Source organism: Psychrobacillus sp. NPDC058041, from assembly GCF_042885655.1.
GTDB lineage: Bacteria > Bacillota > Bacilli > Bacillales_A > Planococcaceae > Psychrobacillus.
Genome location: NZ_JBHVRO010000008.1, coordinates 1 through 57671, shown reverse-complemented (window position 1 = coordinate 57671; position 57671 = coordinate 1). Strand labels below are relative to the sequence as shown.

Here is a 57671-nt window from a genome sequence, read left to right as displayed (position 1 = left end):
TTGATGAATTGCTTTTCGATTATCAATATAAGAAAACCGTTTCGGCTAGAAACTTCCGAAACGGTTTGTTGGTTTTAATATATTAATGCACTAGTCGAACTACTTGCTCCACAGCCTGTTCTCCAGCGTGCGCCCATCTATTTTTATTTTCAATCTTCCCATCTTTATCAAGGGGATCTTGGAATTGGTCAAACCCTGAAGAGGTTAGCAATGAATTTTCGTTATTGTCCAACCCAACATGTACGACATGCTTAATAACATACGGTGTCTGAAACCTAATATATGCTTCATGATGATCCAAATCACCCTCTAACACCTCGAATGGAAGCCTTAAATATATTGTTTCCCCTTCATCGCGCCACAAAACATTATCAAAGCTTCCTTTATGGTAATCCCAGTTTCCTCCAATTGAATATCCTAAACTTTGGATCCGATTGCGTAAATCACCAAAACGTGCCTTTTTTCCTTCTAAATCGGTTTGTAACTGTAACAAATACACTCACTCCTTTTTAAAATTCTCCATCATAGCTTTTACAATAATCGGTGAAAAAATACAAATAGAGTTTTCAAAAGAAGCTTATTTACTTTCCAATCTATTCAGCACTCTTTGGAATCTTTTTATCGATATGTATTTCTTGTAACTTTTGAGCAATCAAACTAGTTAAAATTTCATACCCTGCTTCTCCAAAATGAAGACCATCATCTTTTTCTCCTATTAATAGCTCTCTATAATTCGGTTCGGAATAAAGAACATGGAAAAAGTCAATAAAGTGACTACCCGTTTCACCAGATACTTCTTTTACAGCTTGTGCATATTGCTGTAATCGTTCATTCGATCTATTCGGCTGTAGTGACTCATCTACGGGAGCTGGAGTAATTAGAATAGTTTTTAATGGTCCAATTTTTTTAGTAAACTCATTAATGTTTTGCTTAAAAGATTCAAGCTCTACAAATTTATGGAGAGAAGAATCATTTGCCCCAAATAATATCGTCACAATGTCTGGGCATCTTGCTAGAACGTCCTTATTAAACCTTTGCATTGCTTGTTCCGTTGTATTACCGGAAACGCCTGCATTAATAAACTTATAGTCTTTCATTTTTAATGAAAGCTTGTATGTCAGTATAGGAGTAGGATACCCTTCATTTCTTGCGGTAATGCTATCCCCAAAACAAACTACTTCCAACATTTCACAAACCCCCCTACAAATTATTGTAATATAATTGAAACATATTATACGTTTATATTCACTCAATTAAGGATAAACAAACATGAAGTACAAAGCTAGCTTTGGAGGAAGTATAATGTCTCAAAAAAGATTAACATGGGTGGATGTTACGAAGGGATTTTTAATGATTTTAGTCGTCATTGGTCATTATCCTGGAGAATTGGATGTCCCGCTCATCAAATATATTTATTGGTTTCATATGCCTGCCTTTTTCTTATTAAGCGGTATATTTTTTAAAGAAATTGCCAAAGATCAAAACTCACATAAAATAGTAAAAAAGAGATTTATGCAGCTAATGATTCCTTATTTATTTTTCCTTTTTATTATTACTACTGTTCGATATAGCATGGAGTTAGCATTAGGAAACTTCGATCTTTCCTGGTATTTACATGATTTATGGAAGCTTGTTATTGCAGGTCGTTTTGCTCGTGGAGCTTATGGTGTTTTTTGGTTTGTAACTACATTGTTTTTTACTTATTTATTGTTCATTTGGATGACAAAATATTTAAATCGTATAAAACAAATTATTCTACTCGTAACATTCTACCTTGTAGCACATCTAGAAAGCATTTTCGCTATGCACGTAATCAGTGGCTCTCCAGATAAAGCTGCCCAAACAATTCCAATGCTATGGAATTTAGACGTTGTTTTAATGGCCATCGTCTACTTCGCACTCGGCTACTATGCAAAATCAGTTTGGATGCATATAACACTGCCTTGGTTCCTTGGTTCAATCGGAATTGCGATTGGTGCAATAGTTGCAGATAGAATGGGATTCCTTGATTATCATTTGAGTATGAAATTTTTACGATACGATCATCCATTATTAGATTTAATAATACCGATTGCTTTTATCATTGGCATTGTTGGTACTTTTCAAAGACTATCCAATATACTACCATTACATTGGTTAACGAAAGTCGAAAAACATTCGATCGCAATCATGTATTTGCACATTTTCACGGATATTATTTTAAACGATTATTTCCAATACGGATTGATCGGTTTCACAATACTAGGCTTGGCCATTCCGATTATCATTTCCATCGCCATTCAAAAGCTTATTCCCTACGGTAAATTCTTTCTTGGAGATATCCGAGCGAAAAGTCCGATTCATATATAGATGAAGAAACACCCTATTTAAGAGACAAATTGCTTTTCTTAAATGGGTGTTTCTTTCTACTTTTAAAGAATGTTTGAGAATAATTCCGACACACCCGAGACCAGTTGCAAAAGCTTTCTATTCGATAGGAAATTCTGCTAACTAGGTAGTTTTTTACAGTAAATGGAACTTCGAGACTAATTTTGCTTGTACCGAGACCAATTTACTCGAAGTCGAGACCAATTCGTCCGAAAGCGAGACCAATCTGCCACTACCCGAGACCAACTATACAGAACCATATAAGAAAAACGCAAGCGTCTTATAATCGCATCCTGTCCTCACCGTTTCCAGAGTGCTTTGGAAGAAACATTGGCTACATCATTACCGTTAGAGTAATGGATCGTGAAGTGACTTCGTCACTTTACGATCCATTTTTCGGTAATCTTGTGGCGAAAGTTTGTCCGTCGCCCTCTTGGAATATATAAAGACATGATGCATTTGTTTTGGGTAATGAGAGATAAGATACTTACCTACTCTTTTAAAAGCTTCCGAAGATACCATTTCGGAAGCTCTTCACCTCTTTATCAGTGGAAACTACCTATTTTTCTCTGGTTCCGCTTACCATATGGATAAGCAAAATAAAAGTACCAATTCATTAATCGGACGAAGTAGATTCTTTTCTTATTTGCATGTTGATTGAAGCGGAAGGCGGCGACTCCTAGGGGATTAGCAAGCAAATCAAGACCCTGGACTGAGCGCAGCGAAATTAATTTTTGCGACGAGCTTGCGCAGGAGCAAGGGAAGCGGCTTGATGCTTGCCCCCTGGAAAGCGTCCGCCTGCAGCGAAAATCAACCTGTTCCTGGCATCAATTTATATACATTCTTATCTCTGAACAAATGCAAAAAGCCCCCAATGAGAACAACCTATACTTAAAAAAGTAAAATATCTAAAAGGAATAAAGTTTCTTCACTCGACCATCGAATCCGACCAATTTATCGACACCTAGCTCTTTCAGCATGTTTGCATTCTCTCCTGTATATTTCCCTAGATCATCTGGATAATGGGAATCGGAAGACACCGTAAACGATACACCGCGGTCCACAAGAACCCGTAAGAAATCAGGGCTTGGACACATTTCTTTCACGGGATATCGATAATACAGTCCAGCATTCACTTCAGTAGCAGTTCCTGTTTCTATAAGTGCATCTGCAATTCGCGCATACCACTCATTATTAAACTTTGCATCATCCACTCGGAAATTGAACACTTTTAAATTATCTAAATGCGCGACAAAATCAAATATCTCCGAACGAATTGCTTTCTCTACTGTTTCAAAAAATCGTTCGTACAATGCTTTCAAATTCATCGTTTCAAAAATTTCTACGGTTTGCGGATTATCGAATCCCCAGCCATCCACAAAATGAACGGAGCCTATCACATAATCCCACGGTTGACCACTAAGCAGCTCGACTAACTCTGCTTCACACCCTGCAAAATAATCAGCTTCAATACCCAATCTTAAATCGACACCTTCACGACTCCACTTCTCTTTCGCAGACAAAATGGAATTCACAAAGTCACCCATATTCTCGGTCATCACTCTGTCTAGCCAGTAACGTTGTACTTTTCCTACATCATCTGACGGGTCCAATAACATATTTTTCTCAAAATAATTTCTCGTTTCACGAAAACGATATAAATGATCGACTATCCCGACTTCCTTCAACCCTAGTTGCTTCGCACGTTTCAAATAAAGATCCAACCACTCTTCGGAGTAACATCCTTTATCCAATCTATTTTTCCATGCATTTACTTGCCAAGTCACAAAATCTTTCGTACCTTTTTCTAATCCATCTGGTAAACCAAATGAGGCAATCGCTTCTGAAGTTCGTTCTAACCAACGAAACGAGTAAGGCCCTTCCTCCAAATGCACGTGATAATCTATTTTCATTTACAATTACCTCCATTTACCACAGTCCATGTACCATCGTATCCATGCCAATCTGCTGGATATCTCTCATTTGAAATTACTTCTGACAACTCATTTAACCCACAAATTGTATAAAACGATTTCTGATTCATTTTGGAATAATCAGCTAACAAAATACAACTAAAACTATTTTCTACCATTTTCGCTGAAACGAGCGATTCATCTAAGTCGTAATCATAAACAATACCTGATTCTACTCCACCGCACGATAAAAACGCTTTATCTAAATTCATTTTACTTAACCACTGTAAAGTCATCGCACCGCCAACGGAAGACTGTGCAGGATTCGTAGTTCCTCCTAGCAAAATCACTTTTCCGGTCATTCGCTTTTCTTCGATTGCCAAATTAAACCTTTCAGCAGCAGCGATGGAGTTTGTGACAACCGTTACATTGTTCACTTCCACTAAGTAGTCCGCTATATGAACCGTTGTTGTCCCTACATCCACTGCGATTGTATCGCCATCGCTGATTCTCATAGCTGCAACTTTTGCAATTTCAAGTTTCACTTCTCTTTGCATATCCATCTTTCGTAAAAACTCAGGTTCTTTTCGCAAATTAATAAACTTCACAGCTCCACCATGAACCCTTGTCAATAAATGCTGTTCCTCCAACTCATCAAAGTCTCTTCGAATGGTTTCCGGAGCAACATTTAACTCTTCTGCAATAGCAGACACAACAATCTTCCCATCAAATTCTAGCCTACTTAATATATGTTCAAAACGTTCAAGCTTCGAGTGTGTCATGTTAGCTCAATCACATCTTCACGTGCAATATAGCATTCATATGCCCTTCCTAGCTCCATTGCATACCCTCTTTGATAAAGCTGCTCCACAGAGAATGTTCTTTCACCTGCTTGAAAAAGCGTACGAATAACGTTTCCGCTCATGACTGATTCTTTCGCAATTCCAATAATATTTAAATCTCCTAGAGCTGCTTCCAAATGAATTGCTTCTGGACGAATGGCAAATTTCAAACCTTCACCAGGTAATGTGTCGCCAATCATTTGCTCCAGCTCTTTACGCGTAAATACATTATAATTCCCGATAAATTTAGCGATAAATTCATTTTCTGGCTTCGTATAAATTTCAGTAGGAGTTCCTCTTTGAGCAATTTCTCCTTTATTCATAACGAAAATCTTATCGGAAACAGCCATTGCTTCTTCTTGGTCATGTGTTACCAAAATCATCGTAATGCCGAGCTTCATCTGAATGGAACGTAAGTCTGCTTGTAACTTTTTACGAATTTGAGCATCTAAAGCACTTAGTGGTTCATCTAACAATAAAACCTTAGGACGCACAATTAGCGCTCGCGCAAGTGCAACACGTTGCTGCTGACCACCAGATAATTCATGCGGATAAGCATTCACTTTATCGGACAAATCGACAATCTTAAGTATTTCCTCTACTAGTCGATCAATTTCTTTCGCTTCCACTTTTTTGATTTTCAACCCAAAAGCAACGTTCTCTTTCACCGTCATGTTCGGAAATAATGCATAAGATTGAAACACCATTCCTACTTCCCGGTTTTTCGGCTGAATATTATTCATTACTTTTCCTTCAATTTTCACCGCTCCTGATGTTGCATCTGTGAGCCCGGCAATAATTCGTAAAATGGTACTTTTCCCACAACCGCTTGGACCTAGCAACGTTACAAACTCACCTTTTTCAATCGTCATATCAATATTAGATAACACCGTATTCGCGCCATACTCTTTATGAAGACCCTCAATCACTAAATAACTCATGTATTTGCAACACCTTTCGATCGTTTAGTTAGGACGGAGATGATAAAGGTTAATACGCCCATCAGCACTAAGTAAACAAATACAACAGCACTTGCGATATGCCCACTTGTACTTAATTTTTTCATTAGATATATTTGAACTGTTTCAAAACGCGAACCAACTACTAGGTTAATCAAAACAAATTCCCCAAACAAAACGGAAAATGATAGTAGCGCACCTGCAAACAGGCCTGGATAAACGGCAGGTAATAAAACCTTTATAAATGCTTGGAGCTTAGTAGCTCCTAGTAATTCTGCTGCATCTAGCAACTGCCGAGCATTCACATTTCGCAAGCTATTGCGTGTCCCTTGATAGATGTATGGCAAAATACTAATGACATACGCCCCTAAAACAATAAAAATCATCGGCACGCCGATTCCTGAATATGCGCGGATTAAACCTACTGCTAAAATTACTCCTGGAAATGCATATACCAGTACAATCGCCACTTGAATCCATTTCTCATACTTTGGAAAATAAAGAACAATGACAAAAATGGCAGGTACAATAAACAATAAAGCGATGATAACTGCTCCCCCAGAAAGTAATACAGATCGACCGAAAGCTTCGATGAAACTCGTATCTTGAAACAAAGTAGCTAACCATTTAAACGTTAATCCCTCTGGTAACACAGTTTTATTCCAATTCGTTGCAAATGCATAAAGCGTTGTTGCTAAGATTGGGACGAATAAATATATCATTAGGAAGATAAAAAATAGATCAGCAAATCCTCTTTTTTTCACTATAAATTCCTCCTAGTTCTCTTAATACTCCACTCACTTAACAACATCGCGGTAATCATTGTCACGCCAAGTAAAACTGCAATCGCACTTGCAAGTTCTGGTTGTGCGAAAATATCGCCTGACAACAGTGCTCCAATTCGTATCGCGACTAAATTATAGTTACTTGCTGTCAGCGCATATGCTGAAGCATAGGCCCCCATTGCATTCGCAAACAGCACACTAAACGTCCCAACAATACCAGGAAGCATAATAGGAATCCCTATTTTAGTCCAAAATTGAAATGTTGACGCCCCAAGTAATGCAGCAGCATCCTTCCATTGTTGTTGAATTCCATAGTAAATTGGATACAACAGCATAAGCGAAAGCGGTAATTGAAAGTAAACATATATAAGCAATAACCCACTCCAGCTATATAATGAGAACGATGAAAGAGCATCAATTCCCCATTTTTCAAATAACAATGTAAACAAACCACTGTTCCCAAGCAATACAATAAACGCAAATGCTAAAGGGATACCAGAGAAGTTTGACGTTAAATTAGAAATGATTAACACTTTTTCTCGTACTGGCTCAGAAAACCGCATTATCGCATACACAGCGAACATTGTAACAACTAACGCTATCAAAGCAGAAACCGCTGACAGCGTAATACTATTTTTAAACCCTTGTAAAATATAACTATTCGTTAGTGCTGATTTATATTGATCCAACGTAAGTCCATCACTATTACTAAAACTGGATATAACCATATATACAAGTGGAACAATGAAAAACAATAAGATGAGCACTAGAAATGGTAGTATCCAAACGAACAATTGCTTTTTAGATTTCATCTCGATCAGTCCTTCCTGTTTCTGTTGCTTATAAAAGAAAAGAGGCCTAGGCCTCTTTTAGCATACGTACACCTTCTAAGAGGAGCGGAACCATTTCCTCTGAAGGTTCAATATTTAGTAAATGGCAAACTAAAGGTGCCACTTGAAGTTGAGAAACGATTCCTTCATTTATTCCTGCTCTCACATGTTTGGATAAAACAAACATGGGTACATGTCGGTCTTCTGTTGTATTTCCGCCATGATTGCCGTCACTTGTCATCCCATGATCAGCGGTCACAATTACTTCATACCCTTGTTCCAAACACTTAGGAATAAATAGAGAAAGCAGCGCATCCACAGCTAACACACGATTACGATATTCCTTCGAATCAGCCGTAAACTTATGTCCATCATCATCCACATTCATTGGATGGATATAAAGTAAGTCAGGTTTCTTTTGATCCATTAACCAAGCAGCTTCTGCAAATAAATGACTATCTGGATAATGATCTTCAAAATAGAATAAGCCGTTTTCAATAGGTAACTTTGTATCTAATTGAATTCGGTCTTCAAAATGACGAAATGGTGCATGATTATAAAGTTCACTTACCCAGTAGTAAGCAGCTGCAGCGGTAGTTTTACCGCTGCTTTTTGCTAAGTGGAATAAGCTTGTTTGATTCGATAAGCGAACCGTCATATTACTCGTCACCCCATGAATAAGAGGTGGCGTACCCGTTAAAATAGTTTCATATAGTGGTCGAGATAAAGAAGGTACTTCCGAGCGGACTTCATAGCGTGCTGCAGCACCTCGCTCAACCAAATGTTGCATATATCCCATGTGTGTACAAGCCGTATCATATCGAAGGGCATCCACTACGATGAGCACTACTTTTTTATTTAACATGGATTAAAACCTGTTCTTGGAACATTTGTGGAATTTTTTTTGTTGTTTCTTCCCATGCCTTTTGATCTCCTACAGGTTTCGCATTTTTGTACATTTCTTGTGGTAAAAGTAGATCTTTTACTTCTGCAGAAAGTTTTACATTTTCACGAATTGGACGTGCATAACCTTTTGCAAGATTTTCTTGTCCAGCATCCGATAAAATATATTCACGAGTTAACATAGCTGCATGTGGATTTTTCGCATATTTATTAATAACTGTTGCATACCCAGAAATAACTGATCCTTCTTCTGGAATTACTACATCAAAGCGAGATTCATCAATTTGGCTACGGTAACCTAAAGAGTTAAAATCCCAAAGAATCGCAACATCAATTTCACCTTTTTCTAAATTCGCAACAGATGGATCTCCTTTTAAACGACCTTGTTTAGCAAGCTCTGCAAAGAAATCAATTCCTGGTTGAAGATTACTTTCATCTCCACCAAAAGCCATAGCCGCTGCTAAAATAGCAAACTGTGCTTGGTTAGCAGTTAAAGCATCTCCAATACTAACTACATAATCTCCATTTTTGATATCTTCCCATGATTTTGGAGGATTTTTCACATTATTTGTATCTGTTAAAAATGAAATTGTTCCAGTATAGCCAACAACCCAGTTGCCTTCATCGTCTTTTGCCCATTCAGGAATTTCGTCCCAATAAGATGTTTTGTATGGTAAAGTTAAGCCTTTATCTTTTGCAATCGGTCCAAATGCAATACCTACGTCACCGATATCAGCAGTAGCATCTTCTTTTTCTGCTTCAAACTTCGCAAGCTCTTCTGCACTAGACATATCTGTATCCGTATGTTTCAAACTATACTCTGTTCCAAGCTCATCCCAAGTTTCCACCCAGTTCGCCCAAGAATCTGGCATACCAACCGAATTTACAGTACCTTCTTCTTTTGCTTTTTCTGTTATTTCATCCAACGTCAAATCATTCCCTTTGACAGTTGTTTTTGCTGCACTATCAGAACAAGCTGCTAAAAGCGATAAAGCTAACACGCTAACTAAACTTTTCTTCCATACACGTTTCATAGACATGAATGCGAACCTCCATTTGTTTGTGTTTGTTTTGATTTGCTTACAAGTCAAATCATACGAAACAAACATTAAGAAAGTATGGATATCTTAATAAGGTTAAGTAAAATTTGTAAAGCTATTGTTATGCAAGGTATAGATACTGTTTGTGTAATCAATAAATCAAAAAGGAGACTTCCCTCTTACTTAATGTCAGTTTGAAACAAGAGATTTCTCTTTCCCTTATAAGCACTTCGAGACTAGTTGCAATAGACCAGCGACCAATTTAACCGGAGGTGAGAACATTTCCGACATACCCTAGATCAAATGAAAAAAATCCAAGCTCGAAGCAATTCGAGACATGGATTTCTAAAATATAAAGTAGCCCTATATTATTTGGAGCTTGAAAATCTCTTAATGAAACAAAATCGTCTTATTGCCTTCCACGATTATCCGGTTCTCCAAATGCCATTTTACTGCTCTTACGAGTACGCGACGTTCAATTAGTCGACCAATTTTTTTCAATTCAGCTACATCGTCTCGGTGATCTACTCGTTCCACATCTTGCTCGATTATCGGACCTTCATCTAAATTATTCGTCACATAATGTGACGTTGCACCGATTAGTTTTACGCCACGTTCAAATGCACGTTCATATGGACCAGCACCGATAAACGCAGGCAAGAACGAATGATGAATATTGATAATTCGATTTTCAAAATGGTTTACAAAGTCTGGGGTCAAAATTTGCATATATCGCGCAAGGATTAACAAATCTACCTCATACTCTTCCATTAGACGAATCTGCTCCGCTTCCACCTGTTGCCGAATATCTTTATTTGCCGGAATATGATGAAAAGGTATTCCTACTGCCTCCACAATAGGTCTAGCATCTTCATGATTACTAATAACAACTACGATATCTGTATCAAGATCGCCATTTTGCCATTCCCACAAAAGCTCCATTAAACAATGCGGCTCTTTAGACACAAAGATAGCAGAACGCTTTCGCTCGTTCGGATATGCAAATTCATATTGCATAGAATAGTTAGAAGCAATTTCCTTAAAGTCCTTCTCCATTTGTTCTGATTTTGCGAGCAATTCATCACAATGATACTCTACTCGTATGAAGAATGTACCGTTCTCTGGATCACTGGAGTACTGGCTCGATTCCATAATATTTGAATCGTGATTATGTAAAAAAGTAGATAGCGCAGATACTATACCCGGTTTATCTGGGCATTTTACTAATAAGCGCCCTCGATTTTCGAGTTGTTTTTGTTGTATTGTCAATTTTTCTTTTGCTTGAGTTTCAGTAGCCATGTTTGTACAACTCCTATATGTAATATATTAATTTTCTCATTATCCTTTATTATGTGAATATTCTCAAGAATTATTTCTATTACTTAGAAATGGCATGAAAATTGATATACTTTCCTATTCTTTAACGTAAAAGAGCCTATGCAATAAACATTACATAGGCATCTCTTTTTAATTGATTACTCTAATTTTTACTTTTTTGACTCCCCATTGCATTGCACTGTCATAAGAAGGGATGAATACATCGATTTTATTCCCCTTAATAGCTCCTCCTGTATCCCCTGCAATAGCCTCTCCATATCCTTCCACCCAAACTTTTGTACCTAGTGGAATAATTCTTGGATCCACTGCAATTACTTTCTGATCAGGGTTTGCTCGTAGGTCAATGCCATATGCGGTAGTACCCGAACAGCCATTACAGTATGCTGTATAGGCCGTTGCTGTAACGAGTATTTCTTTCCCTTCTCCGACAGGTGGAGGGCTAATAATTGGTGCAGATACCGTGGTTACTGGCTCTTCTATGGCCTCAATTGATCCAATTTCCTCTTCATCACCACTCACAATTAACACATCATCAGGGTAAATTAAATCACCTGTAAGTCCATTCCAAGTCATAAGCGATTCCAATGATATATTATGATCCATTGCAATCCGATACAAATTATCGCCTTTAACGACTGTGTATGTTTCCGGCACTTGTTCTAAAAACTTTCTCATATTATATGCATCTTCAAAATGTACATAGTATTCTTCTAATTGACTTTCATTGGCTACTACTTCATTTATTAAATCCTTAGAAATCGATAAATTTTGATCATACGTGGCGACAGGGAAAATTTCGTGTGCATATGATACTGAATTCGATGAAAGTGCGAATAACAATACGCACAAAATAGTTCTAGCTCTCACTACATAATTCCTCCTAACAAGTAATCTGACAATCACTTTTAAATTTGACTAAGTATTGCCCAAGAACTAGGAAAAACAAACATTCGAATAAAATAAAAAGAAACCACCCTCCAAAACAACGAAAATCTGTTTTGGAAAATGGCTTAAAAAGTATAATATTTTTATTAAAATAAACTCATATTAATCAGTTATCCACATTAATTTATGAGAATAAAATGTCTACGATAAAATACTAAAAGAAGGGGAGAAATTCATGAATCAAGATGAAATGTTTCAATTGGTAGATTCGTTACCGTTTTTGATTTTTAATGAAGTGCCGGGAGTAACAGAGCACTTGAATTTAACCGGTCTAAAGGGAGTACGCTCCAAAAAAATCCGTAATCCTTTTGCAAACACAGTTGGTGGAGCTATACTGACTGAGTATAATGTGGAAGAAACAATTGATTTAGTATTTAAAGAATTTGGTGACATCCCTTTCAGCTGGGCTGTAGGCCCCAAAAATACGCCATCTTATCTTGGCATTCTTTTGTCAGCTAGGGGAATGGTAAAGGGCGAATCCTCTGTTGGGATGGTATTAGAAAACTTTGATATTCCAATCACCATTAACCCGAATGTAGATGTCATTCCAGTTTCTAAAGAAAAAGTGATGGAAAACGCAAGTCTATTAGCAAATATGTACGGAATGGGTCTTACAGATGAGGCAATCATTGCGTCTGTTCAAGCATACAAAAAGAATCAATTCTATTTTGCCTATCTAACAGGCTCTAGCATTATTGTTGGTTGGACCAACTTAGTGTTTATTCCAGAGACAACCAAAGTCCTTCTAGGTGGTTCTGCGACACATCCAGGTTGGCGAGGGAGAAATATTTATAAAACAATGGTCACCCAACGTTTGAAAGATGCGCGTGCTTCGGGTGCGAATGCTGCTTTGATTCAAGCTGTTAAATGTACTTCTGCACCTATTTGCACCCATATCGGATTTAAAGAATTTGGTGATTACGATATATACTTTGCTAATACTAGTGAATTAGAGAACCTTCAATAGTTTCAAACTGGCTATCTTGCCTTTACTACAATTCTAATCCCGAAAGCTATTAATACTAATCCTACTGAAAAATTTAGCACCCTCAGTAAAATTGGCGCTAGAAATAATGTTAATATAGTGCCTACCGCTGAGATAATGGTTAAAAATATGAAAGTAGATAATACCGCTCCGATTCCAAAAATATATAAATCCTTTTGCTTCAAATTTTCTTCTCCTATTTTGGCAGAGAAGACGCCTGCCCAAAAGAGAATCGTTAAAGGATTGGATAGAGTTAAAACAAGTGTTTTCCAAAAAACACTATGAGTACTTTGCTCCGAATGAAAATCCAAGCTCCGGATGAGAGAAATTCCCCAAAAACCTAGTATATTACTTAAACCAAAAACGATGAGAATAGCCGCTCCAATGTAATGAATGATTCCCTTCGTCTTTTTATACTTCGCAAGTATAGCTCCAATCCCGAATATGGCCGCAAGTATATAAAAAACATCTACAAACGTTACCCCTAAAACACCTATTTCCGCTGCCCAAAAACCAGACCCTGCAGCTGTTTGAAATATAAACAAACAAATTGGCCCTACTGCAATCTGTAAAAGCAACCCAAATCGAAACCCTTTCCAAATCATCTGCTACGCACCTACCTGTTAGTGTTTTCTTTTAGAGTGGATAATACAATTAACGTATTGGACGTCCGAACACCTTGGATGGATTTTAGCTTGTCATTTAGTAAAATCTCTAATTCAGCCGTATCTTCCACTAATACTTTTAACATATAATCATATTCACCAGCCATATGGTGACATTCAATTACTTCCGTAAAAGGGATGATTGCCTCTCTAAAACTTTTAATATTTGCTGCATGGTCAATATTCAAAAATATGATCGCTAATAATTTTAAACCCATTTTTTCACGATTGATTTTCACCGTATATTGTTCAATAATTTTTGCATCTTCCAGTTTTCTAATTCGTTCCGATACTGCTGGTATAGATAAGTTAACTTTTTTACTAATTTCAGATGCAGTAGCTCTTCCATTTTTCTTTAAAACCTCTAAAATCTTCGCGTCTATCATATCCATTTATCTATCCCCCTTTATTTGTGTATTTTTAAATTATTATAATCAATGACTTAAAATAAAAAAACGATACTTCAATATTTCAATAATCATTTAGTTTTTTCGATAGAAAACCTAAAATATTATTTTAATTTAAATATTTTAACAAGAAAACCTAATAATATTAAGACAGAAAAAATTAGATAATTTTTTATTTAATCAAAAATATTATTACATACGTAATATTAATCAATTACTTTAAGTTTTATTTCTATAGCATGTTCATTGGTGGGGATGAATACATCAATTTAGCAACCAAAACTAAAGTCGTTCATCGAAGTCTTCTATTAGAAAATAGAATCTAAAAAAGCCATCTCAGAAGCAAAACCTCTGAAATAGCCTACTATTATATTATAAACTTAGTCCTTTACGCTTCTTTTAGTTTTCCCTATATTGTCTAAATAAATATAAAGAGGGGGGATACAAAAATATATATAAACTAGTAGAAAATCTAGTATCACATGCATTCTAGAAAAAAAGAACTTCTAAAAGTAATCAAAAAAATTCCAAGAAGAAGTAAAGAATTTGCTGAATCAGTTAACCATTAAGATACAAAAAAGATCCAACAGACATATAGAGTCCATTTTCTCCATCGGTTTCATTAATATTCTACCGGGCATTTCTGAAACAGTAGTAAATACTGGAGGTTGAGTTTACCTTCCATTATCTTAAAGATGGGTCATTCCGCCCTGATAAAAATGTGGCATTTGTTGTTGATAATTTATATGATGTCCTACGTGTTGGCCTACATTCTGGCCTAACGGATAATAATTTACCGGTTGAACCATGTGATGGTGTTGAGCATGATGTCCTACGTGATGTCCTACGTGTTGAGCGTGATGCACTGGGACGCTAGGATGATAATGGTGATGGTGATGGAGATGTTGATGCTGGTGTTGGTGCGTATGTTGTCCACCGTGATGTTGTTCTGGGTTCCTCATATTTTCCCCTCCTTTTCATCAAGTCCTTGTAGTCTATGCTGTATTATTGATGCCACTTAGACAATTGAATTATAAATAATCACTGTTTTAAAATGTGTCTGATTAATCCAACGATGGGTTCAATTTTTTGGGAAATGAAAGATAGATACCGAATTTATAACCATATTTTCCGGAATAGGCATCTATAATTACAGTTGTGACCTTCTTAAAAATCATATTTGTATTCCTAATCTTACCATTCTATAATGACTATAGAGATTGAGAGGAGAAGGTTATGAAAAAAAGCGCTCTTTTAATCATTGATGTTCAAAACGGTATGTTTTTAAAAGAAAATCCAGTATTCAATGCGAATTTAGTTATTAGTAACCTAAAGCAACTTCTAGTAAACGCAAGAAACAACAACATTCCAATCATTTATATCCAGCATAATGCCCCAACTGGAAAAATGTTAGAACCGGGCACAAAAGAATGGGAAATACACCCTGAAATTACCCCTACAATCATAGACATTATTATTCAAAAGACAACACCTGATTCCTTTTATAAAACAAAATTGCAAGAAGAGCTACAAAAACTTGATATTAAACAACTAATAATTGCCGGCATTCAATCCGAAGTATGTGTAGACACTACCTGCAGAAATGCATACAGTTTAGGTTACGATATCACCCTAGTAACCGATGCCCATAGTACTTGGGATTACGAAGAACTAACTGCACAACAAATCATCAACCACCATAACCAAGTATTAAGATGGTTTGCGGATACGAAGGAAACGAAAGACATTATTTTTCATTAATTATAAGCACAATGGTTTGGGTAGAATAAATCCTATCAAAATATATGAAGCAGCCTAAAAAAATTTCGGCTGCTTCTGGTTTCTTTTACTTTTCATTACCCCAATAACCCTTCCATTGATCAATACGTATTGTTTCTTCATCTGATAGGCTCATACTTTTCGTTTATTGAAGAAAAAGGAGGAAATCCAATGCCCGTCTATAACAAATTAGTACGAGATCGAATTCCACAAGTTATCGAAAAGTCAGGAAGTAATTTTACTACACGAACACTGGAACCATCTGAACTCCTAATCGAAATAAAGAATAAACTATTTGAAGAAGTAGCAGAATTCGCAGAGACAAATACTCAAAAAGATGCACTTGAAGAACTAGCAGACATTTTGGAATTAATCTATGCAGCATTACCTATTCACGAATCAACCTTTGAAGAATTAGAAAACATTCGTATTGTGAAGAAAGAGAAGCGTGGTGGATTTGAAGAAGGGATATTTTTGATAGAGATTGAGGATGAGTAACTACTGGGTTACAGCTTTCGTCTAGCGTTCCAGTGTCTGACTCAATTGTTCACCAAACTGTGGATGACACCCGGATGCGAGTTATTAAACACCCGGTTTCCATCCTTTTTGAAAACCATTAATTTCTACATAATTATAGCGTTTAATAAAATGAATAAAATTGTAATTCTCCATACTCCTGATTTTATAAAGCCATCCTTTGTCACATACAACTCAGACACTATTCTGAATATCGTCTGAATTGTTCGTGATAAAAGGATCTTAATTACTAAAACTCCGCTCTACTGCATGTCTTCATTTTGATTACGCTTCTTCTTCGAAATAAATTTTGTAAAACTTACGATTCGTCTCTTCGTCATAGCCGACTTCGATTAGTTCATTCACTTTCGCAATATCACGCACGTTTACCTGAATTTCTATATTGGTATCTAGCTTAATTTTACGTTTATAACTTTTTTCTGCCATCACAATTGCGCTTTCAGAAATTTCCGTTTCGTAGGGCTTTACCGTATTGATAAGGACGTCTTTTTGGACCTCATTCGCTGTTTCAAATACCGTTTCAATATAGTCATCCACCTGAAACTCTTCTTCGTTTCTAAAGTATTCAAGCGTCTTGTTTAAAAAACCTAGTTTATCGGTATTCGTAAAAGTTTCTTCTTTTAATATATATTTTTTACATTCCGTTAATGCTAAATTCGTTTTATGGAAGCTTTCGTCCGCCACTTTGAGCTTTAAAAAACGCTCTTGCCAGTACACGACATCTTCTTTCTTTTTTGTTTTCAAAAATACTGCTGGTTCTTCGTCTTGACCCATGTCGACAATGACGGCGATATTATTAATTTTCTTTACATTAATACCATCGATTCCGTTCACAACCATTTTGTTTTGCTCAGTTTTCACATCTAAAAACATTTCTTTTTCATCAATTTTCACTATTGCTATCACTTGTCTGACTTCATTATTGAACAGACAATTTTCAAATAAGCCAATGAATAATTCGCCACTTTTTATATTCGGATGTTGAGATACACTATGTAAGTGCTTCGCAATATGTTTCGATTGTTCAAGGAAACTATTATTATTATCAAAAATACTTTTCACGTATGTATATACTTCATTTAATCCGATATTTGTCTCATGAAAAAATGCGTATTGTTGGTCTAGGTCTAGTTTATGGAACGCAAGTTGTGTAAAGGCCGCTTCTAACATGACCTCTGGCTGCGGGAAAGCCTCATGTCCTAGCACGAGCTCATCGCTCAAATAGTGCACGACATACTGTGCTAATTTACTTTCGCTAACTTCTAGCATGGTGTTCACCTTCTAATATTTTATTTGTAGATAGTTTACCATATCATAACTTGTACAAAATTTTATTTTTTTATTAAGTGAATCAATTTCATAATTCAAAGTTAGAACATAAAACACGAACGATATTATAGTGAAATGTGAGAATTTGTAATTATTAAAACACGAATAATCATTATTTTATTGATTGGAGCGACAGGCGGCGACTCCAGCGGGATGAGTGAGACAGATGAGACATAGCAAACGACGCAAATGCGGCGGCGATGGCTCATCGCTCACCCCGCGGAAAGCGTCCGCCGATAGCGGGAACCATGCGGGTGTTGAAGAGTGTATTATACATTGCTATTTATGAAATTAACTCAAGTATTCGTAATAATGATTTTGCTTTTTCGTAGCAATTGTATATTAATCTGTATTGTCCCTATCGCAGGTACACAAATTCAATTTTCTTAAATTCAATGCATGCCTTCCTCTGTCTTGCAAATACTACCCTCGAACAGGAGGGAAAGTACATGGAAGAAATTACGTATTCAGAAGCAATATTACAGGAATATAAAGTTGGAATGGGCAGTTTCACAGAAAAATTGCCGGATGTAGCCCGGACCTTTCATGCGTTCACTGAGTCTTGTTTCGTAGCCGGCAAATTGGACCAGAAACAAAAACAGCTTATCGCACTTGCCATCAGCGTGCATGCGCATAACGAACATTGCATCGTCTATCATACAAAGGGCTGCCTGGATGCTGGTGGTACGGAGGAAGAAATGATAGAGGCAATCGGAGTGGCTGCAGCTCTTGGCGGCGGTTCCGCAATGAGCCAAGGTGTAACCGTTTGGCAAGAGTCACTCAAAGACTTAACAGGAATCGTCGTTCAATAACTTGGAACAGCCATCTGAGCCAGGTGGCTGTTTCCTTCTACTTGCAAGAGAGTAGTTGTGTTCTTATAGAATTATTCCGAATCTAGCTTCTTATAAGATAGATTCTTCATCAATTGTTACAACCAAGTTCGTTTCGGCTGCTTCTATTATTCTTAAAATTACTCTTAACGCGGTAATTGCATCATCCCCGGTTACAGGTGAGGTTTGATCTAAACGAACACTCTCTATAAATGCATCGATTACTCCACTGTTTGGCTGGCTATCATTTGTTTGAATTCTTTCCAAGTGATATTGTACTTTTTCACCATCTTTTGCGATCACTTCTAATTGATATTCATTGCTATGATAAATTTTTAATATCCCTTTTTCACAATAGATAATGGTACTATTATCTTCTTCACCGTAATACGTCCAAGAGAAAGAGGCAGTGCCTATTCGTCCTTTTTTCGTTTTTAAAATACATACGATGTTATCACATACTTCAATGGGGGCATTATTTTCATTTACTTTGTCTAGCGATCCTTGAAAAGCACTTACTTGTTCGATTTCATCATCTAATAAGTAATGCAATAAATCCACTTTATGTATTCCTAAATCCCCAGCAACACCAAGACCTGAGCGTTCTTTTTGGAAGAACCAAGTGGAGTTTGTTTTGTTAATACCCCATTTTTCGGGTCCAGAGTGTCCAAACGTCGTTCTAAAAGTTAACACTTTACCAAGTTCTTCACTTCTTATGATTTCCTTCGCTTTTTGATGAGCATCGGTAAACCTCTGATTGTGTGCTACCATTAGTATTTTTCCGGATGCTTTTTGGGCATTTACAATTTCCTTGGCATGTTCAATTGTTAGGGATATGGGTTTTTCACATAGTACATGTTTTCCATGTAACAATGCTTCTGTTGAAAATAAATGATGATTCTCATTAGAAGAACAATCGCTAATTACTTGTATAGTAGGATCTTCTAGCAATTCATCCACGCTTTGGACTAGAGTCCCACCAAACATGGTCGCTAGCTCTTCTGCTCGGTGAAGATTTCTGTCATAAAAAACTATTTCGTCCACAAATGGATTTGCTCTATATTCTGGTGCATGACGTAACTTCGCTATCGAACCGCATCCAATAATCCCCACTTTTATCCCCATGTGATCCTCCCTACTCTTTATATTGCATACTTCTTTGATGTTTTTTTATTATTTAGTTTGACGGATAGCTATGGTAATAACGTCATTACTGCAAAGAAATGTAAAACAGACGCTGCAAGAACAAATATATGCCAAACTGCATGATGATATGTAAAGCCTCGCCACACGTAGAAAATAGCGCCAAATGTGTAGAGTACACCCCCAACTACAAGTAGAATTATACCTTGGTGAGTTACATTTTGCTGAAGTGGTCCCCATGCAAATACGATGAGCCAGCCCATCACCACATACAACAAAGTCGATGTATGTAAAAATCGTTTTACAAAATATGATTTAAAAACTGTACCTGCAATTGCAAGTCCCCATACAATTCCAAACAATGTCCAGCCAAGTGTCCCTTTTACCGCGAGGAATAAAAATGGAGTGTATGTTCCTGCAATAAAAAAGTAGATGGAAGAATGGTCCATTATCTCAAAAAAATCCTTCACTCGACCCGTTGGAAATCCATGGACTAGAGTTGATGATACATATAAAAGCACCATGGATGCACCAAACAATGTAAAACTGACTATATGCCACACCGTTCCCTGCGTCACAGAAGACACGATTAATAGGACAAGTGCAGCCACACTCAAGAGGGCACCTATTCCGTGAATAATCGCATTAGCAATTTCCTCACGTTTAGAAAATATATGTGTATTGCTCATCTCAGTTCACTCCTATGTGAAAATTCTATATATCCTATGCTATCACTTTGTTCTAATAAAAGTGTGCACCGGTTATTATTACATTTCTAACTTGTCACATTTTCTTAAATCCAGTCTATCCGGACATATTTTAAATTAGAAATGACAAAAAAAGAGACACCCATAAAGAGTGTCTCAATTTTTTCATCTATCTAATTCCGAAGAATTAAAGTTTTACGATGTTAACCGCTTGTGGTCCACGTTGACCGTCTTCCACTTCAAATTCAACCTTTTGACCTTCGTCAAGTGATTTGAAGCCATCGCCTTGGATTGCTGAGAAGTGAGCGAATACATCGTTTCCGCCTTCTACTTCGATAAATCCAAATCCTTTTTCTGCGTTAAACCATTTTACTGTACCTTGTGTCATTTAAAGACCTCCAAAAATCGTAGTGAATAAAAAATCCACATATTTCAAAAAGTACCGAACAAACACGATTACTTTTGTAATATGTGAATTCATTGTTTCTGTTAAGCAATTTAATTATTATCCTTACTATACATCAGATATAATTATTAATCCAACAAAGTGCATTATTAATATGCCCAATTTAAGTAGAGTATCATAGTATGTAAGAAATTAAACTAGGATATATAGAAAAATTCAGAAGCTATCTCCTAAATATGAGTACTAATTTATTTGATTTTCATTTAAGAAAACATAAAAAAGATGAATCCTGCACAATACAGAACTCATCTATTTTTTTTGTCACTTATAATTAGTGCGTTTTAGCTAATAGAGATAATTTCTATCATTACGCTTTGATTACATTACCGTTTTTATCTGTAAATTTCCCAACAGCAATCATAATAAAATCTATTAATGACCAAATTCCCAGTCCACCTAATGTAATCAGCATTAAAATTCCAGTACCTATTTTACCAACATAAAATCTATGTATACCAAAATTACCTAAAAAGAAACAAAGTAATAATGTTCCAACAAAATTCTTTTCTGACATAAAATAACTCTCTATTCACTTGTAGTACTACATTAATGCATAATTTTATACAAGTATTTATTTTTATATAGTTTGTTTAAATCAATTCTACTTCCAATTTTTCATCAATTTTCACATGCCCATCCATCATTGTCTCGGTCCATTTTGGATTGATAAGCTGGATGACTTTTAGGAACTCCACTTGGATACACTTTTCTCAACTCAGTACAATTACTAAATACTGTTTGTGCTATTGGTGGTGTTGGTTTCGAAGTAACTGCACCTGTCCCACTACCAGTCCACGGTTTTGCGGATACAGAATAAGTTACACCATTTGTAGAAACAGTAATATTTCCGGATTCAGCAGTTGAGTAAATTTTAGAGCCAACATTTTTAAGCCTACTAACTACAGCTGTGTGTGGATGTCCGTATGAATTATCTTTTCCGTAGCTTAATATAGTTACTTGTGGTTTCACTCTTTGAATAAAAGCATTGGAGCTACTCGTATCTGATCCATGGTGACCAGCTTTTAGTACAGTTGATTGCACATTAAATTTCTTGTACATTTGTTCTTCAATATTTGTTCCAGCATCACCAGTCAAGAGGAACGAGACTTGGCCGTATGTTACTTTTAAAACAATTGAAGCGTCATTGGTATCGCTCGCATTTTCGTTTACGTTCAATACAGTAATATCGATATTTTCATCGAGTGAAATCTTATCTCCAATTTTAGGAACTTTGTATTTAATATTTTTATCATCTACAAGTGTTAATAATTCTGCATACGTTTGAGTTGTATGTACTTTTCCACTATTGATAAATGTACCAACACTTAATGAATGTAAAACATCCACTAACCCACCAATATGATCCGCATCTGGATGAGTAGCTACTACATAATCCAGTTTACGAACTCCTTTTGAAGATAAAAAGCTTACGACATGACTACCCTTTTTACCGCCATCAACTAGCATTGTTTTGCCGTTAGCTGTTTTGATAAATATGGAGTCTCCTTGTCCCACATCAATAAAGTGGACTTCTAGCGGTTTTTTACTCACGATATTTAATAGAGCCAGTTTACTTTTCGAAGGTGTTTCATATTTAATAGAAGAACCTTTCTTGACGAATTGTCCTCCACCTAGTCCATATAAGCCACCATTCATGCTTTTATAAGAGTAAACTCTATATTCATCGCCTTTTTTGACCGTACGAACACTTTTCAAATTATTGTCTAGAAGAATGGTATTGCTTAATACTGTGACCTTACCTATTTGGCCATTCTTTAACTCCGTTTTTCCCCACATAACTTTTGTAGTCTCTGCATTAGCATTTATGGCATTAATTGAAATAAAGCTAAATGCAAAAATAAAGACGAAGAACACTTTAAACCATTTATTCTGCACTTGTTACACTCCCAACTAATCTAAAGCACACTAAGATAAATATTCAGAACTTAATTTCGTTCACATGCCCAACCGTCATTATCTCTGTCATGTTTAGATGCATAAGCTGGATGACCTTTTTTTACACCGTTAGGATAATATTTATTCATTTCAGTGCAGTTTTGAAAACTAGTAGGAGCTCCTTTTATAACTTCTAGCCCACTACCTAAGTTTGGTTGCGTTGGTTTCGGAGTCGGCATTGGATTTTCACTTAATTGTTTCAATAATGCTAATTTTGCTTTGGATGGTGTTTCATACTTCACTTTAGCTGCATCTTTTTGTACAAAACTTCCTCCACCTACACCATAAAGGCCATTGTGTTGACTTTTGTAGCTATACACTCGATATTCTTCGCCTTTTTTCATAGTACGAACTATTGTTAGCGAACCGTTGCTTTCTAACTTAACTAGCTGAGTATCTGCTAATATAGTTACTTTTCCAATCTGACCAATTTTTAGTTCTGTTTTACCCCACATAACTTTGGTAGCTGCATCAACAAAAGATGCATTTGATACAGTAAAACCAAACGCTAACACAATTAATAAAAATACTTTAATAAATTTCGTAAACATTGCATTTCCTCCAATTCTATACATTTTTATTTTACGAACTGGAAACCAATAACGCCATAGTCCAAAATATACCAAAAAACTTAAGAGATATTAATAGAAGATCGTATTTTTTGTTATCCCGTCACATTTTCTGTTATACGGTCATAAATATCTCTATCTGGTCGTATTTCGTATATTGTTTTTAAACAAAATAAAGACACCCATTTAGGGTGTCACTATTTTATGACTATTCTTCTACTGATCCATATCTATCTTCATATTCAAAATTTTTACGAGTTGCTTATTTAAGTAGTCTGCACTGTGTTGGAAGTCTTCTTTGTACCACTGGATAATGATTCCTAGTATTGCATTTGCTTGGTAGGCACAGTATACATTCATATTTAGTACTTCTTCCAGTTTCACTCCTTTATCCATCCTTAAGAGATTATTTATCTCTTCAAATAATAAATAATAGTATGTTAGTGGTGCATTTTTGGAAAAGACAATTTTGTAAAATGGTTTGTATTTTTCGATGTGGTGAAAAATCCGAATGGTTGAGGGATTTAGACTACTCGTTTTCAGAACAGAGACATGACGATATGGTTCTTCATAAGAGTTTGCTAAATCCTCCATAATTTCTTTAAAATACTCCTCAAATAAATCTTCTACTTGGGAGTAATGTAAATAAAACGTTCCGCGATTAACTCTAGCTCTTCTGCATATTTCTGAGACGGAGATGGATTTCAATGTTTTTTCTTTAAGTATTTCTAATAAGGATTGATGTAACGCCTCTTTCGTTTTTACAATACGTATATCTATAGAAGACATCTTTTTCACCTCTTATTGAACACATATTTGAAATGTGCTATTTATTGAACACTTCGCTTTTATTTGCTCATTGAAAGCGTTTACTGTTCTTTATTATAATAGTTACTGAACAACTGTTCAATAAAATTCAAGGAGGTATATTCTTATGAGATTAGAAGGTAAAGTTGCGATTGTCACTGGTGCTGCATCAGGAATGGGAAAAGCGATTGCAGAAGGTTATGCACAAGAAGGAGCTAAAGTTGTTGTTTCCGATATGAATTTAGAAGGAGCCACTGCTGTTGCTGAAGCGATTAAAGCTTCAGGTGGAGAAGCTATTGCCCTTCAAACGAATGTTACTTCTGAAGATGAAGTGAAAAGTCTATTCGATGAAACATTAAAAACCTTTGGTAAGTTAGACATACTAGTAAATAACGCTGGTATTATGGATGGTATGGAACCAGTTGGCGATATTTCAGATGAACGCTGGGAACGTGTATTTTCAGTTAATACTGTTGCGGTTATGCGTTCAATGCGACTTGCTATCCCTATTTTCCTTGAACAAGGTCACGGTACTTTTGTCAACAATATTTCAGCAGGCGGTTTGTATGGAGCACGCGCTGGTGCCGCATACACTGCATCTAAACATGCTGTTGTCGGCTTAACTAAAAATACTGCGTTCATGTATGCAGACAAAAACATTCGTTGTAATGGATTTGCTCCTGGTGCAGTAGCAACAAATATTGGGGCGTCGATGACAAACATTAATACTCTAGGTGCATCTCGCCAAGCTTTAGGTATGGCAATCAACCCACGAGTTGGTCAACCAGAAGAAATTGCTAAATTAGCTATTTTCTTAGGGTCAGATGAATCAAGCTTTGTAAATGGTCAAGTCATAGCTATCGATGCAGGTTGGTCAGCTTATTAGGATTATATACTTTCATTTTAAGTAATTGGTAGGGTTTCTAACTATTGGTTAGTAGCCCTCAGATTGAAGACAAAAGGTTTCATGAATGTACAACATTCATGAAACCTTTTCATTTTTTTCCTGCTCATTTCTGTATCGCCTAACATCTCTTGATTAATATACAGAGGAAAAAGATGCGAGACCCCTACGAAGCGAAAGATAGGGGGAAAGGCTTAGGGCGCCCCGTCCTGAGGCAACGCCTTCATGACCAACATCCTATTGGCCAAGAAGGCTCGATGGTTCGTCCGAGGAAAGCGAGTGTAATTTTCCGTACTCAATCTTACCTTACAGCTCCATTGTCTATCTATACTGCATTCAATACTTCCAACGTTTCTAAAACATGTTCAAGAAAATCTGCGATGTCATGTACGTGTTCTTCATTAATTTTTTGATTGAATTTTACTTCAATCATGTCCAAGTAATTTGATGATTCTTGTGGATAGTCGAAGCTAAGTGTTTGGGTTAATTGAATTTCATTTTCCCAGATAGCATTTAGAGCTAGCTCAATCTTTTTACACTGTAAGGTTACATTTTGAACATGCTTGTGAAAACGTAATAACAAGGAACACCCTAGATTTTGTACAGACTTCTCTAATATCTCCCCTGCTAAATCTTCTATAGAAGCCTGTAATACAATTTCCGCTGTAACGTCTGGTTGATTGGCTAGAGTGAATTGTATCGCAAAATCCCTAGCGAGTATGGAAAAATCCATTCGATCAACTCGATTAGTTATCGTTATTTTGCGTTCTAAATTGTCTAAATCATACACATGGTTTTCAAATGCGACTTTTAAGTTTTCAAAAATGGTTGGATCATACATATAAATTCCTCCAAGTTACTTTTCTGTTGGTTCTATTTTATTTACCACAGCACTTCTTATATTTTTTCCCGCCTCCACATATGTATGGATCGTTTCATCCAGTTTTGCCACCGGCGATTACGTTTAATGGAGCGTGATTTATCGGTATTAAGTGATATTTTTCCATTTAAGAAAGTTCTTCCGGCGTATGTCCTCTGTTCTCCCAAACGCGTGTCGTATTTGCAATCATTGTAATGACTGGTACATATTCATTTAGTTTCTTCATATCTTTAAATTCAAAGCGTCTTAAAAAATCTTGTACTACCTCTTGGAAATTAATCTGCACCACTTGCAGTTGACCAATCACTTCATCCATTTCGTCCTTTATCATCAGCGTGCTTCCCCGTCTTTTTCATTTATCATACTCTATTAAATGATTTCCATCGAGTATCATACTCTTTATGGCATCTTTAGCTTTTGTTAGTTGGAACCCCCCCCATGCACTTTATGTCTTTACAATTCTCAACAAAATAAAAATGCAGATCCAATATGGAATCTGCACTTATATATAAGTTTTATTTCCCTCCAGAAAAGGAAATGCCTTTTATAAAGTATCGACTGAAAAATGCATATAAAATCAAAATGGGCAATGTGAACACCATGGATGCCGCCATAATATAGTTCCAGTAACTAATGTATTGACCTTTAAATGTATTGAGGCCAATCGGCAATGTAAAAAGTTCTGGGCTTGATAAAATAATCAAAGGTCTCATAAAGTCATTCCATGACCCCATAAAAACAAAAATAGCTTGTGCTGCTAAAGCTGGTTTTGCAAGTGGAAGGACAACTCGGAAGAAAGTTCCTATTTTACTTAGTCCATCTAATTCAGCTGCTTCCTCCAGTTCTTTAGGGAAATTCACAAAGAATTGTCGCATCATAAATATGAAGGTCGCATTGATCATCGTTGGAATAATCATTCCTTGGTAAGAGTTTAACCAACCAAGAGATTTTAATATTAAATAGTTTGGAATCATTGTTACTTGCATCGGTATCATCAGAACAGCAAGAACTACGACAAAAATTGTCCGTTTTCCCGGAAAGCGAAGCCGCGCCAACGCATAACCTGCCATTGAATTAAAGAATATATTTAGTAAAGTAACCATAGTCGCTATAAACACGCTATTAAAGAGCCAGCGTGGAAATAATCCTTGCTCAACAAAAATTACTTTATAATTATTAAAAGTAAAATGCTTTGGTATAAAGCTAATCGCACCACTTACAATTTCATCTAAATTTTTAAAAGACGAAGAGAGTGCCCATAAAAATGGAATGACTGTTATGACAGCATAGACTATTAAAATGCCATATAGAAATGCTTTGCCTAACGATAATTTCTTCTTCACGTTTTCGCCTCCCTAGTAAAGAGATTCTTCTTTAGAGAACTTCCGCTGTATTAAAGACGCAATAAGGATAATAATTGCTAGAGAAAAAGCAAGAGCTGCGGCATATCCCATCGTTCCCATATTTTTAAATGCATATTGGTAGATTAATAGCACGACCGTTAATGTAGAGTTATTGGGACCACCAGAACCAGCGGAGAAAATATAGGATTGATCAAATAATTGGAACGTCCCAACTATTCCCATAATAACTACAAAAGAAGTCACAGGTCGCAAATGAGGAACAGTTACATAGAGAAATTTATGAATAGCATTGGCCCCATCGAGTTCAGCTGCTTCATAAAGTGATTCTGGTATATCTTGTAGTGCTGCCAAATAAATGACCATATAAAAAGGTGCGGTAGACCAAATATTCATAGCCATAATTGCATATAACGCAATTGAAGGATCATTTATCCAGTTGTATGTTGGAAGATTGATAAACTCCAACACTTTATTAATCAGACCGTTTTGGTTATACATCCACATAAAGATTAACGTTAGCACTGCGGAGGATGTCAAGGTTGGTAAAAAATAAATAATCCTAAAAAACTTTTCACCTTTCATACCAGCATTTAAAGTTGCTGCTAATATGATTGCTAAGAATGTTTGACAAGGTACTACAATAAGAACGTATTTAGCAGTATTCCATACGGCGATTTTTGCCCGAAGATCATCAAATATATTCATATAGTTCTTTAATGCAACAAATTCGAAGCTTGTTGTCCCTAATAATTGGACTTTGTGGAAGGACAGAAAAATTGCATAAAAAATTGGTCCTACAAGAAAGAGTAATAAAACGAATAATGCAGGCAGTAAAAACACATAGCCTTGCAAAGATTCTCTAACTGTTCTTTTTAAAAACCTGCTTTTCACCTTGATCAACTCCTTATTGCAATGGTTACAAAGATTGTTGTTAGAACACGTTCTATTGATGAAGAAATTCCTGCATCAACAGAAGGTGTTCCAACAAGCGCTAGAACTAGAAAATACAATACTGAGGAGAAGGGGAATCACCCTTCTCCTCATTTATTTTTATTGTTTATCAATCTCTTTATTAGCTGTATCTTGTGCTTCTTTCAGTGCATCTGCAAGTTTTGCTTGCCCTAAATAAACACTAACAAATTGGTTATTAAAGTTGTTAAAGATGATTGGTAAGTTAGTGCCATTTGACCAAACTGTCGCATACGAAGCTCCAGCAACAAGCGCACCGCGTAACTCATCTTTATCGTAACCAAGCTTTTCTGCTACAGATTTACGAGAAGGCAATTCGAAACCTTTACTAGTCCAAGTCTCCATGCCTTCTTTCCCTGTAAGGTAAGACATCAATTCCCACGCAGCTTCTTTCTTTTCTGATGCAGCATTCATCACATATGCAACAGTAAATGCCATTGTACCTTTTTTACCTTTAATAGTTGGTACTTCTGCCATTCCATAGTCAATATCAGGGAAAGTGCTATCTAAATATGGAATAGCCCAGTTACCCTCAATTACCATTGCAGCTTTACCTTGCCCAAACATTTCTCCTGTCCAACCAGTTCCAACATCAGAAGGTTGAGCAGCTGTTTTTTCTACTAAATGTTGATCAACATATGGTTGTAAAGCATCAAGAACCTTTTGATCTGCGAAATTAGCTTTATTATCAACTACTACTTTTCCACCGTACGATTCTGCTATAAAATACGCACGTGCTAACTCTGGATTTTGTCCGAACCCATAAACATTTGTTCCATCCGTTAATTTTTTAGAAACTTCCCGTAATTCATCCCATGTAGTTGGTACTGTTACCCCAGCATCTGCAAACATTTTTTTGTTATAGAATAGTGCAAGTGTTGAATATCCTTTTGGGAAACCGTAGTACGTTCCATCTTTTTGAAATGCTTCAATTAGTGGTTTCTCAAAGTCGTTTACATCAAAATCATCTTTTACATATTTATTTAATGGTTCAACAACACCTGTTTCAATCAAAGCAGGAGCTTCCACCGCATCGAGATAAAACACGTCTGGGCCTTCTCCCCCGATTAAACGGGTTTTTACAACATCCATATACTGATCAGCAATGACCTCATGCTTCACTTTAATATTCGGATGTTTGTCTTCAAAATCCTTTAATACTTGGCTTAATAATTCAGCTTCTTCTGGTGAAGAACCCCAGCCAGCTAGCGTTACTTCCACTGGCTTACCACCATCAACTTTTATTGCTTTGTCTCCAGAGTCTTCAGAACATCCTGAAAGAATGCCTCCAACTAATAAAGCTGAAACTCCAAGTGTCGCTACCCATTTCTTTTTAAACATTTTCTTTCCCCTTTCCTATTAAAATCCTCTTTAAAAGAGTGGTAAAACCAAGTTAAATTTAATGTAAAACAACTTCATATCCAGTTGTGTTTTCCAAAACTTCTACATGGATATGTTCTTCATTACGATTGACCCTGATCGAAAGAATACCATTTCCGATTGAAATGTTTTCCACTTTCAAAAGGTCCATATTTTCTAAAAGGTTTGGTGACAAGTGAATTTCCTTTTGTAGGCTATTCGGAAACAACCCTAATAGTGATTGAATAAATACAAGTGGTGTTCCAGCAGCCCAAGCTTGCGGAGAACAAGCAACTGGGTATTTCACTGGTCTCCCCCTCTCCTTACCGTATCCACAGAATAATTCTGGTAGTCTATCATACTCGAAGGATTCAGCAGCTTTTACTAGTCCGTTAATGACGACATTGACATCATTTTTATACCCAAGCTTACTCATTCCAAGCAGTACCATACTATTATCATGAGGCCAAATGCTGCCATCATGATAGCTCATCGGATTGTATCCGGATTCGCCCTCCCCCATTGTGCGAATGCCGAAACCAGAAAACATTTTATCAGACACTAGCGTTTCCACAACTGCTCTCGCTCTGTCTTTTCTTAACATGCTAGAGAAAAGAACATGCCCTGGATTAGAAGTAATTGTTCCAACTTGCTCTTTTTCTTTATCAAGAGCAATTGCATAAAACTGCTTATCATCCATCCAAAAAGCTTGTTCGAATCTTTCTCTCAACCGTTCGGCTTCTGTGCGTAGGTTTAAAGCTGTATCATCATTACCTAGCTTATCGTATATACTCGCTAATCCCATTTTTGCATGGTATACATATCCCTGGACTTCACTTAATGCAATAGGAGCTTCAGCGTAGTCTCCATTTCGATGTACGATCGAATCGCTTGAATCCTTCCAGCCTTGATTTGCGATGCCTTTGCTTGCCTCTTGATAATATTCAACGAAACCGTCCCCATCGCGGTCGCCATATTGATCAATCCAGTTTAACGCTGCATCAATGCTCTCTTTCAATTGTTTTACAATTTCAAAGTCCCCTGTCCACTTCACATATTCCGTAAGCAACACTAGAAATAAAGGAGTAGCATCCACTGTGCCAAAGTAAGGTGAAAATGGAATTTGTCCTGTCTCTGCAAGTTCACCAAAACGGATTTCATGCATAATCTTACCAGGCTGTTCATCCCGGAATGGGTCCACTTTTTTTCCTTGCTTTGCAGCCAATGTTAATAAAGTTCCTTTTGCCACTTCTGGGTAAAATGGAAGCATTTGCAATGCTGCAATCAGACTATCTCTGCCGAATGGCACTCCAAACCATGGAAGCCCCGCTACTGGAAACTGGCCATATCCCAAGTCCGTTAACAGTACTCGTAAATCTCCAATACCACGATCAATAAGACGCTGCAACGGTAGATAATCGGTTTCTACCTTCGTTATCTTGTTATTCCACTGACTATAAGAATTTTCAAGTAGCTTCACTGCCTGGTTTGGATCCATTATTTCTTGATGACTAGCTTCTCCAATTTGCGGCTGAATCATGAGTGTGAATGTTTCTTCTTCTTCGTGATCCAAGTGGAACTCAAATGTAATAACTCCTTGATCTGATACATTTTTAGTATCCTTATCCCAAGATACTCTTGTTGATCGTTTGACCTCATCCGCCCCAATATAATGGTAGGACAAAGAATGACTTCCTACCGTTTGTCCCGTTCTATGCCCAATGGTCCCCGTTTGAAATCCTCTGACGATGAACATATCAGAAAAATCAACATCCATTTGCACGCTAATAGTGAAAGAAATCGGCTTTGGAAAATAATTTTTTACTTTAATAGATTCATATAATACATCCTCATAAATAAATCTTGTCCGTTCAATTTCTACTGATTCACGCCATAATATTAATCCTTCATCGTTTTCCATATGCGGGTTGGTGAGCAAAATCTTTGCCATATAGTTTTCTGCTGCATCGGAAGTTAAAAGAATAGGCTCTTCTCCATTTATTTTTAAATCAAGTTTACTTAAAAAGCGGGTATCTTTTGTATACAACCCCATACCATAATAATGATTCTCGGGGATATTTCCTTTTACATCTGTTAGGAAAAAGAGATCATTTTCCTTAATTACTCGGTAATCCATGATATCCTCCTAATGTGTTAGTATTTTTCCGAAACGTTTTGGTTTTTGCGCACAGAAGATTGTCTTCTGTTATTCATTGAATTTTAGAGGCTTCGTAGATTCGCGAATCATTAGCTCAGTTCCTAATGAAACAACATGCGATTCTGCTTCATTTTCGAAAATAGATAACAATAATCTTGCCGCTTCATATCCCATTTGAAAGGTGTTCTGTGCAATGGATGTTAATGAAGGAGTTACATAAGACGCAAGAAGAATATCGTCAAACCCTATAATCGACAGCTCATTTGGTACATCAATCCCCAGTTTACGGGCAGCCTGTATTACTCCTAATGCCATTAGGTCACTTGCACAAAAAATAGCAGTTATTTCTGGATGTTCTTCTAATAGTTTTGAAGCTACTAACTCCGCCGTCTCTTCGCTAAATTCACCGTTACCAATCCATTTTGGGTTGATTTGAATACTTGCATCTTTAAGTGCCTCTTTATATCCCGTCAATCTCTGTTGGCTGACAAATGCAAAGTCGTGTCCATTAATAAATCCAATTTTCTCATGTCCTATATGAATTAAATGCTTTACAGCTTTCTTAGCTCCTAATATATTGTCCGTGGTCACATAGCCAACGGTCGAGGAAGTTAGCGGAATATCAATTAGCACGCATGGAATGTCACTTTCTACTACTTCTTTGAGATATGGATCATCTGTACGAATTCCTTGAATAATCACACCGTCGACTCGTCGTTCTCTACATAGTTGCGTGTATGTCTTTTCTCTTTGCTTTGTTGATGTTGTACTAAGAAGAACTATGTCATATCCACTTTCTCCAACAAACTTATTAATCCCAGCTAACATATCGAACGTAATATTATCTTTAGCACTAGATTGATTTAAACCTGAAACTAAAAGACCAAATGTCTTTGACTTATTCATCACTAAGCTTCGTGCAAGTGTATTAGGACTGTAATTAAGCTCCTTAGCAATTCTTAATATCTTTTCCCTTGTTTTTTCACTAACATCAGAGTAGCCGTTCAATCCTCTTGATACAGTCGTGATTGAAACTCCTGCCGCCCTTGCTATATCTTTAATAGTTGTCAATGGATTAAATTCCTTCCGAAACGTTTTGGATTCATATCTTAATAAGAGTTTATAATAAATTGGAAACGTTTACAATACTCTCAATATATTTTATTTTCAATTTATTTTATGTGAAGATTATGAAGGATAGAAATTAAAAGTGAAAAAAATATATAAGAATAACCGAGCAAAAAGATGCCCGGTCCTTTTAAATAGAGTAACTTAGAAACGCAGTTGATTTCCGCTACGGCGGACGCTTTTCGAAGGCATGCCTGCAGTCTCCGCCTGCGCTCCAATCAACTAGTATCTATGAGACTATTTATAATTGCTTAGTAAGATAGATGGCATGTAAATCCTATGAACAGGAATTAGGGAACTGTATTTTATCCAGATGCAGATCACTACGTTTATTTAAACTCATTCTGCCCTCTTAACGATAGCTGGGCTAAATCTTCTTGTTAGGTACTACTCACTTAATGGATTGTAGTGAAAGGTGGCGACTCCAGGCGGAGGCCAACAGGATGTTGGTCACGAAGGCGTTGCCACAAGATGTGGCGCTTTTAGCCTTTGTTCCACTGTGAGACAGATGAACCATCACAACGAACGCGTAGCGGCGCCCCCGCGGAACGCGTCCACCTGAAACGGAAATCCGCGGTATTATTTAAATCTGTTTAATTAAACTATTTATATCCTCTTAGCAATAGTTGTTCTAAATCTTCTTGTTAGGTACTACTCACTTAATCGATTGTAGTGAAAGGTGGCGACTCCAACGGGATGAGTGAGACAAATGAGCCATCCACAACGAACGCGTAGCGGCGCCCCCGCGGAACACGTCCATCTGAAACGGAAATCCGCGGTATTATCTAATTCTTTAAAGTGCTATGAACATTGGTTTCGCAGGACGATAATCCATATAACTTTCTTATCTCTCAAAAAAGAGACTTTTCGAAGTGATTGCAAAACAGCAACACTTAAAAAGTCCCTAAAGTGATTTATTTTTTTTCCAATATTGCAAAGTAATTTCCTTCATTGTCTGCAAAGTTAAAAACTCTACCTGAAGGCATCGTTACAAGTTCCCCTACAGTAATTTGTTTTTCCGAAAAATCTTTATATAATTGATCTAGATTATCAGAGAAAAACAATAATGAAGGTGTGTTAAGGTTTAATTCCGGTTGCATTTTTGCTATTAGTTCTTTATTGTGTAAAACGATACTTGTTTCTGAAGTAGCCGTTGGTGCAATTTCTATCCATCGCATTCCTTGCCCATTATCTTCATCCGAAATAACGCTAAACCCCGCTTTTTCTGTCCAAAATTTTACTGTCTCTTCTTGATTGTTTACATATAGCATAACTTGACCGACTTTATTAATCATTCTCCTGTCTCCCTACTATTAGTTTATTTTTCCACTCGTAACATTATCTCTATTATAAGCATGTAACTATTTAGTGTCAAAATTAAAAGAACTAACGTTCTACTAATCTTTTGTTACTTTCAAAAAATGGTGTTGGCTTTTTCTTATTCATGTACAATAAAATTATGAAGTTATATTCAGTTAAAAAGTAATAAGTTTAAAGAAGGTATAGTAATGGATAAAGAAACTGCTAAAAATATTAGAGAGAGTTTAAAGGCTGATTGTTCTAATTGCTTTGGACTCTGCTGTACGGCGCTCAATATAGTAGCATCAAGTGATTTTGCAATAAATAAAAATGCTGGGACTCCCTGCCCTAATTTAAATGATGAGTTTCGTTGTAAAATTCATCAGAATCTTAGAGAAAAAGGATTTAAAGGTTGTACTGTGTTTGATTGCTTAGGGGCTGGTCAAAAAGTTTCTCAAAACATTTTCAATGGACAAAATTGGAGAGAAAATCCTGAGATTGCTGAAAAAATGTTTAGTGTATTTCCTGTAATGGAACAATTATATGAAATGATTGCATTTATTTCTGAAGCATTAACTTATGAGGTTTCATTTTCACTACACGATAATTTAAATCAACAATTGGAAAAACTACAAAATCTGACTGATATGGATGCTGATAGTTTGTTATCTATTGATTTAGTGATGTGTAGATTTCCTATAAAAGAGTTACTTCTTGAAACAAGTCAATACATTCGAAGTGAGCTTAGCTCGAAAGTTTTTGCTATTAAGAAAGGAAAAGAATGTAGTGGTGCTGACTGGATTGGTAAAAATTTTAGTGGTAAAGATTTAAGAACAACCGACTTAAGAGGAGCTTATTTAATTGCTACTGACTTACGAAATACTGATCTAAGAGGCGTTGATTTTATTGGTGCTGATTTGCGTGATGCAAATTTAAGTGGGGCAAATCTTTCTACCAGTTTGTTTTTAACTCAAATGCAAATTAATTCAGCAAAAGGTAACGAGAAAACTATATTACCCTCTCACTTACAAAGACCATATCATTGGATTTAATGTACTGTCAGGTTCTTTCGAAGATATATATATTGCAAATGTTAAAGAATTCTATGGAGGGGATACTACACTTACATGTAGTATCCCCCATATTTTTTTACTTAATTATTCATTTTCTATTGAATCTGCAATTGTAATCTTATCAATCAATACTAGTTTTTTCCTAGCACGCCAATACAAATCTCCACACTTTTCTTCAAATCCATATGAGACCAACTTGGGATTTTGCCGTGTTGAATAGCTAGTTCATGGGACGCTGGGATATGAATAAAACCAGCTTTCATGTCGTGATTGTTTGTTTTTGCGTAATGCAATGCCTCATACATGACGTTGTTGCATAGATAAGTTCCAGCTGTGTTTGAGATTGCTGCTGGGTATCCTTCTTTTATAAGTTGATCTACCATTTGTCGAATCGGCAGAGTGGAAAAGTATCCTGGTTCTCCTTCTAGATGAATAAATTCATCTATAGGTGTGTTGCCTTGATTGTCCGCTGCTCCATCTTTTACATTGATGGCAATTCGTTCAGGTGTGATTTTATATCTTCCCCCAGCTAATCCTAGTGAGATGACAGCGTCTGGTCTGATTTCTTCCATATGCTTAAGTAGTTGTGCTCCAGATGACGCGAAGTCAACCGTTAGCACTCTACCAAACACCTGGTAACCCCCAATTTCCTGTCCATTTAGTTCCTCTACAATACGCATCGTTGGATTTACCGTGAAAGTCAAAAATGGTTCAAATCCTGTTAATAGAAGTTTTTTCATCTAAATCTCTCCCTATTCTTTTCAAGTAACCACTCCAGCTTATGATCAGCTCGTAGTAGGACTTGTTTGATTTGCTTGATTTGTTCTTCTTTGTGAAGCATTTCTGTGTATTTGTTTTGAAACGTTTCTTTTAATAGTATAAGTTTCTCTATTTCTTCTTTCGTCAATTCTTTATCTTTATCCATGTTTTGAGACCAGTCAAAAAGCATTTTTATTTCTAGTAAAGAGAAGCCATTTTGTTTTAGTTTGACTATGGTCTTTATTTTGATAATGTCTTCTTCGTTGTACGATCGTTGTTTTTTTTGTATATCTGGCTGGAGTAATTCTATTTTTTCATAGTAACGGATGGTATCTTTACTAAGTCTTGTGCGTTCTGCAAATTCTCCTATTTTCATTGAAATCACCTACTATTTTATAAATTTAAATACAAGTAATACAAGTATAAGATGAACGATCAATCGAATGATGTGATGACTATACGTAAGCTTTCCATTTTTCATCATACCCTCCGCAATTGCCAGCATGTGCAATACAAGAAATATTACGATCAATAAAATAAGTATCATATTTTTATTTGGAAGAAATAACGTAACCATTATTCCCCCTGCCACCGCGACAAACAATAACGAGCGAACTTGAAACCCTGTTTCTTTCCATTGTACCATTCCAGCAATTCCTGTTAATACCGCATACACCCCAATTACTACATACGTTAATACTGTCATTTGCGACACTCCCTTTCTTTATATAGCTTAAAAGATGGAGTTCACTCCATGTCAAGGAAAAAACAGACTCATTATATAAACTGAGTCTGCTTTCATTCGGTCGTATTTTTGTGTATACGGTCTTAAATTTTTTTATCCGGTCATATTTCTATTTATCTGGTCACATTTCTTTTGGTTGAGGCAAATTCTGCATATCTTTTATTCTTCTTCATTCACAATAACTTGCCTTCCTTTTAACTTCAATAATAATGGAACCAATAACCATGCTACGGCTGCAACGATGAAAACTAAAGACAATGGCTTAGTTACAAAAATACTAAAGTCCCCATTTGAAATCGTTAATGCACGGCGCATATTGTTTTCAATCATTGGTCCTAATACTAATGCAAGCACGAGAGGTGCAATTGGGTAATCATTCTTCGATAGTAAATAACCTAAAAATCCGCATCCTAACAGTAAATATAAGTCGAATGTTGTATATTGTACTGCATATACTCCGAAGAATGATATTGCAACAATCATTGGTATTAAATATTTCTTTGGTGTCTGAATGATTTTTGCAAATACGCGAACTAATGGCATGTTTAATATGAGTAGCATTAAGTTCCCAATAAACATACTTGCGATGAGACCCCATGCAACTTCAGGATGCTCATCGAATAGTAGTGGACCTGGCTGAATATTGTACATAATCAATGCACCCATCAATATTGCGGTTGTACCGGAACCTGGAATTCCCAAAGTTAAAAGCGGAATCATAGCACCTCCAGAAGCCGCGTTATTCGCTGACTCAGGGCCAGCTACACCAGCGATATGCCCTTTTCCGAACAGTTCTGGATTTTTACTAAATTTTTTCTCTGCTATATAGGAGAAGAATGATGCAAGTGTTGCACCAGCTCCTGGCAGTACGCCGATAAAGAATCCAAGTAAGGATCCGCGGGCAATTGGTACGGCACTATCTTTCATATCTTGCTTAGTTGGCATAATTCGATGAATCTTCGCTATCGCTCCAGATTCTTCGTCACGCTCTAAAATTGTTTTTATTACTTCTCCGAGTGCAAACAAACCAACTGCAATCGTTAGGAACTCAAGACCCGAATATAGAATAGGCTGATCATATGTAAAACGTGCAATTCCAGAAACTGCATCGATACCAATAGTTCCAAGCATCAATCCAAAAACGGTCATGATCAATGCTTTAGTCATCGATTTCCCCGCAAGTCCACTAACTGCTGCTAACCCTAATAACATCAATGAAAAATATTCTGCTGGACCAAATTTTATTGCGACATTCGAGAGAGGTTCCGCTAAAAGTACAAGTCCAATTAATGAAATGATTCCTGCACAAAACGAACCTATTGCTGCAATGGCTAAAGCCGCTCCCGCTCGTCCTTGCCTTGCCATTTGATAGCCATCTAAAGTTGTTACTACAGAAGAAGATTCTCCTGGGGTATTTAACAAAATAGAAGTAGTCGAACCTCCGTACATCGCTCCATAATATACTCCTGCTAATAAAATTATCGAACTTGCGGCAGCTGCGCTTGTTGGCATCCCTGACGTAATCGTTGCCGTTACAGGAATAAGGAGGGCGACACCACTCATTGGACCAATCCCTGGCAAAACTCCTACTGCTGTCCCAATGACAACACCGACAAATGCAAACAATAAATTATGCCACTGAAAGGCAACTTTGAACCCATCCGCAAGAAAATGTAATGTATCCATTGCTTAACTCCTCCTTTCTCAAAACAGTGGGAATCCTGGTAATGATCCACCTAGAAGCTCTGAAAACAAAAAATAAACACCTATTGAAAATATTGCCGCAATAACTATAGAAGAGAACGTCTTTCCTCGTTCCATCGTTTGGAAAGCGATTAGTAGAAATAGAAAGGTGGATAATACATATCCAATTTTCTCTAAGAAAAAGGCGTAGAGTATAGCACTACCAAAAATGATAAAGAATTTTTTATACTGCAATTTCTCTTTTTCAGATTCCTCCCCTTTATATTTAAAAGTCTCATATAAAAGGCGAATACTTAGTGCAATTAAAATGATTCCCAGGCCCATTGGAAATATCTTTGGACCAACAGATGACCCATATGCACTATCTGGAATTCTTTGACTCTCAACAAGAAATAAAATACCTATTATTAAAAAGGCGACACCTGCAAATCGATCAAACTTTTTATTCATTCTACATGCCTCCTATCAGAAAAGGCGGCAACTACGGCCGCCCATATAATGTTATTTCTGCATGCCAAGTGCTGTTAATAATTCCACAATTACTTTATCTTGTTCTTCTAAATAAGTAGTAAAGTCTGAGGAATTACGGTATTCGCTCGCCCAACCGTTTTTCTCTAGTTCTGCTTTCCACTCATCCGTTTCTACCATTTTTTCAAGCTTTTCTGACCAATAATTCTTAGCGCCTTCTGACATTTCTTTTGGTCCAAAAAGACCTCTCCAAATTGTAAACTCTGCGTCAATTCCTGCCTCTTTATATGTTGGCACATCTGCTAAATCCCCTGTTAAACGTTCAGAAGAGCTTACTGCTAATACTCGTACATCCCCTGATTTTACATAAGTAGCAATTGTAGAAGCATCTGTCGCAATTACGTCAGCATTTCCACCAAGTAGAGCAGCAACAGCTTCTCCACCTCCATCATACGAAACATACTTAACCGTTTTTGGGTCTACTCCAGCTTTAAATGCAGGTAATACTCCTACTAAGTGGTCCATTGAACCTGGTGCTGATCCTCCTGCAAGCGTTACTGCCTTTGGGTCCTTTTTCAGTGCATCTAACACATCTTGTAGTGTTTTAAAAGTTGAATCATTTTTAACAACAATTGCTCCGTAATCGCGAGTTAACTGCGCGAGTGGCGTTGTATCTTTATACCCGTAAGGACTGTTTCCTTCTGCTTTATTGTTATTAATAAGAATTGGTGGAGATTTAACCATTAAAACATAATCATTTTTTGCTTCCTTCGTTGCAAACTCTGCCATATAAACAGCTCCGCCGCCACCTGGCTTATTTTCTACCGTAATTGGTTTTTCAATTAATTTTGTATCATTCATCGTTTTAGAGATGGCACGTGCTGTTAAATCCCATCCCCCACCAGCACCTGATGGAGCAACTAGTGTAATATTCTTCTTCGGATAATCGGATGATGAACTTCCACCTTCATCTGATGCACAAGCTGCTAATCCAATTGCTAATGTAGCGACTAGAGCAACAGACGAAAACTTTTTCCAACTTCTCATTTTAATCCCCCTTAACCCCTTTTATGATAGCGGTTTCATACGCCTGTTTATAATTTATCAAAACATTAAGTAAACTCAATGCTTTTGGTTATAAGTTGGATAAAGGGAATAAAGTTTATTATGCTCATAATGTTCATGAAGACTGGATGAAATATCTCCGTTCCGGTCTACCTACTGTACCGTATGACAACTCTGCATATACAAGCTTTTCGGAAACAAGGTATTCTAAATATCTTCGGGCAGTCGATCTACTCACACCAACTTTTAAGCCAAGTGATTCAGCTGTAATGCCCTCCCTCATTGTTTGTATATGGTTTACCACTTTTTCTTTTGTAATTGGATCGATCCCTTTCGGAGGAATCGACTCAGTCTGTAAAGTAGTACTCACTTTATTATTCCAGAGTGACTGTATAACCTCTTCCTGTACATTTCCTTCTCTTGTGAGAATATCTCTTTTGGTTTTATATGCAAGTAAGCTATCTTTAAATTTTTCAAATGTTAATGGTTTTAATATATAATCAGCAACTCCGCTACGAAACGCTTTTTTCACAATATCAGCCTCTGCTGCTGCCGTGATGAAAATAATATCTGTATCTGGACTGTGCTCCTGAATAACAGACAATAAGTCCGTGCCTAAAGTACCTGGTAGATACACATCCAATAAGACAAGGTCGGGCTTATATGTAATAATCCAATCCTCACCTTCTTCCCCAGTAAATGCGGAGCCAATAACCTTAAACCCTTCTAATTTCTCAATAAATCGTCGGTGAATGTCGGAAATTCTCTTATCATCTTCTACTATTAATATTTCAATTTGCTTTGTCATGTAGATACCCCCCTTTTGGAATTGAAACGATAAACAATGCTCCGCCTAAATCCCCTCTTTCTATAGCAATTGAACCTCCTAAATCATCTACATTTTCTTTTACCTTTACTAATCCAAATCCACGATGTTCACCACTTTTCGTGGAAACTCTCTCCTTCCAAACTATATCTAGTATTTCCTCTGATATTCCTTTACCAGAGTCTTCGATTTCAATAAGAATTTCCTCCCCATTATCGAAAATAAGAACACGTACCACACGTTCTTCTTCTGGGAAGCACTCTACTGCTTCAAATCCATTCGTCACTAAATTCCCAATAATAGAAACAAAAAGATGCTTTTGCAAATGTTTTGGTAACTTATCTATGTAACTATCTTCATCTAAAATAAATCGTACTTTTAATTCCTTTGCTCTGTTTAAAAAACCAATGACGATCCCCCCAAGGAATGGATCCTGCAAACGTTTTGTCATAAATTGAATTAGTGACTGGTGCTCAGCAGTTTCATCATGAATTAAACTTAGTGCCTCATCATATGAATTCAACTGTAATAGACCCGAAATAGTATATAAAAAATTATTATATTCATGTGTTTGAGAACGCAATGCTTCTGTGTACTGTTTTACTTGTGATAATTCTTCGACTAGACGGTCAATATCTGACTGAAGACGAAAACTAGATACTGCTCCTACAATTTCGTCTCCTACTCGAATGGGAATACGATTGACAATCGCTTTTTTCCCGCGAACCTCCATAGGTCGATCTAACTGTCCTTCACCAGATTTCATAACTTGAGGAAGATTCGTATTCGGAATAACTTCCCAAATGTTTCGACCAATTAATTTTGTATCTACAGGTAATGATAATATTTCATGTGCTGCTAAATTCACCATAGTAATTACGCCATTTGCATCTACCATAATTATTCCTTCTCGGACGGATTCAATCAATGCATTACGTTCCGTAAATAAGCTCGCAATTTCCGTTGGCTCTAGATCAAATAATTCTTTCTTTATACTGCGTGATATCATACTAGAACCCATGATTCCTATTAATATAGCAATTACTACGATATAAGCGATATTATCCACATACTGCATAAAAATGTTCACCATATTATCTTTTAAAAATCCGACAGAGATGATTCCTATGATTTCACCATTTCCATCCATGACAGGAGCTTTTCCTCTTATCGCAGTACCAAGTGTCCCAGTCGCTTCTGATATATAGGATTTACCGTATATAAGCGCTTGTTCATTATCATCCCCAACCATTTTTTGACCAATTCTCTCCACTATTGGATGTGTGTAGCGTATCCCTTCTTTATTTCCAATAACTACGTATTCTGCACCTGTACTCTCTCGAATACTCGTTGCAATTGGTTGTAAAATTACGGTTGGATCTTGTGCATGAAATCCAGCTATAATATCCGGCCTTTCTGCTGTGGTAATCGCGATGCTAAGTGCCCTTTCCCCAATTTGCCGTTCAATAGCATGTGAAATAATAAAATAAAAAGATATACCAATTACAATTGCCACAAGTGAAACAAAAACCGCTCCAAATCTAAATATACGTGCTTGTAATGTCTTCTTTTTCATATTACCCCCACAAAACTTTTGATATAAAAATTACAATTGTTACCGTAATACAGCTAACAATCGTTGAAAATAAAACAATTTGTGCTGCTAAATTTGGCTCTACATCATATTCCAGTGCAAGCGTTGAGCTATTACGAGAAGTCGGGAATGCGCTAGCGATAAATAAGGATTGCGCTACTACCCCATCAATGTTCATTAGTAGTATTAAACTAAGTGCAAGTGCTGGACTTAAGATTAATCTTCCAACCGTGCTTGTTAAAATGACCTTATTAAATATCGTTTTAATATCAAGTTGAGCTAACTGTGCACCTAAAGTAATCAGCGCAATCGAAATAAACGCATTCGCCAAGTAATCGATAGGTATACGTAAAAAAATAGGAATACCAAAATTCCAGAAATTCATTACTGCTCCAAGCATTAATGCATGAACAATTGGCATTCGAATTAAGCTACGCAAAATATCCAATCCGGACTTTGTGGAAGAAATTAGATTATATAACCCATATGTATACGTTATTATATTTTGGAAAATCACTATAATTATTTGAATGGAAATACCAAGAGGATTGGCAGAGAAGAGCATCTGACTGACTGGAATCCCATAATTACCTGAGTTAATCAGCACAATACTATTCTTATAGATAGCAGATTGATTTCTATTTAACTTAAGTAATTTACTAACAATCGAACTTAATATCATCAAACAAATACTGAAAACTATTAAGTAGAATACAATCTCACCTAATATATCTCCATTCACCTTTGTTTCATAAATATTAATAAAAACTGCTGCTGGCATTAAACAGTATGTGATTAAATTCGACAACGCCTTCAAATTAAATTGAAACTTTAACTGAAGAGCTGCTCCTATTCCAAGCATGATTAGAATTGGTGCAACTACCTGAAAAAAAACCATACCTAAATAAACCATCCGAGTTACTCCTTTCCAACATATCCAAACATATTATCGCACTGTTTGTAATTTTCTGCTATAAGCAAAAGATCTTATTACAGGTGCCAGGCACTCGTAATATTTTGTCCATAAAATGGTTGTAAAAGACAGAATACACTGTAACGCGACAAAACCATCCAACCGATTATTTTACTGCAGTGAAAAGCATTATTCTATACTCCAGCAAGTGACCTCATGTTTTTGACAAGTCACTCCCAATCGGATGGGTTCCTTTAAATTTGATAAGCTTTTTAATAGCCATTGCTTTTTTTATAGTGTTCTATGTAGTATTTTGGACTTCGTTCTATCTATATTTTAGAAAACAAGCGAAGAAGTTGAATGAAGATCTTGATTTGCTATAAACATAAAATGAGCTCCTAACAATTTGTTAGGAGCTTTTTTCGAATAATTATTCTCGACTAAGAGGCACATATCCGGTCTTTTCAACCAATTCTTGTCCTTGCGGAGACAAAATCCATTGGATTAGGTTCTCCACATTTGGATTTTCTGTTCCTGCTGTCACTATGGATAGTTCTGATACAAGTGGATACGCACCAGATTGAATTGTTTCTTTTGTTGGTGGAACTCCATCTATTTCTAATAGTTTTATTTGGTTGTTATTCTCCATTTTTGTGGAATCGAATCGAAATGTATAGCCAATAGCATTTTTATAGTTTTTGTAGGCACTATATTTTTTGTACTTTTTATACTGAGATACCTCATTAATAATGCCAGTTACAAAATCCTTCGAAGGTCGTTCCATAATCGGCATATCTTCCATTATTTTCTCTAATGCGGACTGGCTTCCATTATCCATAGGTCGATGGAAGGCACGAATCGGATCGTTACCCCCTCCAACTTCTTGCCAGTTGGTCAGCTTGCCTGCATAGATATCTTTTATTTGCTCCATTGTCAATCCATTAATCTCATTGTTCTGATTGACAAAAAAGACAAACGCTTCTCGACCAATCGGGGTTATTTTCAGTTCAACTCCCCATTGTTTTGCAAAAGAAAGTTGCGATTTGGATGGCGTTGCTACAAAAATCATCTCAGCATTTCCAAAGATTAAATTGTAATACGCATCAGGCGTTGTATTGACCATCACTTCACTATCAAACGGATCATAGTCTCTTTTTGGATATGTCGCCTGAACGAATGCAGAGTACAAAGGATATAGTGCTGTTGCTCCGTCCATTCTCGGCAAACCCTTTTTCAGTTGAAGGGTTGAATTATCTTCTAACCGGGCGGCATCACTTGAATCTGTAAATGGTTGGTACTCGTAAATATTCACTGCAGCATTTATCGAAGGTTTCCAGTTCATATATACATACTGTATTGGTGAAATTGCACTAACTAAAATAGCTGTCGCTGTAATACCGGTGTAAACTATCTTGCGCTTCTTCGTCTTGAAAAAACGAAAAAGGTTTAACACATAAAGCACATATAACACAACTACTATTGTAAGAATTAGAGCCAAATACTGGGTCTTAAAAGTTAACGGCACCATAAATAGAAACACGATAGTAAAGAAATAAATTCCAAAAAGAACGAAAACTGCATATAAAACGGGTGCAATAAGCGTCTCTTTCTCCACCAAAATCTCCCCCTATTTGGATATTCTACAAATAAGTTGGAAGTCCTTTTATATTTCATTAAGAAGAGCTCCCAACTTTCCGTTAGGAGCTCTTCTTGTTTCATTGATTAATATACAACTCGAATAAATCTGCAAAGTCCTTTTTTACGTACTTATGTTTTTGGTCCAACATCCAATCTGTCGCGAATCGTGTAATATCTTCAAATGAGCCAGCTGGAGTTACTTCACGACTTTCGATTTTGCCAATGGACTGTGCAGCATAGTTTAAGCTGTTTTGAGCAATTTCGTATTTCTTTGCATTTTCTTTCATTTCCATAGAAATGGCGTGAATTACTTTGTATAAATCTTTTATTTCCGTTGCGAATCTTTTATGAATATCGATTGATAACGGAACGTTGCCTATTGTGAATTTGATTTCAACGTCTAGATCAATTGTTCCTGCGGTCTCAAGTGCAACTTCTGTAATTGGATGATAAACATAATCGTATCTTCTAAGCATTCTTTTCTTGCTAATTGCGTTTTTACCATCTACATGGATAAGCGCTTTATTTGTGAAGCAATACTCGTCTGCTTTTGTTTTGATAAGAAAATAGATGACTTCCCCTATTTCGTGCATAACAAAATCGTCTGCCTCTGTTTTGTCAAAGTCTGATTTTGGTACTACAACTCCGATATCTGATAATCCTAATGCATCTGAAGCTAATTTTTTTAGCATTCGCTGCTCCTCCTCTTTTCACTCATATTTTAAGATTATCATAGTTTACTCTAATTTTTTTAGGGAAATGATTACTATAGAAGTTATTTATTATTTCAAAATAATATTGCCTTTGTCTTTTATTTGTCGTTTAATTATCTAGTTCTAAAATAATATAAAAGGAATGTGATAAATGAAGAAGTTTATAACCAGCCTCACTATGACTATGCTAGTCGGAATGTCGTTAGTGGCGTGTACTCCAAAAGAAGAATCTACAAATGTGAATAAAGAAAATACCCAAGATGAAAAAGTCATTTCTGTTGAGGATGCAAACAGCAATTATCTTTCTGCAGTAGACGTGGACTATGCTTATAATTTCACTAAAAGTCTAGAAGAATTTAAATCAAATGAAAAACTAGGTTATCGTACTGCTGGATCTCAAGCAGAGTTGAAAACTGGCGAAAAAATTGGAAATGAAATGAAGAAAATCGGACTTTCTGAAGTTACGAAAGATGAGTTCAAAGTGGACACATGGGAATTCGAAAAAGCCGATTTAACTTTTACAGATGAAAACGGCAAAGAACACCTTGCAGTTTTAGGTGGATACCAAGTTAATTTCGATACAATCGGAGTGAAGGAACTCGATTTAGTCTATGCTGGAAAAGGAACAGCAGAAGATCTTGCTGGATTGGATGTTAAAGGCAAGCTGGTTTTAATCGATATTAACCAACGCGAAGAATGGTGGATTAACTACCCAGCGTATCAAGCACATTTAAAAGGGGCAGCTGCTGTAATCGCTGTTCAAGAAGCTGGGTATGCAGAAGTTGACCCAGATGCATTAAATGCACAAGATATTTGTGGACCAGACGATGCACCTGCATTTTCAATGTCCCAAACGGACGCAAATAGTTTAAAGAAAGCACTTGAAGCTAGTAAAAATAAGCTTTCAGTGAAGTTCGATGCAAAATCTACCGTGAAATTGGATGGCAAATCGTATAACTACTACGGTAAAATTATCGGGAAAGACCCAGAATCATATATCATCTTATCAGCGCATTACGATTCCTATTTTTCTGGATTCGAAGATGATAACGCAGCAATTGGGTTATTGATGGGAGTTGCAAAAGGATTAGTCGATAGCGGTTACCAACCAGAAAAAACGATTATTTTCAATGCACTTGCTGCTGAAGAATGGGGTATATCAAACTCTCGTTATGACTGGTCAACTGGCGCATACAACCAAATTTTCAAGGTTCATCCTGAATGGGTTGGAAAAGCCTTTGCTAATATGAACTTCGAGCTTCCTGCATATGAACATACAACACAAGATGAAATTCGTTCCGTTTATGAGTTAAACAATTATTTAACTCAGTTTGCAAAGACAGTACCAAGCGTTGATGGAGTTTATAAAGATGGGATTTCGATCGTTTCTCCACTACGTACTTGGTCAGATGACTTCTCATTTGGTATCGCTGGCGTTCCTGCGCTTCGTAATGATTTCCAAGATAGCGAGTTTATGCACTCTCATTATCATTCACAATTTGATAATGAAGGACCTTATAATATGAATGCATATAAGTTCCATTTAAATTTATATGGCTTACTTGCAATGCATTATGATGAAACTGCTGTCGTTCCACTTGATTTCACCACTCGTTTAAATGCATTGAAAGAAGACATTAATGCAGATATATTTAAACAAGCTGGCGTGTCATCGGACAAACTAGTTAGTGATATTGATAGCGCAATTGCAACTGCTGAAGAAGTAAATGCAAAAGTTACGAAAGTGAATGAAGATTACTTAGCTGCTCTAACTGAAGGCAATGCTGAGACAGCTAAAAAGGTATATAATGAAAGTCGTGAGTTGAACAGTGGATTACTTGCTGCATTTAAATATGCTGAAGATCAATTTGTCCGTTTAACTTGGGAAGACGAACCAATTTTCCCTCATGAACATGCACAAAATAACATAGATAACTTATCGTTATCAATAAATGCATTGGTAAAAGGCGATATCGCTACCCCACTAGACGATTACTTATGGAAAATTGATAACAATTGGTACGCATTTTACTTCGATAAAGAAGTATACAACTATTTTACAGACTATGTTCTAAAAGCTCCAAAAGAAAAACTTATGTGGGGCTCAGGAAGAATTATGGGACACGAAGATTTATTTGACACGATTAATTCGTTAAAAGAAAAAAGAGAACAAACTGGTGTTGATATTTCATCTGAGATTCAAACTTTAAATAGCGCATTAGAAAGACAAAAAGAACTGTTGAAAACGACGATTGCCGAGGAAGTAGCAAGTGTGAACAAGCTTGGCGAGATGCTAGATGAATTAAAATAATTAAAAACATAAAGAGCTGTCCTAAGTGTCATTTTGACCTTGGGACAGCTTTTTGTTGATTAGAATTCTCATTATTTCAAAGAGCATTAATTTCAGTACATTTTCAGATTCTATTAGACTTAGATTAAACCCCTAATTAGTTTAATTGTCTTAGGATAGATCCTTCTAAGAATGATTGAATGTTTTCTACTGTTTCACTGTAATACGTGCTATAGTTTCGTTCGCTCACATAACCAAGATGTGGTGTTGCAAGCATATTCGGAAGCATGCGGAAAGGATGACTTTCCGGAAGTGGCTCCATTTCGAACACATCAATCCCTGCTCCAGCAATCCAATTTTCGCGAAGTGCTTCTATTAGGGCTTCTTGGTCGATAATAGCTGCACGCGATGTATTAATCAGATATGCTGAAGGTTTCATATGCTTCAATTCATTTGTACTAATTAATCCTCTAGTTCTGTCACTTAGTACAAGATGAATGGAAACAAAATCGCTCGTTTCGAGTAATTCTTCTTTAGATGATGCTAGTTGAACTCCAAATTTATCGGTTTGTTCTTTCGTTAAATTTTGACTCCATGCAACTACTTCCATACCAAATGCCTTAGCAATCACTGCCATTCTACTTCCTATTTTACCAAGACCTACTAGACCAAGACGTTTGCCATTTAAATCAGTCCCTATAGTACTTTGCCAAGGTCCATTGTTTCGAAGCTCATTGTTTTCTTTTGTAATCTTGCGAGCGACATTTAATAATAACGCCCAGGTTAGCTCTGTTGGTGGCTCTGACATACTCGCAGTTCCACAAACAATTACTCCATATTTTTTCGCAGCAATAAGATCAATCGACGCATTTCTCATGCCAGAGGTTACGAGTAATTTAAGTTTTGGGAGTCTCTCAAAAAGAGATGCAGTAAAGGGAGTTCGTTCACGCATAATGACTATAATTTCAAAATCGCTAAGTAACTCGATCAATTGATCCTCACTTTCAATATGATTGCAAAAAGTTTGCACTTGAACCTTATCAAGTATAGGGGACCAATCAGCCATTTTAAGTGCTGCATTTTGATAATCATCTAGTATTGCACAACGAATTTTCATCTTCTATTCTCTCCCAGCGTATTATTTCAAATAATCTACCACAATTTGAACGATTAATAGAACAGTTACTATTCTAAGAAGTGGCTTCACTTGTTCTGATTTTAATTTGCGAGCTAGTCTCACCCCAAGTTGTGCGCCTATGATGGCTCCAAGCATTAGAGCGATAGTAAGTGGCCAAATGATTTTACCGGTAGAAATATACGTAATGGAAGCACCAAAACAACTGGCAAAAACACCGATTCTTGCTAAACCAACTGCTCGAATATATGCGATTTTTTGACTCGCATATAAGTAGAGCGCCAACGTGCTGCTCCCCGGTCCAAACATTCCGTCGTACATACCGATTCCAAGTAGTGCGGGTACCATTTTTTTATTTAAACGAAACGACCCAGTTCCTTCAAAGTTCCCTTTTCCCATAAAGGATGTGATAAATGCGAAGCTTAGTAATACTATAGCGATTATAGTTAACGTATTTCCGCTTAGGAAAGAGGCAACTAGCCCCCCTAAAACGCCCCCCCCCAAGCAAAATGATAGCACAGACAGTGCCTCTTTAACGGAGATTTCTTTCTGTTTAAAAATAACGAGGAAGCTAGATAGCGAGCTAACTGTATTGGATACTTTGTTTGCACCAATTGCTGAATGCACGGGTAGCCCCATAAGTAGCATCGTTGGTAAGCTAATGAGTCCCCCACCTCCGACTAGGGTGCCAACAACATTGCCTACAACTCCAACAATAAAAAAGAGGATGAATTCCATAATAAAGCCTTCTTTCCATTCTTTCTGATGTAATTTAGCATAACTCTCAATTAATGATAAGTAAATTCAATAGTATTTATCGTTTTACATTTGAAAAACTTATTAACACTAGAAGGAGAAACAACAAAGAAACGGGAAGTACTAGTATAGGAGGGATTCAGTTGAAAAGATTATTACTCTTTGCATTTGTATTAATCGGGTGTTCAGATGAAAAAATACCTACTGAAAAAATTGCACCAAATTTAGATACTCCATGGTCCATAAATAAATATAAAAATACTTTCTATATATCCGAACGAGTGGGAACGATTGCGGAAGTCACAAATAGTGGGAAGGTTATGCACAAAGAAGTGAAGCTTTCTAATGATTTGTCAGATGCTTCAGAAGCGGGTCTACTCGGTTTTGTATTGAAGAATGATTTTGGAGAATCACGTGAGGCATTCGCTTACTACACATACGATCAGAACGGAGATTCTTTCAATCGAGTAGTAACAATTAGACAAGAAAACGATATTTGGAAGGAAATTGCTATTCATCTAGATAGTATACCTACAGGTAATATTCATCACGGGGGCAGGCTAAAAATTGGACCGGATGGATACTTATATGTCACCATTGGTGATGCAGGAAATCCCTCTAATGCACAAGATGCAAAATTGCTCAACGGGAAGATATTACGAATGAAGAAAGATAGAACATTCGAAATCTATACTACTGGTCATCGTAATCCACAAGGACTCGCTTGGGATGAGGATGGAACACTTTACGAAGCTGAACATGGACAATCTGCAAATGATGAAATTAATCGAATAGAACAAGGTAAAAACTATGGCTACCCAATTATCCAAGGGACTGAAACAAAAGATGGATTGGAATCACCTATTATTACTTCCGGTTATAGAGATACATGGGCTCCATCAGGTATTACATTTCACAAGGGAAAGTTATATGTGGCTTCCCTTCGTGGTGAAGCGGTCAAAGTAATGAATGTATCAACTGGAGATGTAGAGCGTTCCATTACTGGGTTTGGACGTGTACGCGATGTATTCTCTGACGGAGAATACATCTACTTCGTTACGAATAACACAGATGGACGAGGATCACCTAATAACGGTGATGATGTACTTTATCGCTTGAAAGAGTGACTTGCTATAACTTCAAGCACATCGCGATTTGCACACCTGATCTTCCATTGAACCGCTTACCTTCATCGATAAATCCTGCCCTCAGATAAACTGATTGCGCTGCCTTATTAGCTTCGTTAACACCGAGTACAATCTGGCTGACATGAGGAAAATTTTCGTTTGAATATTCACGTAGTAGACCCATCGATTTTTTTGCAATTCCATTCCCTTGATAAGACGGGTGAACAGAATAACCTCTCAGTAAAATGCTCTCTTGTTTATCCGTGTAATTGAATTTATCTTCGCCCGAATCGAGCACGAAAAAGCCAACAACAATTCCATTTTCTAATATAACAATTGGTGAATAAGTAGACGTGTTTTCACTACGATCCAATAGTTCAAGTGGATGTGCTGTGAAGGATAAGTGCTCCTCTGAAAGTGGATAATTCTCTAAAGCCGCTTGATATTTCATTTCATATGGTGCAAGGGTAATCATAAATACTCCCCTTTTTCTATTTTTTATTAGCATAACATAAAAATTTCTACGAGAGTTTGCTAAACTTTTATTGGAGGTGTTGGTACAATGGAAATTACTATTATTGGAGGGGGAATTGGTGGTCTTTGCGCCGCGGTTACTTTGCAAAAACAAGGATTCTCCGTACAAGTATACGAGTCATCCTCCTTCTTTCAACCGGTCGGTGCAGGTATTGGAATTGGGTCGAACGCAATGCAAGCTTTAATAGAAATTGGTGTTGGTGAAAAAGTCTTTGCAAATGGTAATGTCCTACATACTCAAGTTTTCCTAAACGCAAAAGGTGAAACGTTAAATACTATCAATTTCAGTGTTTTAAAAGAACAATTTGGTCAAGAAAATATTACAATTCATCGAGCAGATTTACATCGCACTTTTCTAGATGTCTTAGAACCAAATACAATTCAGTACAATAAAAAATGTGTATATGTCGATCAAAATGAAGAACGAGTAACTGCTTATTTTGAAGATGGAACCGAAGTGACTTCTGACTTGCTTATCGCTGCCGATGGAATTCACTCCACTATACGAAAAAAACTAATACCAGACTCAGAACCACGCTACGCTGGATATACATGCTGGCGAGGAATCACGGAAAATAAAGGGCGAGTTGATGAGTTTACATCGACAGAGTTATGGTCTCCCGCCGGTCGTTTCGGAATGGCACCGATGAAAAATGGAAAAGTTTATTGGTTTGCTTGTATCAACGCAAGAGAAAAAGACCCTCTTTATCAAACTCTCGAACAACACGAAATCGCCAATCTATTTACACATTTCCCTAAAGTCGTTCCAGAAATAATTAGCGATACACAAGTTGACCATATTCTACACCATGATATTTCGGATATCAAAGCCCTTCGACAATTTGTTTATGGAAGAGTTGTTTTACTTGGAGATGCAGCCCATGCAACTACACCAAATATGGGACAAGGAGCCGGGCAAGCAATTGAAGATGCCATTGTCCTTGGAAATGGCTTCAAACAATTTGAATGCCTGGGACAAGCATTAGCCTTTTACGAGGAAAAGCGAGTAGCACGCACTGCAAAAGTGATTAAGTTATCTCGGCAAATTGGAGCAGTAGCACAACTGCATTCTCACGCACTCGCTAATACTCGCGATTTTTTATTCCCATTCATCCCTTCCAAGCTACTTTTGCGAAGACTGAAATTTTTGTTTGATGTGAAAATGAAGTAAAGTGCCTTCTTAGGAAGGCACTTTTTTCTTAGTATATCTGGAATCCCATTTCATCCACTACGTTGATATGCTTAGGTACTTTCAAATAAATATAAGTATCGCCAGACGCTCTCCCGTATTCATACCTCTGAAAAAGGCCATCTATTGAAAGAACCGCTAATTGATTCGAAAATCTATAAAATCTAAGTTCTTTTTCAGCTGGCTCTTGAATAATGAGTTTATCTCCTTCCAATTCTATTTTGGATAATTGTATTTTCTCTTTAAAGTCAATCCCATACATAGTTAAATTCGTACGATACACTTTCCCTTCAACTAGCTGCTTTTTTGAATCTGTCCAATCTACATATACTTTTGCTGTTGGATGATCAGAACTTGGAGAAACTATATGAAGTGTATCCCCACTTAATTCCTGGGATATTTCCTCTTCTAAAAACTTCGAATCTAATTTGTTTACTTCATTGTTTCTAAATGCTTGATTAAATGTTAGATTTTCATTTTCAAGCTTTTGAAACTCTTTTTGAGTAATCACTTCATCACCATTAAACGGAATAAACTCATAAACTACTACTGCTAATAAAAGAATGCTAACATAAGTAATAATAATCCATTTACTACCTTTTTTATTCCAAGCGATATGCTTTAAGCCACCCCTTACTCCTTTGAGGATTAGCATATTGATGACTAGTACAATAATAATAGAAATTAATAAAATCACAAAAGTACTCATTTTCTAACCCCCAATCGATTAGAACATACTATAGCAAGAGCAAAGAAAATAAATGGTATACAAATTAATTTAACAATCAAAAATAAATTATTTACAAAGATGTATTGAATAACCGTTTGACCAAACCTTGTAATCGGTATTGCTAATAAGAAAATAGGTATAAAGAAGATAAACACTTTACTAATCTGAACAAGCATTCCCCCTAAGTAACCTCCCGCTGCGATAGTTAAAATTAGGAGCATGATCACTATAATATTTTGAATGGATTGAAGAGGATCATCGAAAATACCTGGACTTTTCATATAATCGACTTTGTTCAAAAGCAGAAGAATAACTCGTAATAAATAGTTGCTTAAAAAGGTCGTTATTGCAGCAAAAATACTCATCAAGCAAATAATAATGATGTTTGCTAAATTACTGCTCAACCGAGTTGCTACAAAGGAAAAATCATCGTATCGATATGCTTTTGTGGTAATTAAATATCCAACAAAAAGTGCCCATACCGCAACAAAAGCAAAAACAATATCATTTGAAAGCAAAGTTACTTGGATACTCGTATTATTAATACTACTTCCCATCGAACTACTTCCATTCATTGAAAAGAAGAGCCCCACAAGTTGTATCAAAATAAGTGATACAACGGCACCTGTGTATGCTTTCATCTTAAAACTCACTTGAGCTTTAATCACATCTCCTAGTGTACTATTACTTAAAAACATCATCGATTCCTCCTTTCGTTTCGCTCGTAACATACATACAAACATCGCTCGCTGATACTGGTTGGATAGTTATACTATCCACACGTACTTTTTCAGGCGGCTTCTCATTTCTAACAACAACATAATGAAGATGACCATCCAAATACTTCGTATGAAGAACTTCCATTTGCTCGGTCAGCTTCACTACTAAATCAGTTGGCCCTTGAATAGCAACAGCGTATTCTTTCACTTCATCTAGAGATTTATGAAATACAACCTTCCCTTTATGCATGAGTAAAATATCTTCTAGCAAATGCTCCATTTCCGATAAATGGTGGCTAGAAATTATAATAGAACGAGGGTACGCTATATATTCTTTTAGTATTGCTCTGTAAAAATCTGTTCGTACTGCTTCATCCATTCCATTAGTCGGTTCATCAAACATCGTTAGCTCACATCGTGTTGCTAATCCAAAAATCATATTAAACGTAGCCATAGTACCTTTCGATAATTTAGAATGCTGTTGTTTTGGATTCAACCTAAAATAGTGAAATAAATTAGAAGCTAGATCCGCATTCCATCTTTTATAAAATTTAGGTGCAACTTCTAATATTTCAGCTAGTGTTAATGAATCTGGAAAGCTCATTTGGTCGTCTACTAAAATACTGTTCGCAGATACACACAAATTATTGAATGGATTGCTAGTGAATACTTTAACCTCACCTGAACTTTCTTTGATAAAACCTGCTAATATTTTTAGTAAAGTGGTTTTTCCAGCACCATTACGTCCTATCAACCCAGTAATTTTATGATCTTTTAATTGAAATGATATATTTTCAAGTGCATTCATTCGCTTATAACGTTTTTTGAGATTTTGACATTCAATAACTGTCACTTTTCTTTCCTCCCCACATTTTTTATTAGATCTATGAGTTCTTCTTCTGTTACAGAAAGCCTACTCGCTTCCAATACAAGCTCCTTAACCATATGTGTTAACGTCTCTGTCCGTCTCTTTTGCAAGATTCTTGTTTTCGCATTGGTTTTAACAAACATTCCTAGACCTCTTTTTTTATACAGAATTTGCTCTTCCAAGAGTATCGTCAAGCCTTTAGCTGCTGTAGCTGGATTAATATTAAAAAGATCCGCTAATTGATATTGGGAATGCACTTTCTCATCGTCTAGAAATCGATCAGCAATTATTTCATTCTCAATCCATTCGGAAATTTGGATATAGATAGGCTTCGTACTATCTGCATTTAGATTCAATTTCTTCATCTCTCTTTCATACAAGTTAGTACATTAGTGTTGTAATGTAGTATATAATAAATATGTGGAAATGTCTAACAATTAAAACCAATTGATAATGAATTTATTGTTGTACTAGAGAGGATTCTGAACAAGAATATAGAATTAAATATAAGAGAGATGGAGGTTATTATTATGAAATTAGGTCAAGTTGCAGTAAATGTAGAAAATGTAAAACGAGCTGTAGTGTTCTATAAAGATGTAATCGGATTACCTTTATTATTTGAAATGGATGGTTTAGCATTCTTTCAATGTGAAGATACAAGATTATTATTAAGTAGACCTGAAACAGCAGAATTCGACCACAAAAGCTCTGTGTTATATTTTAAAGTGGATGATTTGCATAAAGAGGTTGGACGAATGAAAGAATCAGGCGCAGTATTCATTGACGAACCACATATGGTTGCAAAGATGGGTGACACCGAAACTTGGATGTCTTTCTTCAATGACACAGAAGGCAACACTCATGCATTAATGAGTGAAATATGATGCAGTAGCCCCTCTCTGGAGGGGTTTTTTGCATTTATGTCCGGATAGATTGGTTTTCTGACCGGATAGAAAAAAATGTGACCGGATAAATAATTTTATGTCCGGATAATCTCTTTTCTGTCCATATAGAAATTTTTATGACCGGATAGCATTTTTTTTAGTTACTTCCTTCACCTACAATTAGGTGAGCACAGACGAGTAACACCGAAACATGGATGGCTTGCTTTAAAGACACAAGTAGCCCCTCCTTAGAGTGGCCATTTTGCATTTGTGTCCGGATAGATTGGTTTTCTGACCGGATAGAAAAAAATGTGACCGGATAAATAGATTTATGACCGGATAATCTCTTTTCTGTCCATATAGAAATTTTTATGACCGGATAGCATTTTTTCACTCATTTTATATTTAGTTGCTTTCCCTTCTCCCACAATGGTTAACCCCATACTCTGTAATATTCTTGTGACAGTTTGATGCTGTTGAATATGCAAAAATCTGCGGCATTCACTATTTGATAATTGGTCACCAATGAGCATAAACCACTCTTTAACAGAATTAATATGTGCATCTAAATCTTTATAACTACACCCCGGACATAACCAAGTTCTCTTAATACGTATCATTCCATATCTACTACAATTCCCACACTGAACCCCAGTGATCAAATCAGTTGGATCTATTCCCCATTTTGGGCACATTGGATATGGAAAATATGTTTGATTGTCCTGTACAATTTGCTCAGCCAAATAGTCCATTTGAGCAACAGATAAATAATCTTTATGTGTTTTTAAGTTCCTTAGTAAAACAGGAATACTCGATGCGTAAATAACTTCTGTATGATTTGGAGGTTTAACTATTTTAGATTTAGTACTACTAAATACTATAACTCCTCTAACAGGTATACGTATTCCTCTTTCTTTTAACCATTCTTGCAATAAATACATATTGCGATCTACTTGCACTTCAGGACTCTCAAATGTATCTTCCTGACTATTCTGTAATTTTCGCGTTAAACAGGGAGGATCATTTTCAAAACTCAACTCTCCCACAATATTCTTACACTCTAAAATCACTGCACAATAGGGACTTATAAACAAAGTATCTAACTGAAACTTTCCATTTGAGATTAAACTCACATCATGTAATACTCTGTAGTTAAAGGGAAATTGGTATTTTTCAAATATAGCTTCTACAACTGTTTCTCCAATAATTCCAGCTTTTGTTGATAACATCTTGGAATTAATCACTGTCTTCATTGAATGCTCGTTTGGTAAGCGATGATAGAGCATATGCAATCCTACATAATTGGCTGAACTCCTCTTGATAATCAAAACGTCACCCCTTTTCTGCATAATAACCATACATATTAAGATAGTAAATTGAACTAGAATGTAGACAATTTCATTTTGCTAATTAAAAGTGACTAGAAATTAATTTATAAGAATAAGTTATACGCCAAAACCTAATTTTAAATTATTTGCTTCTTTATCTCTTAATGTCGGTATATGTAATTATTTCCCGGGTAATGTCGTATCAAGCCAAGTACTTTTATATCCACAAAATTAAACCTAACTTACTAAGTAAGTAAGTAATCCAATTGGTAACCATTTGATCTCTGTTCAAGATGATTTAAAAATTTATACATAAAAAAAAGCCGTCATCGATTACTCGATAACGACTTTTTACAGTGCCTAGCGACGTCCTACTCTCACAGGGGGAAACCCCCAACTACCATCGGCGATGAAGAGCTTAACTTCCGTGTTCGGTATGGGAACGGGTGT

General features: G+C 36.4%; 60 protein-coding genes and 1 rRNA gene. 12 read left to right on the top strand and 49 right to left on the bottom strand.

Annotated features, from left to right (window positions below; genetic code table 11):
- Positions 1-82 precede the first annotated feature (82 nt).
- Both ACFVR1_RS13625 and ACFVR1_RS13620 read right to left on the bottom strand, forming a co-directional pair.
- Entirely contained in the window at positions 83-493 is a 411-nt protein-coding gene (locus tag ACFVR1_RS13625; RefSeq protein WP_387584746.1) for a YugN family protein, read from the bottom strand.
- Positions 494-593: 100 nt separating this feature from the next.
- Positions 594-1187 carry a GDSL-type esterase/lipase family protein gene (locus ACFVR1_RS13620; RefSeq protein ID WP_387584744.1) on the bottom strand — a complete coding sequence of 198 codons (594 nt, stop codon included), beginning with the start codon at positions 1185-1187 and terminating at the stop codon, positions 594-596.
- Positions 1188-1302: 115 nt separating this feature from the next.
- Here ACFVR1_RS13620 and ACFVR1_RS13615 point away from each other — a divergent pair, with 115 nt between their 5' ends.
- Positions 1303-2349 carry an acyltransferase family protein gene (locus ACFVR1_RS13615; protein WP_387584743.1) on the top strand — a complete coding sequence of 349 codons (1047 nt, stop codon included), beginning with the start codon at positions 1303-1305 and terminating at the stop codon, positions 2347-2349.
- A 926-nt stretch (positions 2350-3275) separates the two neighbouring features.
- On the opposite strand, the gene ACFVR1_RS13610 is transcribed toward ACFVR1_RS13615, so the two are convergent.
- The 9 genes from ACFVR1_RS13610 to ACFVR1_RS13570 form a co-directional block, all read right to left on the bottom strand.
- A complete protein-coding gene (locus tag ACFVR1_RS13610; RefSeq protein ID WP_387584741.1) occupies positions 3276-4280 on the bottom strand; it encodes a histidinol phosphate phosphatase domain-containing protein in 1005 nt (334 codons plus the stop codon).
- Complete coding sequence (locus ACFVR1_RS13605) at positions 4277-5062, bottom strand: DeoR/GlpR family DNA-binding transcription regulator (protein WP_387584739.1); 786 nt, start codon at positions 5060-5062, stop codon at positions 4277-4279. Before ACFVR1_RS13605 ends, ACFVR1_RS13610 begins: the two co-directional genes overlap by 4 nt.
- On the bottom strand, positions 5059-6063 hold the full coding sequence (locus tag ACFVR1_RS13600) for an ABC transporter ATP-binding protein (RefSeq protein WP_387584738.1): 1005 nt from the start codon (positions 6061-6063) through the stop codon (positions 5059-5061). The genes ACFVR1_RS13605 and ACFVR1_RS13600 overlap by 4 nt, the downstream gene beginning before the upstream one ends.
- Entirely contained in the window at positions 6060-6845 is a 786-nt protein-coding gene (locus tag ACFVR1_RS13595) for an ABC transporter permease (RefSeq protein WP_387584736.1), read from the bottom strand. Before ACFVR1_RS13595 ends, ACFVR1_RS13600 begins: the two co-directional genes overlap by 4 nt.
- Positions 6845-7678 (bottom strand): ABC transporter permease, encoded by an 834-nt coding sequence (locus tag ACFVR1_RS13590; protein ID WP_387584734.1) that lies wholly within the window; start codon positions 7676-7678, stop codon positions 6845-6847. Before ACFVR1_RS13590 ends, ACFVR1_RS13595 begins: the two co-directional genes overlap by 1 nt.
- 46 nt (positions 7679-7724) lie before the next feature.
- Positions 7725-8561, bottom strand: a complete 837-nt coding sequence (locus tag ACFVR1_RS13585; protein WP_387584733.1) for an alkaline phosphatase family protein — start codon at positions 8559-8561, stop codon at positions 7725-7727.
- Entirely contained in the window at positions 8551-9639 is a 1089-nt protein-coding gene (locus ACFVR1_RS13580; RefSeq protein ID WP_387584731.1) for an ABC transporter substrate-binding protein, read from the bottom strand. The genes ACFVR1_RS13585 and ACFVR1_RS13580 overlap by 11 nt, the downstream gene beginning before the upstream one ends.
- 390 nt (positions 9640-10029) lie before the next feature.
- Positions 10030-10938 (bottom strand): formyltetrahydrofolate deformylase, encoded by a 909-nt coding sequence (gene purU / locus ACFVR1_RS13575; RefSeq protein WP_387584730.1) that lies wholly within the window; start codon positions 10936-10938, stop codon positions 10030-10032.
- Between the two features lie 168 nt (positions 10939-11106).
- Positions 11107-11844, bottom strand: a complete 738-nt coding sequence (locus ACFVR1_RS13570; RefSeq protein WP_387584728.1) for a 3D domain-containing protein — start codon at positions 11842-11844, stop codon at positions 11107-11109.
- Positions 11845-12097: 253 nt separating this feature from the next.
- Here ACFVR1_RS13570 and ACFVR1_RS13565 point away from each other — a divergent pair, with 253 nt between their 5' ends.
- The gene (locus ACFVR1_RS13565) at positions 12098-12889 is read left to right on the top strand and encodes a GNAT family N-acetyltransferase (protein WP_387584726.1); all 792 of its coding nucleotides are present in this window, start codon (positions 12098-12100) and stop codon (positions 12887-12889) included.
- Positions 12890-12900: 11 nt separating this feature from the next.
- On the opposite strand, the gene ACFVR1_RS13560 is transcribed toward ACFVR1_RS13565, so the two are convergent.
- Entirely contained in the window at positions 12901-13512 is a 612-nt protein-coding gene (locus ACFVR1_RS13560) for a LysE family translocator (RefSeq protein ID WP_387584725.1), read from the bottom strand.
- Between the two features lie 11 nt (positions 13513-13523).
- Complete coding sequence (locus ACFVR1_RS13555; RefSeq protein ID WP_387584723.1) at positions 13524-13964, bottom strand: Lrp/AsnC family transcriptional regulator; 441 nt, start codon at positions 13962-13964, stop codon at positions 13524-13526.
- Between the two features lie 1251 nt (positions 13965-15215).
- Here ACFVR1_RS13555 and ACFVR1_RS13550 point away from each other — a divergent pair.
- Positions 15216-15740 carry a cysteine hydrolase family protein gene (locus tag ACFVR1_RS13550; protein ID WP_387584721.1) on the top strand — a complete coding sequence of 175 codons (525 nt, stop codon included), beginning with the start codon at positions 15216-15218 and terminating at the stop codon, positions 15738-15740.
- Positions 15741-15929: 189 nt separating this feature from the next.
- On the top strand, positions 15930-16256 hold the full coding sequence (locus tag ACFVR1_RS13545) for a phosphoribosyl-ATP pyrophosphohydrolase (protein WP_387584720.1): 327 nt from the start codon (positions 15930-15932) through the stop codon (positions 16254-16256).
- 303 nt (positions 16257-16559) lie between these two features.
- On the opposite strand, the gene ACFVR1_RS13540 is transcribed toward ACFVR1_RS13545, so the two are convergent.
- Complete coding sequence (locus ACFVR1_RS13540) at positions 16560-17564, bottom strand: nucleoid-associated protein (protein ID WP_387584718.1); 1005 nt, start codon at positions 17562-17564, stop codon at positions 16560-16562.
- Positions 17565-18073: 509 nt separating this feature from the next.
- Between ACFVR1_RS13540 and ACFVR1_RS13535 the strand changes: the two genes are divergently transcribed.
- Positions 18074-18436 (top strand): carboxymuconolactone decarboxylase family protein, encoded by a 363-nt coding sequence (locus tag ACFVR1_RS13535; RefSeq protein WP_387584716.1) that lies wholly within the window; start codon positions 18074-18076, stop codon positions 18434-18436.
- Positions 18437-18526: 90 nt separating this feature from the next.
- Here the strand turns inward: ACFVR1_RS13535 and ACFVR1_RS13530 are convergent, their stop codons facing one another.
- The 7 genes from ACFVR1_RS13530 to ACFVR1_RS13500 form a co-directional block, all read right to left on the bottom strand.
- Positions 18527-19579 (bottom strand): Gfo/Idh/MocA family protein, encoded by a 1053-nt coding sequence (locus ACFVR1_RS13530; RefSeq protein WP_387584714.1) that lies wholly within the window; start codon positions 19577-19579, stop codon positions 18527-18529.
- A 68-nt stretch (positions 19580-19647) separates the two neighbouring features.
- Positions 19648-20286: a PAQR family membrane homeostasis protein TrhA gene (trhA, locus tag ACFVR1_RS13525; protein ID WP_387584712.1), complete on the bottom strand. Its 639-nt coding sequence runs from the start codon at positions 20284-20286 to the stop codon at positions 19648-19650.
- Between the two features lie 205 nt (positions 20287-20491).
- Positions 20492-20692, bottom strand: a complete 201-nt coding sequence (locus ACFVR1_RS13520; RefSeq protein ID WP_387584710.1) for a cold-shock protein — start codon at positions 20690-20692, stop codon at positions 20492-20494.
- A 385-nt stretch (positions 20693-21077) separates the two neighbouring features.
- Positions 21078-21284 carry a TM2 domain-containing protein gene (locus tag ACFVR1_RS13515; RefSeq protein WP_387584708.1) on the bottom strand — a complete coding sequence of 69 codons (207 nt, stop codon included), beginning with the start codon at positions 21282-21284 and terminating at the stop codon, positions 21078-21080.
- A gap of 104 nt (positions 21285-21388) precedes the next feature.
- Entirely contained in the window at positions 21389-22666 is a 1278-nt protein-coding gene (locus tag ACFVR1_RS13510) for an MBL fold metallo-hydrolase (protein WP_387584707.1), read from the bottom strand.
- A 50-nt stretch (positions 22667-22716) separates the two neighbouring features.
- Positions 22717-23277, bottom strand: coding sequence for an excalibur calcium-binding domain-containing protein (locus tag ACFVR1_RS13505; RefSeq protein WP_387584705.1), 561 nt, complete (start codon positions 23275-23277; stop codon positions 22717-22719).
- 234 nt (positions 23278-23511) lie between these two features.
- Positions 23512-24084 carry a TetR/AcrR family transcriptional regulator gene (locus tag ACFVR1_RS13500; RefSeq protein WP_387584704.1) on the bottom strand — a complete coding sequence of 191 codons (573 nt, stop codon included), beginning with the start codon at positions 24082-24084 and terminating at the stop codon, positions 23512-23514.
- A gap of 145 nt (positions 24085-24229) precedes the next feature.
- On the opposite strand from ACFVR1_RS13500, the gene ACFVR1_RS13495 reads away from it, so the two are divergent.
- A complete protein-coding gene (locus tag ACFVR1_RS13495; protein ID WP_387584702.1) occupies positions 24230-24988 on the top strand; it encodes an SDR family oxidoreductase in 759 nt (252 codons plus the stop codon).
- A gap of 343 nt (positions 24989-25331) precedes the next feature.
- On the opposite strand, the gene ACFVR1_RS13490 is transcribed toward ACFVR1_RS13495, so the two are convergent.
- From ACFVR1_RS13490 to ACFVR1_RS13455, 8 genes are all read right to left on the bottom strand, one after another.
- A complete protein-coding gene (locus ACFVR1_RS13490; RefSeq protein WP_387584700.1) occupies positions 25332-25847 on the bottom strand; it encodes a hypothetical protein in 516 nt (171 codons plus the stop codon).
- A gap of 166 nt (positions 25848-26013) precedes the next feature.
- Positions 26014-26217, bottom strand: coding sequence for a hypothetical protein (locus ACFVR1_RS13485; protein ID WP_387584698.1), 204 nt, complete (start codon positions 26215-26217; stop codon positions 26014-26016).
- 184 nt (positions 26218-26401) lie between these two features.
- A complete protein-coding gene (locus ACFVR1_RS13480; RefSeq protein ID WP_387584697.1) occupies positions 26402-27229 on the bottom strand; it encodes a carbohydrate ABC transporter permease in 828 nt (275 codons plus the stop codon).
- Positions 27230-27241: 12 nt separating this feature from the next.
- Entirely contained in the window at positions 27242-28102 is an 861-nt protein-coding gene (locus ACFVR1_RS13475; RefSeq protein WP_387584908.1) for a carbohydrate ABC transporter permease, read from the bottom strand.
- A 198-nt stretch (positions 28103-28300) separates the two neighbouring features.
- Entirely contained in the window at positions 28301-29560 is a 1260-nt protein-coding gene (locus ACFVR1_RS13470) for an ABC transporter substrate-binding protein (protein ID WP_387584695.1), read from the bottom strand.
- A gap of 58 nt (positions 29561-29618) precedes the next feature.
- Complete coding sequence (locus tag ACFVR1_RS13465) at positions 29619-31715, bottom strand: amylo-alpha-1,6-glucosidase (RefSeq protein ID WP_387584694.1); 2097 nt, start codon at positions 31713-31715, stop codon at positions 29619-29621.
- Positions 31716-31784: 69 nt separating this feature from the next.
- A complete protein-coding gene (locus ACFVR1_RS13460) occupies positions 31785-32807 on the bottom strand; it encodes a LacI family DNA-binding transcriptional regulator (protein ID WP_387584692.1) in 1023 nt (340 codons plus the stop codon).
- Positions 32808-33778: 971 nt separating this feature from the next.
- Positions 33779-34159, bottom strand: coding sequence for a VOC family protein (locus tag ACFVR1_RS13455; protein ID WP_387584690.1), 381 nt, complete (start codon positions 34157-34159; stop codon positions 33779-33781).
- A 213-nt stretch (positions 34160-34372) separates the two neighbouring features.
- On the opposite strand from ACFVR1_RS13455, the gene ACFVR1_RS13450 reads away from it, so the two are divergent.
- A complete protein-coding gene (locus ACFVR1_RS13450) occupies positions 34373-35215 on the top strand; it encodes a pentapeptide repeat-containing protein (RefSeq protein ID WP_387584688.1) in 843 nt (280 codons plus the stop codon).
- Between the two features lie 152 nt (positions 35216-35367).
- On the opposite strand, the gene ACFVR1_RS13445 is transcribed toward ACFVR1_RS13450, so the two are convergent.
- From ACFVR1_RS13445 to ACFVR1_RS13405, 9 genes are all read right to left on the bottom strand, one after another.
- Positions 35368-35976, bottom strand: coding sequence for a pyroglutamyl-peptidase I (locus ACFVR1_RS13445; RefSeq protein WP_387584687.1), 609 nt, complete (start codon positions 35974-35976; stop codon positions 35368-35370).
- Positions 35973-36371 (bottom strand): MerR family transcriptional regulator, encoded by a 399-nt coding sequence (locus ACFVR1_RS13440; protein WP_387584685.1) that lies wholly within the window; start codon positions 36369-36371, stop codon positions 35973-35975. Before ACFVR1_RS13440 ends, ACFVR1_RS13445 begins: the two co-directional genes overlap by 4 nt.
- A gap of 12 nt (positions 36372-36383) precedes the next feature.
- The gene (locus tag ACFVR1_RS13435) at positions 36384-36701 is read right to left on the bottom strand and encodes a hypothetical protein (protein ID WP_387584683.1); all 318 of its coding nucleotides are present in this window, start codon (positions 36699-36701) and stop codon (positions 36384-36386) included.
- Positions 36702-36899: 198 nt separating this feature from the next.
- Complete coding sequence (locus ACFVR1_RS13430) at positions 36900-38426, bottom strand: tripartite tricarboxylate transporter permease (protein ID WP_387584682.1); 1527 nt, start codon at positions 38424-38426, stop codon at positions 36900-36902.
- A gap of 18 nt (positions 38427-38444) precedes the next feature.
- On the bottom strand, positions 38445-38894 hold the full coding sequence (locus tag ACFVR1_RS13425) for a tripartite tricarboxylate transporter TctB family protein (protein ID WP_387584681.1): 450 nt from the start codon (positions 38892-38894) through the stop codon (positions 38445-38447).
- A gap of 51 nt (positions 38895-38945) precedes the next feature.
- Positions 38946-39959, bottom strand: coding sequence for a Bug family tripartite tricarboxylate transporter substrate binding protein (locus ACFVR1_RS13420; protein ID WP_387584679.1), 1014 nt, complete (start codon positions 39957-39959; stop codon positions 38946-38948).
- A gap of 133 nt (positions 39960-40092) precedes the next feature.
- The gene (locus tag ACFVR1_RS13415) at positions 40093-40785 is read right to left on the bottom strand and encodes a response regulator (protein ID WP_387584678.1); all 693 of its coding nucleotides are present in this window, start codon (positions 40783-40785) and stop codon (positions 40093-40095) included.
- Positions 40769-42379, bottom strand: coding sequence for an ATP-binding protein (locus ACFVR1_RS13410; protein WP_387584676.1), 1611 nt, complete (start codon positions 42377-42379; stop codon positions 40769-40771). The genes ACFVR1_RS13415 and ACFVR1_RS13410 overlap by 17 nt, the downstream gene beginning before the upstream one ends.
- A 1-nt stretch (position 42380) precedes the next feature.
- Positions 42381-43310, bottom strand: coding sequence for an AEC family transporter (locus tag ACFVR1_RS13405; protein ID WP_387584675.1), 930 nt, complete (start codon positions 43308-43310; stop codon positions 42381-42383).
- Positions 43311-43549: 239 nt separating this feature from the next.
- Here ACFVR1_RS13405 and ACFVR1_RS13400 point away from each other — a divergent pair, with 239 nt between their 5' ends.
- Positions 43550-43693: a DUF3021 family protein gene (locus ACFVR1_RS13400; protein WP_387584906.1), complete on the top strand. Its 144-nt coding sequence runs from the start codon at positions 43550-43552 to the stop codon at positions 43691-43693.
- Positions 43694-43740: 47 nt separating this feature from the next.
- Here the strand turns inward: ACFVR1_RS13400 and ACFVR1_RS13395 are convergent, their stop codons facing one another.
- Entirely contained in the window at positions 43741-44925 is a 1185-nt protein-coding gene (locus tag ACFVR1_RS13395; protein ID WP_387584673.1) for a PstS family phosphate ABC transporter substrate-binding protein, read from the bottom strand.
- Positions 44926-45025: 100 nt separating this feature from the next.
- A complete protein-coding gene (locus ACFVR1_RS13390; protein ID WP_387584671.1) occupies positions 45026-45640 on the bottom strand; it encodes a PH domain-containing protein in 615 nt (204 codons plus the stop codon).
- Between the two features lie 172 nt (positions 45641-45812).
- Here ACFVR1_RS13390 and ACFVR1_RS13385 point away from each other — a divergent pair, with 172 nt between their 5' ends.
- Complete coding sequence (locus ACFVR1_RS13385) at positions 45813-47972, top strand: M28 family peptidase (protein WP_387584670.1); 2160 nt, start codon at positions 45813-45815, stop codon at positions 47970-47972.
- A gap of 136 nt (positions 47973-48108) precedes the next feature.
- Here ACFVR1_RS13385 and ACFVR1_RS13380 read toward each other — a convergent pair whose 3' ends face one another.
- Together ACFVR1_RS13380 and ACFVR1_RS13375 are read right to left on the bottom strand one after the other, a co-directional pair.
- Positions 48109-49068: a D-2-hydroxyacid dehydrogenase family protein gene (locus ACFVR1_RS13380; protein WP_387584669.1), complete on the bottom strand. Its 960-nt coding sequence runs from the start codon at positions 49066-49068 to the stop codon at positions 48109-48111.
- A gap of 21 nt (positions 49069-49089) precedes the next feature.
- On the bottom strand, positions 49090-49824 hold the full coding sequence (locus ACFVR1_RS13375) for a sulfite exporter TauE/SafE family protein (RefSeq protein ID WP_387584668.1): 735 nt from the start codon (positions 49822-49824) through the stop codon (positions 49090-49092).
- Between the two features lie 161 nt (positions 49825-49985).
- Here ACFVR1_RS13375 and ACFVR1_RS13370 point away from each other — a divergent pair, with 161 nt between their 5' ends.
- Entirely contained in the window at positions 49986-50969 is a 984-nt protein-coding gene (locus ACFVR1_RS13370; protein ID WP_387584667.1) for a PQQ-dependent sugar dehydrogenase, read from the top strand.
- 4 nt (positions 50970-50973) lie between these two features.
- Here the strand turns inward: ACFVR1_RS13370 and ACFVR1_RS13365 are convergent, their stop codons facing one another.
- Positions 50974-51444 (bottom strand): GNAT family N-acetyltransferase, encoded by a 471-nt coding sequence (locus ACFVR1_RS13365; protein WP_387584665.1) that lies wholly within the window; start codon positions 51442-51444, stop codon positions 50974-50976.
- An 87-nt stretch (positions 51445-51531) separates the two neighbouring features.
- Between ACFVR1_RS13365 and ACFVR1_RS13360 the strand changes: the two genes are divergently transcribed.
- Positions 51532-52674, top strand: coding sequence for an FAD-dependent monooxygenase (locus ACFVR1_RS13360; RefSeq protein WP_387584664.1), 1143 nt, complete (start codon positions 51532-51534; stop codon positions 52672-52674).
- Between the two features lie 28 nt (positions 52675-52702).
- Here ACFVR1_RS13360 and ACFVR1_RS13355 read toward each other — a convergent pair whose 3' ends face one another.
- The 4 genes from ACFVR1_RS13355 to ACFVR1_RS13340 are packed head-to-tail and all read right to left on the bottom strand — an operon-like array spanning position 52703 to position 55365.
- Positions 52703-53401: a hypothetical protein gene (locus tag ACFVR1_RS13355; protein WP_387584662.1), complete on the bottom strand. Its 699-nt coding sequence runs from the start codon at positions 53399-53401 to the stop codon at positions 52703-52705.
- Complete coding sequence (locus tag ACFVR1_RS13350; protein WP_387584661.1) at positions 53398-54120, bottom strand: hypothetical protein; 723 nt, start codon at positions 54118-54120, stop codon at positions 53398-53400. Before ACFVR1_RS13350 ends, ACFVR1_RS13355 begins: the two co-directional genes overlap by 4 nt.
- On the bottom strand, positions 54107-54994 hold the full coding sequence (locus tag ACFVR1_RS13345) for an ATP-binding cassette domain-containing protein (RefSeq protein ID WP_387584659.1): 888 nt from the start codon (positions 54992-54994) through the stop codon (positions 54107-54109). The genes ACFVR1_RS13350 and ACFVR1_RS13345 overlap by 14 nt, the downstream gene beginning before the upstream one ends.
- Positions 54991-55365: a GntR family transcriptional regulator gene (locus tag ACFVR1_RS13340; protein WP_387584904.1), complete on the bottom strand. Its 375-nt coding sequence runs from the start codon at positions 55363-55365 to the stop codon at positions 54991-54993. Before ACFVR1_RS13340 ends, ACFVR1_RS13345 begins: the two co-directional genes overlap by 4 nt.
- 174 nt (positions 55366-55539) lie before the next feature.
- Here ACFVR1_RS13340 and ACFVR1_RS13335 point away from each other — a divergent pair, with 174 nt between their 5' ends.
- The gene (locus ACFVR1_RS13335; protein ID WP_387584657.1) at positions 55540-55893 is read left to right on the top strand and encodes a VOC family protein; all 354 of its coding nucleotides are present in this window, start codon (positions 55540-55542) and stop codon (positions 55891-55893) included.
- Positions 55894-56222: 329 nt separating this feature from the next.
- On the opposite strand, the gene ACFVR1_RS13330 is transcribed toward ACFVR1_RS13335, so the two are convergent.
- The gene (locus ACFVR1_RS13330; RefSeq protein ID WP_387584656.1) at positions 56223-57221 is read right to left on the bottom strand and encodes a nuclease-related domain-containing protein; all 999 of its coding nucleotides are present in this window, start codon (positions 57219-57221) and stop codon (positions 56223-56225) included.
- Positions 57222-57579: 358 nt separating this feature from the next.
- Positions 57580-57671: ribosomal RNA gene (gene rrf / locus ACFVR1_RS13325) — 5S ribosomal RNA — on the bottom strand; the annotation flags it as partial.

Coding starts and splice junctions, on each gene's coding strand:
- ACFVR1_RS13410 (WP_387584676.1), bottom strand. CDS start 42,379: ATGAAAAAGAAGACATTACAAGCACGTATATTTAGATTTGGAGCGGTT.
- ACFVR1_RS13515 (WP_387584708.1), bottom strand. CDS start 21,284: ATGTCAGAAAAGAATTTTGTTGGAACATTATTACTTTGTTTCTTTTTA.
- ACFVR1_RS13385 (WP_387584670.1), top strand. CDS start 45,813: ATGAAGAAGTTTATAACCAGCCTCACTATGACTATGCTAGTCGGAATG.
- ACFVR1_RS13355 (WP_387584662.1), bottom strand. CDS start 53,401: ATGAGTACTTTTGTGATTTTATTAATTTCTATTATTATTGTACTAGTC.
- ACFVR1_RS13375 (WP_387584668.1), bottom strand. CDS start 49,824: ATGGAATTCATCCTCTTTTTTATTGTTGGAGTTGTAGGCAATGTTGTT.
- ACFVR1_RS13565 (WP_387584726.1), top strand. CDS start 12,098: ATGAATCAAGATGAAATGTTTCAATTGGTAGATTCGTTACCGTTTTTG.
- ACFVR1_RS13405 (WP_387584675.1), bottom strand. CDS start 43,310: ATGGTTTATTTAGGTATGGTTTTTTTTCAGGTAGTTGCACCAATTCTA.
- ACFVR1_RS13425 (WP_387584681.1), bottom strand. CDS start 38,894: ATGAATAAAAAGTTTGATCGATTTGCAGGTGTCGCCTTTTTAATAATA.
- ACFVR1_RS13415 (WP_387584678.1), bottom strand. CDS start 40,785: ATGACAAAGCAAATTGAAATATTAATAGTAGAAGATGATAAGAGAATT.
- ACFVR1_RS13500 (WP_387584704.1), bottom strand. CDS start 24,084: ATGTCTTCTATAGATATACGTATTGTAAAAACGAAAGAGGCGTTACAT.
- ACFVR1_RS13550 (WP_387584721.1), top strand. CDS start 15,216: ATGAAAAAAAGCGCTCTTTTAATCATTGATGTTCAAAACGGTATGTTT.
- ACFVR1_RS13390 (WP_387584671.1), bottom strand. CDS start 45,640: ATGCTAAAAAAATTAGCTTCAGATGCATTAGGATTATCAGATATCGGA.
- ACFVR1_RS13365 (WP_387584665.1), bottom strand. CDS start 51,444: ATGATTACCCTTGCACCATATGAAATGAAATATCAAGCGGCTTTAGAG.
- ACFVR1_RS13530 (WP_387584714.1), bottom strand. CDS start 19,579: ATGGGGATAAAAGTGGGGATTATTGGATGCGGTTCGATAGCGAAGTTA.
- ACFVR1_RS13455 (WP_387584690.1), bottom strand. CDS start 34,159: ATGATTAATAAAGTCGGTCAAGTTATGCTATATGTAAACAATCAAGAA.
- ACFVR1_RS13505 (WP_387584705.1), bottom strand. CDS start 23,277: ATGTTTACGAAATTTATTAAAGTATTTTTATTAATTGTGTTAGCGTTT.
- ACFVR1_RS13590 (WP_387584734.1), bottom strand. CDS start 7,678: ATGAAATCTAAAAAGCAATTGTTCGTTTGGATACTACCATTTCTAGTG.
- ACFVR1_RS13490 (WP_387584700.1), bottom strand. CDS start 25,847: ATGTATGATCCAACCATTTTTGAAAACTTAAAAGTCGCATTTGAAAAC.
- ACFVR1_RS13535 (WP_387584716.1), top strand. CDS start 18,074: ATGGAAGAAATTACGTATTCAGAAGCAATATTACAGGAATATAAAGTT.
- ACFVR1_RS13380 (WP_387584669.1), bottom strand. CDS start 49,068: ATGAAAATTCGTTGTGCAATACTAGATGATTATCAAAATGCAGCACTT.
- ACFVR1_RS13495 (WP_387584702.1), top strand. CDS start 24,230: ATGAGATTAGAAGGTAAAGTTGCGATTGTCACTGGTGCTGCATCAGGA.
- trhA (WP_387584712.1), bottom strand. CDS start 20,286: ATGAGCAATACACATATATTTTCTAAACGTGAGGAAATTGCTAATGCG.
- ACFVR1_RS13600 (WP_387584738.1), bottom strand. CDS start 6,063: ATGAGTTATTTAGTGATTGAGGGTCTTCATAAAGAGTATGGCGCGAAT.
- ACFVR1_RS13545 (WP_387584720.1), top strand. CDS start 15,930: ATGCCCGTCTATAACAAATTAGTACGAGATCGAATTCCACAAGTTATC.
- ACFVR1_RS13585 (WP_387584733.1), bottom strand. CDS start 8,561: ATGTTAAATAAAAAAGTAGTGCTCATCGTAGTGGATGCCCTTCGATAT.
- ACFVR1_RS13560 (WP_387584725.1), bottom strand. CDS start 13,512: ATGATTTGGAAAGGGTTTCGATTTGGGTTGCTTTTACAGATTGCAGTA.
- ACFVR1_RS13435 (WP_387584683.1), bottom strand. CDS start 36,701: ATGACAGTATTAACGTATGTAGTAATTGGGGTGTATGCGGTATTAACA.
- ACFVR1_RS13335 (WP_387584657.1), top strand. CDS start 55,540: ATGAAATTAGGTCAAGTTGCAGTAAATGTAGAAAATGTAAAACGAGCT.
- ACFVR1_RS13615 (WP_387584743.1), top strand. CDS start 1,303: ATGTCTCAAAAAAGATTAACATGGGTGGATGTTACGAAGGGATTTTTA.
- purU (WP_387584730.1), bottom strand. CDS start 10,938: ATGGCTACTGAAACTCAAGCAAAAGAAAAATTGACAATACAACAAAAA.
- ACFVR1_RS13580 (WP_387584731.1), bottom strand. CDS start 9,639: ATGTCTATGAAACGTGTATGGAAGAAAAGTTTAGTTAGCGTGTTAGCT.
- ACFVR1_RS13605 (WP_387584739.1), bottom strand. CDS start 5,062: ATGACACACTCGAAGCTTGAACGTTTTGAACATATATTAAGTAGGCTA.
- ACFVR1_RS13540 (WP_387584718.1), bottom strand. CDS start 17,564: ATGCTAGAAGTTAGCGAAAGTAAATTAGCACAGTATGTCGTGCACTAT.
- ACFVR1_RS13485 (WP_387584698.1), bottom strand. CDS start 26,217: ATGATAAAGGACGAAATGGATGAAGTGATTGGTCAACTGCAAGTGGTG.
- ACFVR1_RS13450 (WP_387584688.1), top strand. CDS start 34,373: ATGGATAAAGAAACTGCTAAAAATATTAGAGAGAGTTTAAAGGCTGAT.
- ACFVR1_RS13440 (WP_387584685.1), bottom strand. CDS start 36,371: ATGAAAATAGGAGAATTTGCAGAACGCACAAGACTTAGTAAAGATACC.
- ACFVR1_RS13610 (WP_387584741.1), bottom strand. CDS start 4,280: ATGAAAATAGATTATCACGTGCATTTGGAGGAAGGGCCTTACTCGTTT.
- ACFVR1_RS13620 (WP_387584744.1), bottom strand. CDS start 1,187: ATGTTGGAAGTAGTTTGTTTTGGGGATAGCATTACCGCAAGAAATGAA.
- ACFVR1_RS13520 (WP_387584710.1), bottom strand. CDS start 20,692: ATGACACAAGGTACAGTAAAATGGTTTAACGCAGAAAAAGGATTTGGA.
- ACFVR1_RS13445 (WP_387584687.1), bottom strand. CDS start 35,976: ATGAAAAAACTTCTATTAACAGGATTTGAACCATTTTTGACTTTCACG.
- ACFVR1_RS13465 (WP_387584694.1), bottom strand. CDS start 31,715: ATGGATTACCGAGTAATTAAGGAAAATGATCTCTTTTTCCTAACAGAT.
- ACFVR1_RS13420 (WP_387584679.1), bottom strand. CDS start 39,959: ATGAGAAGTTGGAAAAAGTTTTCGTCTGTTGCTCTAGTCGCTACATTA.
- ACFVR1_RS13360 (WP_387584664.1), top strand. CDS start 51,532: ATGGAAATTACTATTATTGGAGGGGGAATTGGTGGTCTTTGCGCCGCG.
- ACFVR1_RS13350 (WP_387584661.1), bottom strand. CDS start 54,120: ATGTTTTTAAGTAATAGTACACTAGGAGATGTGATTAAAGCTCAAGTG.
- ACFVR1_RS13470 (WP_387584695.1), bottom strand. CDS start 29,560: ATGTTTAAAAAGAAATGGGTAGCGACACTTGGAGTTTCAGCTTTATTA.
- ACFVR1_RS13555 (WP_387584723.1), bottom strand. CDS start 13,964: ATGGATATGATAGACGCGAAGATTTTAGAGGTTTTAAAGAAAAATGGA.
- ACFVR1_RS13430 (WP_387584682.1), bottom strand. CDS start 38,426: ATGGATACATTACATTTTCTTGCGGATGGGTTCAAAGTTGCCTTTCAG.